The organism is Peribacillus loiseleuriae, assembly GCF_001183985.1.
Taxonomy (GTDB): Bacteria; Bacillota; Bacilli; order Bacillales; family DSM-1321; genus Peribacillus; species Peribacillus loiseleuriae.
This window is the reverse complement of the sequence record NZ_LFZW01000001.1, coordinates 3,090,059-3,147,729: the sequence shown is the minus strand read 5'-3', so window position 1 is coordinate 3,147,729 and position 57,671 is coordinate 3,090,059. Positions and strand designations below refer to the sequence as shown.

General features: G+C 37.0%; 57 protein-coding genes, 1 other RNA gene and 1 riboswitch (1 of these 59 cut by a window edge). Of the genes, 54 read left to right on the top strand and 4 right to left on the bottom strand.

Annotated features, from left to right (window positions below; all coding sequences use genetic code 11):
• Nucleotides 1-663, top strand: partial view of a zinc metallopeptidase gene (locus AC625_RS14655; RefSeq protein ID WP_049681944.1) — the 3' portion only. Its footprint begins 15 nt before the window's first position; the window shows 663 of its 678 coding nt (coding positions 16-678); its start codon lies beyond the left edge, outside the window; its stop codon occupies nt 661-663.
• A 293-nt stretch (nt 664-956) separates the two neighbouring features.
• Here the strand turns inward: AC625_RS14655 and AC625_RS14650 are convergent, their stop codons facing one another.
• The gene (locus tag AC625_RS14650) at nt 957-1,829 is read right to left on the bottom strand and encodes a YitT family protein (protein ID WP_049681943.1); all 873 of its coding nucleotides are present in this window, start codon (nt 1,827-1,829) and stop codon (nt 957-959) included.
• 376 nt (nt 1,830-2,205) lie between these two features.
• On the opposite strand from AC625_RS14650, the gene AC625_RS14645 reads away from it, so the two are divergent.
• The 20 genes from AC625_RS14645 (at nt 2,206) to AC625_RS14560 (ending at nt 21,116) form a co-directional block, all read left to right on the top strand.
• Nucleotides 2,206-2,553: a nucleotide pyrophosphohydrolase gene (locus tag AC625_RS14645; protein WP_049681942.1), complete on the top strand. Its 348-nt coding sequence runs from the start codon at nt 2,206-2,208 to the stop codon at nt 2,551-2,553.
• A gap of 5 nt (nt 2,554-2,558) precedes the next feature.
• Nucleotides 2,559-3,359 carry a 4-hydroxy-tetrahydrodipicolinate reductase gene (dapB, locus tag AC625_RS14640; protein ID WP_049681941.1) on the top strand — a complete coding sequence of 267 codons (801 nt, stop codon included), beginning with the start codon at nt 2,559-2,561 and terminating at the stop codon, nt 3,357-3,359.
• Between the two features lie 18 nt (nt 3,360-3,377).
• Complete coding sequence (locus AC625_RS14635; protein ID WP_049681940.1) at nt 3,378-3,785, top strand: methylglyoxal synthase; 408 nt, start codon at nt 3,378-3,380, stop codon at nt 3,783-3,785.
• Nucleotide 3,786: 1 nt separating this feature from the next.
• The gene (gene bshB1 / locus AC625_RS14630) at nt 3,787-4,491 is read left to right on the top strand and encodes a bacillithiol biosynthesis deacetylase BshB1 (RefSeq protein ID WP_049681939.1); all 705 of its coding nucleotides are present in this window, start codon (nt 3,787-3,789) and stop codon (nt 4,489-4,491) included.
• Nucleotide 4,492: 1 nt separating this feature from the next.
• Nucleotides 4,493-5,620, top strand: coding sequence for an N-acetyl-alpha-D-glucosaminyl L-malate synthase BshA (gene bshA, locus AC625_RS14625; RefSeq protein ID WP_049681938.1), 1,128 nt, complete (start codon nt 4,493-4,495; stop codon nt 5,618-5,620).
• Between the two features lie 15 nt (nt 5,621-5,635).
• Nucleotides 5,636-6,835: a CCA tRNA nucleotidyltransferase gene (locus AC625_RS14620; protein WP_049681937.1), complete on the top strand. Its 1,200-nt coding sequence runs from the start codon at nt 5,636-5,638 to the stop codon at nt 6,833-6,835.
• Nucleotides 6,820-7,806: a biotin--[acetyl-CoA-carboxylase] ligase gene (locus tag AC625_RS14615; RefSeq protein ID WP_049681936.1), complete on the top strand. Its 987-nt coding sequence runs from the start codon at nt 6,820-6,822 to the stop codon at nt 7,804-7,806. The genes AC625_RS14620 and AC625_RS14615 overlap by 16 nt, the downstream gene beginning before the upstream one ends.
• 197 nt (nt 7,807-8,003) lie before the next feature.
• Nucleotides 8,004-8,321: a hypothetical protein gene (locus AC625_RS27860; protein WP_245645016.1), complete on the top strand. Its 318-nt coding sequence runs from the start codon at nt 8,004-8,006 to the stop codon at nt 8,319-8,321.
• An 11-nt stretch (nt 8,322-8,332) separates the two neighbouring features.
• Entirely contained in the window at nt 8,333-9,319 is a 987-nt protein-coding gene (locus tag AC625_RS14610) for a transposase (RefSeq protein WP_245645015.1), read from the top strand.
• A 414-nt stretch (nt 9,320-9,733) separates the two neighbouring features.
• A complete protein-coding gene (panB, locus tag AC625_RS14605; protein ID WP_049681935.1) occupies nt 9,734-10,570 on the top strand; it encodes a 3-methyl-2-oxobutanoate hydroxymethyltransferase in 837 nt (278 codons plus the stop codon).
• Nucleotides 10,567-11,427: a pantoate--beta-alanine ligase gene (gene panC / locus AC625_RS14600; protein ID WP_049681934.1), complete on the top strand. Its 861-nt coding sequence runs from the start codon at nt 10,567-10,569 to the stop codon at nt 11,425-11,427. The genes panB and panC overlap by 4 nt, the downstream gene beginning before the upstream one ends.
• A gap of 15 nt (nt 11,428-11,442) precedes the next feature.
• Complete coding sequence (gene panD / locus AC625_RS14595; protein ID WP_049681933.1) at nt 11,443-11,826, top strand: aspartate 1-decarboxylase; 384 nt, start codon at nt 11,443-11,445, stop codon at nt 11,824-11,826.
• Nucleotides 11,827-12,099: 273 nt separating this feature from the next.
• Nucleotides 12,100-14,877, top strand: coding sequence for an ATP-dependent DNA helicase DinG (gene dinG / locus AC625_RS14590; protein WP_049681932.1), 2,778 nt, complete (start codon nt 12,100-12,102; stop codon nt 14,875-14,877).
• A 362-nt stretch (nt 14,878-15,239) separates the two neighbouring features.
• A complete protein-coding gene (locus tag AC625_RS25955; RefSeq protein WP_082191123.1) occupies nt 15,240-15,410 on the top strand; it encodes a YpmA family protein in 171 nt (56 codons plus the stop codon).
• Between the two features lie 15 nt (nt 15,411-15,425).
• Nucleotides 15,426-15,902 carry a cell wall elongation regulator TseB-like domain-containing protein gene (locus AC625_RS14585; protein WP_049681931.1) on the top strand — a complete coding sequence of 159 codons (477 nt, stop codon included), beginning with the start codon at nt 15,426-15,428 and terminating at the stop codon, nt 15,900-15,902.
• A gap of 22 nt (nt 15,903-15,924) precedes the next feature.
• Complete coding sequence (locus AC625_RS14580) at nt 15,925-17,112, top strand: pyridoxal phosphate-dependent aminotransferase (protein ID WP_245645014.1); 1,188 nt, start codon at nt 15,925-15,927, stop codon at nt 17,110-17,112.
• Between the two features lie 275 nt (nt 17,113-17,387).
• Nucleotides 17,388-18,680 (top strand): asparagine--tRNA ligase, encoded by a 1,293-nt coding sequence (gene asnS / locus AC625_RS14575; RefSeq protein ID WP_049681930.1) that lies wholly within the window; start codon nt 17,388-17,390, stop codon nt 18,678-18,680.
• 546 nt (nt 18,681-19,226) lie between these two features.
• Nucleotides 19,227-19,919 carry a DnaD domain-containing protein gene (locus tag AC625_RS14570; RefSeq protein WP_049681929.1) on the top strand — a complete coding sequence of 231 codons (693 nt, stop codon included), beginning with the start codon at nt 19,227-19,229 and terminating at the stop codon, nt 19,917-19,919.
• Nucleotides 19,920-19,941: 22 nt separating this feature from the next.
• Nucleotides 19,942-20,598, top strand: a complete 657-nt coding sequence (nth, locus tag AC625_RS14565; RefSeq protein WP_049681928.1) for an endonuclease III — start codon at nt 19,942-19,944, stop codon at nt 20,596-20,598.
• A complete protein-coding gene (locus tag AC625_RS14560; protein WP_049681927.1) occupies nt 20,595-21,116 on the top strand; it encodes a YpoC family protein in 522 nt (173 codons plus the stop codon). Before nth ends, AC625_RS14560 begins: the two co-directional genes overlap by 4 nt.
• Nucleotides 21,117-21,165: 49 nt before the next feature.
• Here AC625_RS14560 and AC625_RS14555 read toward each other — a convergent pair whose 3' ends face one another.
• A complete protein-coding gene (locus tag AC625_RS14555) occupies nt 21,166-23,865 on the bottom strand; it encodes a penicillin-binding protein 1A (protein ID WP_049681926.1) in 2,700 nt (899 codons plus the stop codon).
• Nucleotides 23,866-23,883: 18 nt separating this feature from the next.
• Nucleotides 23,884-24,507, bottom strand: a complete 624-nt coding sequence (recU, locus tag AC625_RS14550) for a Holliday junction resolvase RecU (protein WP_049681925.1) — start codon at nt 24,505-24,507, stop codon at nt 23,884-23,886.
• Between the two features lie 1,236 nt (nt 24,508-25,743).
• Between recU and AC625_RS14545 the strand changes: the two genes are divergently transcribed.
• The 3 genes from AC625_RS14545 to AC625_RS25950 all read left to right on the top strand — a co-directional run bounded on the left by AC625_RS14545 (nt 25,744) and on the right by AC625_RS25950 (nt 27,495).
• Entirely contained in the window at nt 25,744-26,019 is a 276-nt protein-coding gene (locus AC625_RS14545) for a hypothetical protein (RefSeq protein WP_049681924.1), read from the top strand.
• A 465-nt stretch (nt 26,020-26,484) separates the two neighbouring features.
• Nucleotides 26,485-26,853, top strand: a complete 369-nt coding sequence (locus tag AC625_RS14540; protein WP_049681923.1) for a YppE family protein — start codon at nt 26,485-26,487, stop codon at nt 26,851-26,853.
• A gap of 78 nt (nt 26,854-26,931) precedes the next feature.
• The gene (locus AC625_RS25950) at nt 26,932-27,495 is read left to right on the top strand and encodes a YppG family protein (RefSeq protein ID WP_245645013.1); all 564 of its coding nucleotides are present in this window, start codon (nt 26,932-26,934) and stop codon (nt 27,493-27,495) included.
• An 86-nt stretch (nt 27,496-27,581) separates the two neighbouring features.
• Here AC625_RS25950 and AC625_RS14530 read toward each other — a convergent pair whose 3' ends face one another.
• Nucleotides 27,582-28,043, bottom strand: a complete 462-nt coding sequence (locus AC625_RS14530) for an Hsp20/alpha crystallin family protein (protein ID WP_049681922.1) — start codon at nt 28,041-28,043, stop codon at nt 27,582-27,584.
• A 367-nt stretch (nt 28,044-28,410) separates the two neighbouring features.
• Here AC625_RS14530 and AC625_RS14525 point away from each other — a divergent pair, with 367 nt between their 5' ends.
• From AC625_RS14525 to AC625_RS28240, 30 genes are all read left to right on the top strand, one after another.
• Nucleotides 28,411-29,166 (top strand): alpha/beta fold hydrolase, encoded by a 756-nt coding sequence (locus tag AC625_RS14525; protein ID WP_049681921.1) that lies wholly within the window; start codon nt 28,411-28,413, stop codon nt 29,164-29,166.
• 95 nt (nt 29,167-29,261) lie between these two features.
• Nucleotides 29,262-31,526: a DEAD/DEAH box helicase gene (locus AC625_RS14520; RefSeq protein WP_049681920.1), complete on the top strand. Its 2,265-nt coding sequence runs from the start codon at nt 29,262-29,264 to the stop codon at nt 31,524-31,526.
• A gap of 205 nt (nt 31,527-31,731) precedes the next feature.
• A complete protein-coding gene (locus tag AC625_RS14515; protein ID WP_425415453.1) occupies nt 31,732-33,027 on the top strand; it encodes a ribonuclease H-like domain-containing protein in 1,296 nt (431 codons plus the stop codon).
• Nucleotides 33,028-33,496: 469 nt separating this feature from the next.
• Nucleotides 33,497-34,036, top strand: a complete 540-nt coding sequence (locus tag AC625_RS28620) for a CotD family spore coat protein (protein ID WP_425415452.1) — start codon at nt 33,497-33,499, stop codon at nt 34,034-34,036.
• 119 nt (nt 34,037-34,155) lie between these two features.
• The gene (locus AC625_RS14505) at nt 34,156-34,701 is read left to right on the top strand and encodes an SLOG family protein (RefSeq protein ID WP_049681918.1); all 546 of its coding nucleotides are present in this window, start codon (nt 34,156-34,158) and stop codon (nt 34,699-34,701) included.
• Nucleotides 34,702-34,809: 108 nt separating this feature from the next.
• On the top strand, nt 34,810-35,121 hold the full coding sequence (gpsB, locus tag AC625_RS14500; RefSeq protein WP_049683754.1) for a cell division regulator GpsB: 312 nt from the start codon (nt 34,810-34,812) through the stop codon (nt 35,119-35,121).
• Nucleotides 35,122-35,303: 182 nt separating this feature from the next.
• Nucleotides 35,304-35,696: RNase P RNA component class B (gene rnpB, locus AC625_RS25945), an RNA gene on the top strand.
• Nucleotides 35,697-36,039: 343 nt separating this feature from the next.
• Nucleotides 36,040-36,249, top strand: a complete 210-nt coding sequence (locus AC625_RS28615; protein WP_082191121.1) for an EAL domain-containing protein — start codon at nt 36,040-36,042, stop codon at nt 36,247-36,249.
• A gap of 125 nt (nt 36,250-36,374) precedes the next feature.
• On the top strand, nt 36,375-37,526 hold the full coding sequence (locus AC625_RS14495) for a THUMP domain-containing class I SAM-dependent RNA methyltransferase (RefSeq protein ID WP_049681917.1): 1,152 nt from the start codon (nt 36,375-36,377) through the stop codon (nt 37,524-37,526).
• Between the two features lie 203 nt (nt 37,527-37,729).
• Complete coding sequence (locus tag AC625_RS14490; protein WP_028391509.1) at nt 37,730-37,930, top strand: cold-shock protein; 201 nt, start codon at nt 37,730-37,732, stop codon at nt 37,928-37,930.
• Between the two features lie 399 nt (nt 37,931-38,329).
• On the top strand, nt 38,330-40,246 hold the full coding sequence (locus AC625_RS14485) for an ATP-dependent DNA helicase (protein WP_049681916.1): 1,917 nt from the start codon (nt 38,330-38,332) through the stop codon (nt 40,244-40,246).
• 209 nt (nt 40,247-40,455) lie between these two features.
• Nucleotides 40,456-40,557: riboswitch (purine riboswitch) on the top strand.
• Nucleotides 40,558-40,729: 172 nt separating this feature from the next.
• A complete protein-coding gene (locus AC625_RS14480) occupies nt 40,730-41,326 on the top strand; it encodes a xanthine phosphoribosyltransferase (RefSeq protein ID WP_049681915.1) in 597 nt (198 codons plus the stop codon).
• Nucleotides 41,319-42,629: a nucleobase:cation symporter-2 family protein gene (locus AC625_RS14475; protein WP_049681914.1), complete on the top strand. Its 1,311-nt coding sequence runs from the start codon at nt 41,319-41,321 to the stop codon at nt 42,627-42,629. The genes AC625_RS14480 and AC625_RS14475 overlap by 8 nt, the downstream gene beginning before the upstream one ends.
• A gap of 116 nt (nt 42,630-42,745) precedes the next feature.
• Complete coding sequence (locus tag AC625_RS14470) at nt 42,746-43,756, top strand: tyrosine-type recombinase/integrase (protein WP_049681913.1); 1,011 nt, start codon at nt 42,746-42,748, stop codon at nt 43,754-43,756.
• A 347-nt stretch (nt 43,757-44,103) separates the two neighbouring features.
• Nucleotides 44,104-44,694: a hypothetical protein gene (locus AC625_RS14465; RefSeq protein ID WP_049681912.1), complete on the top strand. Its 591-nt coding sequence runs from the start codon at nt 44,104-44,106 to the stop codon at nt 44,692-44,694.
• Between the two features lie 23 nt (nt 44,695-44,717).
• Nucleotides 44,718-44,897: a hypothetical protein gene (locus AC625_RS14460; RefSeq protein ID WP_049681911.1), complete on the top strand. Its 180-nt coding sequence runs from the start codon at nt 44,718-44,720 to the stop codon at nt 44,895-44,897.
• Between the two features lie 44 nt (nt 44,898-44,941).
• Nucleotides 44,942-46,036, top strand: coding sequence for a hypothetical protein (locus AC625_RS14455; RefSeq protein ID WP_049681910.1), 1,095 nt, complete (start codon nt 44,942-44,944; stop codon nt 46,034-46,036).
• A gap of 689 nt (nt 46,037-46,725) precedes the next feature.
• Nucleotides 46,726-48,222 (top strand): flagellar protein FlgN, encoded by a 1,497-nt coding sequence (locus tag AC625_RS14450; protein WP_049681909.1) that lies wholly within the window; start codon nt 46,726-46,728, stop codon nt 48,220-48,222.
• Nucleotides 48,223-48,548: 326 nt separating this feature from the next.
• The gene (locus AC625_RS14445) at nt 48,549-48,746 is read left to right on the top strand and encodes a helix-turn-helix transcriptional regulator (protein ID WP_049681908.1); all 198 of its coding nucleotides are present in this window, start codon (nt 48,549-48,551) and stop codon (nt 48,744-48,746) included.
• Nucleotides 48,747-48,770: 24 nt separating this feature from the next.
• Nucleotides 48,771-48,929, top strand: a complete 159-nt coding sequence (locus AC625_RS26855; protein WP_156187550.1) for a hypothetical protein — start codon at nt 48,771-48,773, stop codon at nt 48,927-48,929.
• Between the two features lie 170 nt (nt 48,930-49,099).
• Nucleotides 49,100-49,594, top strand: coding sequence for a hypothetical protein (locus AC625_RS14440; protein WP_049681907.1), 495 nt, complete (start codon nt 49,100-49,102; stop codon nt 49,592-49,594).
• A complete protein-coding gene (locus tag AC625_RS14435; protein WP_049681906.1) occupies nt 49,587-50,663 on the top strand; it encodes a serine/threonine-protein kinase in 1,077 nt (358 codons plus the stop codon). The genes AC625_RS14440 and AC625_RS14435 overlap by 8 nt, the downstream gene beginning before the upstream one ends.
• A 13-nt stretch (nt 50,664-50,676) precedes the next feature.
• Complete coding sequence (locus tag AC625_RS14430; protein ID WP_245645011.1) at nt 50,677-50,859, top strand: hypothetical protein; 183 nt, start codon at nt 50,677-50,679, stop codon at nt 50,857-50,859.
• Between the two features lie 109 nt (nt 50,860-50,968).
• On the top strand, nt 50,969-51,169 hold the full coding sequence (locus AC625_RS14425; protein WP_049681905.1) for a hypothetical protein: 201 nt from the start codon (nt 50,969-50,971) through the stop codon (nt 51,167-51,169).
• A gap of 78 nt (nt 51,170-51,247) precedes the next feature.
• Nucleotides 51,248-51,787 (top strand): coiled-coil domain-containing protein, encoded by a 540-nt coding sequence (locus AC625_RS14420; RefSeq protein WP_049681904.1) that lies wholly within the window; start codon nt 51,248-51,250, stop codon nt 51,785-51,787.
• Nucleotides 51,788-51,861: 74 nt separating this feature from the next.
• Nucleotides 51,862-52,734, top strand: a complete 873-nt coding sequence (locus tag AC625_RS14415; protein ID WP_049681903.1) for an SU10 major capsid protein — start codon at nt 51,862-51,864, stop codon at nt 52,732-52,734.
• A 102-nt stretch (nt 52,735-52,836) separates the two neighbouring features.
• On the top strand, nt 52,837-53,229 hold the full coding sequence (locus tag AC625_RS14410; protein WP_049681902.1) for a hypothetical protein: 393 nt from the start codon (nt 52,837-52,839) through the stop codon (nt 53,227-53,229).
• A gap of 41 nt (nt 53,230-53,270) precedes the next feature.
• Nucleotides 53,271-54,860: a terminase large subunit gene (locus tag AC625_RS14405; protein ID WP_049681901.1), complete on the top strand. Its 1,590-nt coding sequence runs from the start codon at nt 53,271-53,273 to the stop codon at nt 54,858-54,860.
• A 54-nt stretch (nt 54,861-54,914) separates the two neighbouring features.
• Complete coding sequence (locus AC625_RS14400; RefSeq protein ID WP_245645010.1) at nt 54,915-56,276, top strand: phage portal protein; 1,362 nt, start codon at nt 54,915-54,917, stop codon at nt 56,274-56,276.
• Nucleotides 56,277-56,786: 510 nt separating this feature from the next.
• Nucleotides 56,787-56,909 (top strand): hypothetical protein, encoded by a 123-nt coding sequence (locus AC625_RS28240; protein ID WP_281177242.1) that lies wholly within the window; start codon nt 56,787-56,789, stop codon nt 56,907-56,909.
• The last annotated feature ends 762 nt before the right edge of the window (nt 56,910-57,671 follow it).

The window sequence follows — 57,671 nt, the reverse complement described above, 5'->3', positions numbered from 1 at the left end:
TTTGCGATTATCATCTTAGTCCCGCTATTTGCTCAAATGAAAGTGAAAAGCGCATACAAAAAATATTCTAAAGTGCCTGCTTCATCCAGAATGACGGGTGCAGAGGCGGCAAGAAGAATTCTGGATTCAAATGGTTTGTATCATGTTACGATAGAAGAAACAAGAGGGGTTCTTAGTGATCACTATGATCCACGGTCTAAAACAGTTCGATTATCCTCAGACAATTACCACGGTCATTCTGTGGCAGGAGTTGCCATTGCAGCTCATGAGGTAGGCCATGCCATTCAGGACCAACAAAATTATTCACCACTTCGTTTACGTCACACTTTAGTACCAGTTGCCAATATTGGTTCGAATTTTTCATGGATTTTGATCCTTATCGGTATGATAGCAGGAATGAGTAACTTTGTCTTACTTGGCATTATTTTCATGGCAGCGGCTGTTATATTCCAACTTGTAACGCTACCGGTAGAATTTAACGCTTCATCTCGTGCGATGGATCAAGTTGTTTCTCTAGGAGTCATTCGTAACGATGAGGAACGTGAGACAAAAAAAGTATTGAACGCGGCAGCATTAACATATGTTGCGGCCGCCCTTGTAGCTGTACTCGAATTACTCCGTTTAGTTCTAATATACACGGGTATGACTAGAAGTGACGATTAGTAAAAAAGCAGCTCCTTTGGACCTGCTTTTTTTCGTTGTTTAGCGTAATTATACGTTATTATTTTTGTGGATCACTTAATTAGCCTGGCTGAATCCAGCGGAATTCTCTTGCCCCTTGAATCTTGGTTTCCACAAATGAGATAGTTAAAGAACGACTGGATTCGAATGCTGCCGACGGTGGGAAGGAGATAGCTTGTTTGATGTACGCTATACAGCTTCTCCACTATAGAATGAGTACTGTTCACTTTGAAATAGAAAACCTTGCATAAATTAGTATAAATCGATGGGGATATTTATCGCTCGATTGGATTTTTATTCTCGTCTAATGTAAATCCTTCTCCAAGTACATCGTGAACTTCACTGACAGATACAAAAGCATGTGGATCTACAGAAGTGATAATGTTCTTTAAACGGACAATTTCCGTTTTTCCAACGACGCAGTATAGCACTTCTCGATCTTCCTTTGTAAATGAACCATACCCCTTTAGAACGGTAATTCCCCGTTCCATTTCCTTCATAATTTTTTCAGCAATTGCTTCGTTATTGCGACTAATGATCATTGCACCTCGAGCGGCATATGCGCCTTCCTGCATGAAGTCAATGACACGAGCAGCTATAAAGACCGCAACGAGCGTGTACATCGCTTCCCGATATTCTAGATAGGTAATAATGGAAATAAAGATAACAACGGCATCAAATAAAAACATCGTTCTGCCCATATTATACCCCCAATATCGGTTGGCAAGCCTTGCGATAATATCAACCCCACCTGTTGTTCCTCCATAACGAAAGATAATACCAAGACCTACACCGATAAAAACACCTGCAAATAAAGCAACAAGCATTAAATCATTTCCGAGAGTTAATTTAATTTCATTACGTTCAAAAACCCAAAGCCAAATGGATACGCCAACTGTCCCGATAATTGTATACAGAAACGTGGTTCGTCCGAGAAACTTCCAGCCAATGAAAAATAATGGCACATTTAGAATTAGGTTCGTATAAGCTGGGTTAATTCCAGCTAATTGATATATAATCAAAGTAAGTCCAGTGAAACCGCCTTCAGCTAAGTGATTTTGCATATTAAAGTGTACAAGACCAAAACCAAAAATAGCTGCGCCAAATAATATGAACAAAATATTTTTAAATCTCAAACCGTATATCAAGCGTTTGACCTCCAATATCAATTATAATAAAGTGAATCCGACTTAGGTTACGCCTTAAAGCCTATGAAACCAAGATAATCGAGAATGTTCTTTATTATATCGAATTCTATTACTAGTTACAAACAATGGAAAATAAACGAAAATCTTGTCATATAAACGACTTTTGGCTAACATGGGGAAGAGAATCATTCTAATGGTAGTTCAAAAATCCGGGGGAATTCACCGCACAAAGAAAACTTTTTTCCTTGTGGGGGCGTACCTAAAGGTAAGGTTTAGGACATAACGACGAAGAATTTCGACAGCTATTTTTACCGGACTTTATGAACAACCTCTTATAACACAGATTAATCTAGATTAGTTAGAAATAGGTGAGGGTATGGAACAGAAAAAAACAATGCAAGATCTTCAAGACGAAGTAAATCAATACATAAGTCAATTTAAGGAAGGCTATTTTAGTCCTTTAGCCATGCTTGCGAGAATGACAGAGGAACTTGGCGAGCTTTCACGAGAAGTAAATCATTTTTATGGTGAAAAGCCCAAGAAAACGACTGAAAAGGAAAATACAGTTGAAGAAGAGTTGGGAGATCTCCTATTTGTCATCATTTGCTTTGCGAATTCATTGAACATTGATTTAGAAAAAGCTCACGATATTGTCATGCATAAATTTAAAACACGTGACAAAGACAGATGGACAAAAATTGATGAAGAGAAAAAAGGAGAATAAAGGCTATGGGAACAATTCGAATCATTGTGGCAGGACCTCGCGGAAGAATGGGGAATGAAGCAGTCAAGCTCGTTCAAGAAACGGAGAGCTTTGAATTAGTTGCGGTCATTGACCGTAAACATGATGGTGATAATTTAGGGAATCTTGATGGTTTTCAGGGGATAGATGCACCGATATACTCAGATATTGAGAATTGTTTTTCCTCAGTCAAAGCGGATGTATTAATTGATTTAACTACACCTGAAGTTGGGATGCTGCATACGGTTTCTGCTTTGAACCATGGAATTCGTCCAGTAGTTGGGACAACTGGTTTCAGCTCAGAAGATTTAGCGAAATTGGAAGACCTAACGACTGAAAAAGGCTTAGGGTGTATTATTGCTCCGAACTTTGCGGTAGGTGCAGTGTTGATGATGAAATTTTCCCAAATGGCTGCTAAATATTTCTCAGATGTGGAAATTATTGAAATGCATCACGATCGCAAGCTGGATGCCCCTTCAGGTACAGGCGTAAAAACAGCAGAGATGATCAAAGCAGTTCGTGAACCAAAAGTACAAGGTCACCCTGAAGAAAAGGAAACGATGCAAGGGGCTCGTGGTGCGAATATTGATGGCATGCGTATACATAGTGTCCGCTTACCCGGGTTGATTGCTCATCAACAAGTGATGTTCGGTGAAAAAGGTCAAATGCTAACCATACGTCATGATTCATTCGATAGAGTATCCTTCATGTCCGGTGTGAAGCTTGCAGTGGATTCTGTTATGAAACTAGATGTGCTTGTTTATGGATTAGAGAATATTATTGAATAAAAGAAGGGGAGAATACCTATGAAAATTGCATTAATTGCCCATGATAACAAGAAAGAAGATATGATTCGATTTGCAACAGCGTATAGAGATATTTTGGGGAAACATGAACTGTTTGCAACTGGTACAACCGGAAGAAGAATTAACCAGGAGGTATCCCTTCCGGTTCATTGCTTTAACTCGGGACCGCTTGGAGGCGATCAAGAAATCGGCGCACTTGTATCACGTAATGAAATGGATATGATCCTATTCTTTCGTGATCCCTTAACTTCTCAGCCACACGAGCCGGATGTGAATGCCTTAATTAGACTTTGTGATGTATATAATGTACCGCTCGCAACGAATATGGGGACTGCAGAAGTACTTATAAGAGGACTAAAGCATGGCTATTTAGACTGGAGAAAAATAGACGAAACGCAAGGTGAATAAAATGGAAAATAAAATTGATATACTAGCTTTTGGTGCTCATGCTGATGATGTTGAAATTGGTATGGGAGCCACGCTTGCTAAATTCGCAAAGCTTGGGAAAAAGATCGTCATTTGCGATTTAACAAAGGCGGAATTGTCTTCAAATGGGACTGTAGAATTACGTCAGCAAGAAGCGCAGAACGCTGCACGAATCCTCGGTGTTAAGCGAATTTCGCTTGATCTACCAGATCGGGGTTTATCGATGAAAGAAGAATACATACGAGAAATTACTGGTATTATTCGTAAATACCGACCACGTTTGGTATTTGCGCCTTATCGAGAAGATCGTCATCCTGACCACGGTAATTGTGCCCAACTAGTAGAGGAAGCTGCATTCTCAGCAGGTATCCGAAAATACATGGAAGAATCAGGTCTGTCTGCACATAAGATCGCTAATCTTTATTTCTATATGATTAATGGCTTTCATAAGCCTGATTTTGTTGTTGATGTAACAGATACGATGGATAAGAAGCTTGATAGTTTACGTTCATATAAAAGCCAATTCCAACAGACAGATACGGCTTTTGATACACCACTAGTTAATGGCTACATCGAAACGGTGGAGGCAAGGGAGCGTCTATTTGGAAAAGAAGTGGGCGTTACGTATGCGGAGGGATTTCTCTCGAAAAAACCATTATTACTTTCATCAGACTTAATAGGAGGATAACATGAAGTTGAAAATTGGTATTACATGTTACCCAACGGTCGGGGGATCTGGAGTCGTAGCGACTGAACTTGGTAAACTGCTTGCTGAGAAAGGGCATGAAATTCATTTCATTTCATCAAGTCTCCCCTTCCGGTTAAATAGAATGTATCACAATATTTATTATCATCAGGTTGAAGTGAACTCTTATTCCGTTTTTCAATATCCACCTTATGATTTAGCTTTGGCAAGTAAGATGGCAGAAGTCATCACCCGAGAAAAGTTAGATGTTTTACATGTCCATTATGCAATACCTCATGCCGTCTGTGCGATACTTGCTAAACAAATGGCGTGTCATGATGTAAAGATTGTTACAACTTTGCATGGAACAGACATAACCGTCCTAGGGAATGATTCATCCTTAGCTGAGCTTATTAAATTCGGAATCGAAAAATCAGATGTAGTAACGGCCGTATCAGACTCATTATCACAACAAACGAAGGAATTATTAGCTCCAGATAAAGAAATAAGCACGGTTTACAACTTTATTGATGAACGAGTGTATCATAAAACAGATTCTTCTAATCTACGTCATGAATATGAAATAAAAGATTACGAAAAAGTAATCATACATGTGTCGAATTTCAGGGCAGTAAAACGGGTAAAAGATGTGATCCAAGCATTTGCTCAAATTAGAAAACAGATTCCTTCTAAGCTTATGCTCGTAGGGGATGGTCCTGAAATGTCGGAAATAACGAAATTAATTAAAAGTTTGGGACTAGAACGAGATGTTCTTTTACTTGGAAAGCAAGATAACTTAAATGAGTTGTATTCAATTAGTGATCTTAACTTATTACTTTCAGAAAAAGAGAGCTTTGGACTTGTTCTTCTTGAAGGGATGGCTTGTGGTGTTCCTGCCATTGGAACGAATGTAGGAGGCATTCCTGAAGTAATCATAGATGGAGAAACTGGATTTATATGTAAGGTTGGTGATATTGAAGCGATTGCGGAGAAGGCGGTTTTACTTTTAAAAGATGACCAGCTTCACAATCAATTTAGTACAGCTGGAATCATGGCAGTCGAAACGAAATTCCATTCCAATACGATCACTAAACAATATGAAGGGATATACAAAAAACTGTTAAATCGGTAGGGGTGACAATCAACTTTGAATCAATTATTTACAGAGGCGCTGCCAGTTATCGCTGCTTTAGAAGAAGCTGGATATGAAGCCTACTTTGTTGGAGGATCTGTCCGTGATTCCCTAACAGGAAGATTGATTAATGATGTGGATATAGCAACTTCTGCCACTCCACATGAAGTAAAAGCTATTTTCCAACAAACTGTGGATGTGGGAATTGCGCATGGCACAATTCTTGTCTTGCATAAAACTGGAAAATATGAAGTGACTACCTTTAGAACAGAGAGCGGGTATTCTGATTTTCGTCGACCTGATGAGGTGAACTTTGTTCGATCATTAAAAGAGGACTTACAACGTCGAGATTTTACGATGAATGCGATAGCGATGGACCGTAAAGGAAACGTAATTGACCCTTTTTACGGCAAAGAAGCGATTCAAAAAAAGGAAATTGTAACGGTCGGGAATCCGAATGAACGGTTTACCGAAGACGGACTTAGGATGATGAGAGCACTCCGATTTGTAAGTCAGCTTCGTTTTGAATTAAATCCTGATACATATGCGTCATTAAAGAAACATGTTCATTTAATGGAACATATTTCAGTGGAACGGATTCTCGTTGAATTTGAAAAGCTGTTATTGGGAGTGGATCGAAAGAAAAGCTTGGAGTTGGTCGTGAATTCTTCCTTGTATTACTATCTGCCAGGCTTTAAAGCTTATAAAAGTCAATTAGCGAAAGTTAGGGCCTACGGTATCGAGCAGCTTAAAGAGGAAGAGGAAATGTGGGGATTCCTACTTGTTCTATTAGATATAGATGACATTGAGTCTTTTTTAAGAAACTGGAAGATGCCAATGAAAAATATTCGTTTTATTCAATCTGTAGTCAGATTGGTAAAGCAGGAGCCGAATTTTTTACAAGATAAGTTTCTTCTTTTTAGAGAGGGTGAAAAGGCGGCTGTATCGGCGGCCTCGGTAAGGGCTGTTTTGGAACATACAAATGTAGAAAATGCGATAAATACCGTGAAAGAAGTGTATACGAACCTAATGATTAAATCGATGTCTGAGCTTGCTTTAACAGGACATGATTTGCTCGCTTTTGCATCTGACCGGAAACCTGGACCATGGGTGAAGGAAGCGATGGATGGTGCCGTGCAAGCGGTACTAACAGGGCAAGTGGCTAATGATAAAGCAGCAATAAAGGAGTGGCTTAACACGTGCAATCTGATGTGAGGAAAAAAATCATTGATGCTTTCTCAAATGCATTTGGTAGCTTTGTTTCTGGCCAAGAAATAGCGGATTATGTCGGTTGTTCCAGGACAGCTGTGTGGAAGCATATCGAGGAACTAAGAAATGAAGGCTATGTACTTGAAGCGATTCGGAATAAAGGCTACCGAATTATTTCAGCACCTGGAAATGTAACGAGCAACGAAATTCAAATTGGCCTGCAAACAACTGCGTTTGGCCAAAACATTCACTATGAAGAGAGTGTCGATTCTACCCAAAAAATCGCCAATCGTCTTGCTAATGAGGATGCAGCCGAAGGAACAATTGTGATTGCAGAAGAACAAACCTTAGGTAAAGGACGGTTATCCCGCAATTGGCACTCTCCAAAATTTACAGGCATTTGGATGAGCTTGATTCTAAGGCCTAATATCCCTTTCCATGAAGCTCCGCAATTGACCTTGCTTGCGGCAGTTGCTGTAGCTCAAGCGATTGAGGATGTTACTGAACTTACGCCAGAGATCAAATGGCCGAATGATTTATTGATTAAAGGGAAAAAAGTGACGGGAATATTAACAGAGCTTCAGGCCGAATCTGATCGTATTCATTCCGTAATAATTGGCATCGGAGTAAATGTGAATCAGAAGCTCAGTGATTTTCCTAAGGAACTACAGGATATTGCTACCTCTTTGTTCATTGAATCGGGAGTAAGTATATCGCGAGCAGCTCTAATCCAACAAATCCTTCGTAATATGGAAAAACTGTATCATACATACTTGCAACATGGATTTAGTCCGGTGAAACTTCTGTGGGAAAGCTACGCAGTCTCACTTGGGAAAGAACTAAAAGCAACTACTGTTAATGAAACGATTATCGGTAAAGCGCTAGGTATTACGGATAGTGGTGTTTTACTTTTAGAAGATAAAACGGGGAAAGTTCACCCTATTTATTCAGCAGATATTACGATTCCGCGTAAATAGGTGTAATAATATTACAGACTTAAAGCCCACTTCTTCAGAGGTGGGATGGTAGTGAGGTCGAAACAGGCATGTCTTTAGACGTGTTTATGTTTCGATTTTTTTGTGCTTTAAGTGAACGTATCATCCGTGAACAGAACTTATGTTCGTAATAATTGAATTATGGAGTTATTTGAATAATAAAAGAGGAGGAAAACACCGTGTTTGTGACTCATTCATTTAAAATCCCTTATGATAAAAAATTGTATTTGGAGTTAAGGTTCATGCAGCGAGAAGCAGCTTCGGTTTGGAACGATATTGTCAGAGAAGCAATTTCGTATTATTTTTCCCCTGAAAAGTGGTTAAGTAAAATGGAAATCCAAGCGATTCGGAAACAAACGCATCATCTTCATTCTCAAACTGTTCAAGCTATTGCAGATAAATATGTTGTCAATCGTGAAACCATTCGTCAGCTACGAGTAACGGACAAAAAAGCAAAATATCCGTGGCGAAAAAATCCTAGTATTGTATTCCGATAAAACAAGCGTCCATGGAGATTTCAAACGAAGCAATCAAAATTAAAAAAGTAGAATACGAATTAAGACTTTCTACCCTTTTAACGAAAAAGAAAAATTGGAATGAAAAAGTTCTTAAGAAAAACAAATTTGCCACCATTCCTAATCTTTCAAAAGAAGATTGGAAAAATTGTAACTACGCAGAGATCGTTTGGAGAAACGGGGTCTACTGGTTTTGTTATTCCATATCTGTACCAGAAAAATACATTTCATCGTATGCTTTTAAAGCGGCGGGTGGAGAGTTGGGTGAAATTCACTCCGCAACTGTAGCGACCGAGGATCAAGCATTATTAATTTCGGGTCGAGCGATGCGTAGTATGTCTCACTTCCGTGCCAAGGTATTAGCCGATTTGAGTAAGAAAATGTCGCGTTGTAAAAAGGGCTCTCGTCAATGGGAAAAATATAGACAGGCAAGAGTACGAATTCGACAAAAGACAAAAAATCAGCTTGAAGAGTTGAGACATAAGACAACAAAAGAAGTCGTTTCTTTTTTAGAAGAAGAAAAAGTAACGACCTTTGTCATCGGAAACGTATCCGGTATGGAAAAATATACAAAGAAAAATAGGAAGAAGAAACGGAAAAACAATCAAAAAAGACAACAACAATTACCGCTATGGAATCAGGGGGAAATCAAACAAAAGCTAAAATACAAAGCTCATCCGCATGGAAGAAACAGAAGAAAGCTATACCGCCTAAGATTGTCTGTTTTGTGGGGGCGACACCAAGCAAACGGAAGACACTTCATATGTTCTGTTCACCAAACAGAAATCCATCGTGATGTGAATGGAGCGCAAAATATTGTGCGCAAGAAATATCCCATGGAAATGAAACCACTTCTTTCGGTTTTATATAAGCAACCGATTTGGTATAAGCGTTTTTTGTCCATGGAAGAAAGACAAAAAGCCAAACATCCAAAAGATCAACCAAAAAAAGAGAAAAGTATCGCCGGACGGACGGTGTAGTAGGCACAGGCCTTGCCCTTTCGATGGGCTGTTTTTCCTCTACGACTTCCTTTGGGAGTATGTAAGTGAAATGTTTGCGAAAAAGAATCCCACTGCTTTAGCTGTAGGAGTGGTTAATATAGAATATATCGGATAAAGTTGATATAATGCTTATGGGCAGTATCATTCGAACTGCACCTGCACGGCCTTTTAAAATCAACAAATTAAAAATTTCTGCCTTGATCCAGTATTGGACGGGGACGGAGGGATGAATCTTCTGATAAATTTAAAGAGACAAACTTTTAAATAGGGAAAACGGCCATTTGAAAATTTGGCTGGGATAATGCGTCCTTTTTCCTTTAAAGCTCGTCTCTTTTTTGTTATATGCCTATCAAGAAAGATTTTTCATCTCCTCTAAAAAAGGAGGATATAAGAATGAAGCTTTCCGGACATTTCCTGAAAATGAAAAAAAATAATGAGAAAATTGTCATGCTTACTGCGTATGATTATCCAAGCGCGAAGCTTGCAGAACTTGCTGATGTTGACATGATTCTTGTAGGGGACTCCCTCGGTATGGTTGTTCTAGGTTATGAATCGACACTTCGAGTAACAGTTGATGATATGATTCATCATACAAAAGCAGTAAAACGCGGAGCACCCAATACCTTCGTTGTTACCGACATGCCTTTCATGAGCTATCATCTTTCAATGGACGAAACACTTAAAAGCGCTGCACGCATGATACAAGAAGGTCGTGCTGATGCTTTAAAACTTGAAGGAGCAGGTCAAGTAGCTGAAAAGATTGCTGCCTTAACAAAGGCTGGAGTCCCAGTTATTGCTCACTTAGGATTAACACCGCAATCAGTAGGTGTACTTGGAGGATATAAGGTTCAAGGGAAAAGCGCAAATGATGCCGAGCAGCTATTGGATGAAGCAAAGCAATGTGAAGCTGCAGGTGCAATAGCTGTAGTACTTGAATGTGTGCCATATCAAGTAGCAGAAGTGATTACCCAAAACCTTAACATTCCAACAATTGGTATTGGCGCTGGGAAAGATGTAGATGGCCAAGTACTTGTCTATCACGATGTAGTTACTTATGGGGTCGATCGCGTGTCTAAATTTGTAAAAACATACGCAAATGCTAATGAATTAATCAGCGGAGCTTTGTCACAATACGTGAGCGAAGTAAAAGCAGAGCAATTCCCGACCTTAGAGCATAGCTTCACAATGAAAGAAGAAGAAGTAGCTGCATTATACGGCGGTAAAGCATGAGAATCCTTACAATAGCAAAAGAGATACAACAACAAATACTAGAAGAAAAAAAGAACGGAAAATCAATAGGATATGTCCCAACAATGGGGTTTTTGCATGAAGGGCACGCAAGTTTATTGAAAAAAGCACGTAAAGAAAATGACATCGTTGTCTTAACGATTTTTGTAAACCCGCTTCAATTTGGACCAAATGAGGATTTTGACAGCTATCCACGGGATATTGAACATGATGAAAAAGTCGCACAATCGGCTTTAATAGACTATTTATTTTATCCATCCATTGAAGAAATGTATCCTGATGAAGTGTCTGTGAAAGTAACCGTTCAACATCGAACGGACGTGCTTTGTGGGAGAAAAAGACCAGGTCATTTTGATGGAGTAGCAACTGTCCTAACGAAGTTTTTCAACATAATTAACCCGGATAAGGTGTATTTTGGTATGAAGGATGCTCAGCAAGTAGCTGTTGTGGATGGGTTAATTACGGATTTTAATTTCGATATTGAAATCATGCCAGTCGAAACGGTTCGTGAAGAAGACGGTTTGGCAAAAAGCTCGAGAAATGTTTATTTACTTGAAGAAGAGCGTGCCTGTGCTCATGAATTGTATAAAGGTTTGAATCTTGCACGAGAAGCAGCTCTACATGGTGAAGACAATCCAGAAAAATTAGTTTCACTCATTTCAAATCATATTATGAACTATACAAATGGCAAGATCGACTATATTGAAGTATATTCCTATCCTGAACTAAAGCCACTCGAAAAAGTGTCAGGAAACGTCATTATTGCTTTGGCTGTCCAGTTTACAACAGCTAGGTTAATTGATAATGTAACATTTTTGGTTCATAATGATACGAACTAACAAGGAGGAACTTGTATGTTTCGCACAATGATGAATGGAAAGATACACAGGGCAACTGTAACAGAAGCTAATTTAAACTATGTTGGTAGTATAACAATAGATGAAGACATTCTTGATGCAGTCGGAATCCTCCCCAATGAGAAAGTGGCCATTGTTAATAATAATAATGGTGCAAGACTCGAAACTTATACCATTGCTGGTGAAAGAGGATCCGGAGTTGTTTGCTTAAACGGAGCTGCAGCAAGACTTGTACAGCCAGGGGATATTGTCATTATTATTTCGTATGTGATGATTGCTGAAGAATCTGTTCGCATTCATAAGCCTAAAGTGGCACTTATGAATGAAAATAACGAAATTATTGAAATGATTTCTTATGAACCAGAGGCAACGATTTATTAAATGATCAGGATGAATGGCTAAAGAAAATTTAGCCTGGGTTAACAGAGGCTGTAATACCCCTACTGATGGAAGTTTCACTTAATCCTATAATGCTGCTCATCATTGAAAAGGAAGTTCCTCATAAGGAACGATAATTTCTCTGAATGAGTAGCTTTTTCTTTTGTTAATTTGGAATGAGGTTCATTTTCCTTATTGGATTAAATGTGGTATAAACAAGGAAGAACAACAAACGAACATTACTGCGATGAACGGGATTTAGAGGTGTATTAAACAATGGCACAACGCTATGTAGTAGTCGATTTAGAAACAACAGGAAATTCTCCGAAAAAAGGGGAGCGCATCATTCAATTCGCCGCAGTTGTGATAGAAGAAGATCAAATCATCGCTGAATATTCTACTTTTATACATCCTGAACAGGAAATCTCAATGTTTATAGAAGAGCTGACAGGTATTGACAATGATATGGTGAAAGATGCACCTATTTTTGAAGTGGTGGCCGATCGTATCTCGGCTTTGTTAAAGGATGCTGTCTTTGTAGCGCATAATGTATTATTTGATTTGAATTTTTTAAAAGAAGAGTTAGAACGCTGTGGAATGGAAGCTTTCTACGGCTCTACAATTGATACTGTCGAACTTGCTAAGATTATGAAACCAACCTCTGATGGATATAAATTAAATCAGCTTGCCAAAGCCGAGAAGCTTGATCACTTTAGGCCGCATCGAGCTGATAGTGATGCATATGTCACGGCTCAGCTATTTCTTGAACTGAAAAAGAAGCTTTACCAACTGCCGCTTCTAACTATGAAACATTTATACCGACTTTCATACTCGTTGAAAAGTGAAATTTCGGAGCTCATTCAAGAATGTATAGCAGAAAATCTTTCTCAGCCAAATGATTACGATGCAACGATTGAAGCATTTCAGGGCTTAGCTTTTAAGAAAATGAGCAGAGATCATGCCCAGAATACGTGGAAAATGGATTATCCGAGCGATAGACAAGCGAAACTAAAACTAATTCGTGAATCATTGCCCCATTTTGAAAGCAGAGAAGGGCAACTTGAGATGATGGATGGGATATATGATTCGTTTGAAAACGAGCATCATTCTATTATCGAAGCTGGTACAGGCATTGGTAAGAGTTTAGCTTATTTACTACCAGCAGCCTATTTTTCCGTGAAACAAGGAAAGCCCGTGGTCATCTCAACTTATACACTTCAGCTTCAAGAACAGTTGCTTCAGTCTGAGGTGCCAAAATTAAAGAAAATTCTTCACTTCCCACTCACTGTCGTTTTATTGAAAGGACGCAGTAATTATCTTAGTCTTGCAAAATTTGAGAGAGCCATTAGAGAAAAAGAAGACAACTATGAAACCGCGCTTACAAAAATGCAAATACTAGTTTGGTTAACTGAAACAGAAACGGGAGACAAGGATGAATTAAATTTAACGAGTGGAGGAGAGTTATTTTGGGAAAGGCTACAAAGCAATTCATTTACTAAAATGGGGTTACAAAAGCCTTGGCAAGCTGTCGATTTTTATGAAAGAGCCAAATCTGTAGCGCTAAAAGCAGATATCATTATTACAAACCACGCGTTTCTAATGGCTGATTTAGTATCTCCTGATCATTTGATTCCGAGAGACGGTTTCCTAATTCTTGATGAAGCACATCATCTTGAACGTGCTGCAAGCAAGCATCTTGGGCGAAGACTTGATTATGTTTCGGCAAAAACCCTCTTAAATCGATTAGGCCATTCTGATCAAAAACAATTGCTATTTCGATTGGAAAAAATGCTGCTTCAATATTCGCTTACCCCTGTTACAAAGTCAGCGAATATTGACCGCACCTTACTTGATTTTTTCTATGAATTTGACCAATTATTTTTTCACTTAGGGGCACTTGCAAATAAACAAGGAAGGTCTAGTGGGCCAAAGCAGATATCCATTCGTTTAATCGATGAACAATGGAAAATGACTACAATGCTTGCAGAAAGATTGGTCGATCAGCTCCAGATGATTCTGTCAGGATTAGACGAAAGAATTTCTTTACTAAGTAGCGTTGAGAGATTAAGCAAAAATGCTCAGTTTTATTTGAATGATTTTGAACTGATTCGTTATCAAATCAACGAGCTTAAGAAGACTCTTGCAGACTTTTTTGTCACACAAAATGCTGATTTTATCTATTGGATGGACTATACAAAAGCAAATCCACAGCAAGGAATCTCTTTAGCTTCTCAGCCGATTACAGGAAGCAAGTTGTTATGGAATACATTCTTTTCGAGGCAAAAAAGTATTGTTATGACATCAGCAACACTTTCTGTTAAAAGTTCGTTTCAGTTCTTTATGAATCAGCTCGGGATGCAGGATGTACCAGTAAAAACATTCAGCTATTCTTCGCCATTTAACTATCGTGAACAAGTTCGAATACTTGTACCAAAGGATATTCCAGATATTCAAAGTGTCTCACAAGAAGAATTCGTCCTTCACGCGGCTGAAAATATTATTCTCGCTGCAGAAGCTGCAAAAGGGAGGATGATGATTTTATTTACCTCCCATGAGATGCTGAGAGCTACCTATTATTTACTAAAAGAATCTCAAATGCTGCAAGAGTATACGCTGTTTGGACAAGGGATAACGAGTGGCAGTAAAACCCGGCTTCTGAAAAACTTTCAAAGCTTTGACAAAGCTATTCTGCTAGGCACGACAAGCTTTTGGGAAGGGGTTGACGTACCTGGGGAGGATCTATCCTGTCTTGTTATTGTTAGATTGCCATTTTCACCTCCTGATGATCCAATTACGGAAGCGAGATGCAACGTCATTAGAAATCAAGGCAAGAATCCATTTTCTATCTATTCACTTCCTGAGGCAATATTGAGATTCCGACAAGGTTTTGGCCGATTAATTCGTACAAGCACGGATAGAGGTGTACTCGTCGTTCTTGATCGAAGAGTCATGACAACGGTATATGGAGAGGCCTTTAGACAATCCATTCCTTCAGTTAATTGGCTGCAAGTTTCAAAAAATGAACTAGTTAAAGAGATTGAGGAATGGATTTAAACTACTTGCTATAGATGGAGTGTTTAAGATAGAACATTGAGCTAAAAATGCCATGATTTAGTGAAAAGGAAGACTTATTTAAAAGAGAAAAACAGACTCACTTAAGGTGGCGGAGCGCAGCCATAATCTTATAGAATTTCAAACAAATCTAGTTTACCTTTCAATTTATTTGTTCATACTATTTAAGTTTACGAAGCTCAGTCCGCTGTTGCTTCATACAAACGAATAAATTCTAAGAATAGCAAAAAAATTGATATGGAAATGCGAAACAAACTGGTATAATGTGAAAAGAAGTCATACATTTAAAGCCTTGTTATTCCAAGGATTTATGAGGAAATTTGCTGTTAAGGGGGTGTTTGGAAATGGAAAGCAAAATAGAAGTGATTTCAACCGTAAAATTGCAGCATTCCCCTGACTTATATAAAATAGTCGATTCTCTAAACCGTAATTTAAAGGAAAGAAATCTAATGTTTGGGCTTGCGCTGGATTCAGAGAATCAGGAAAAAGCGATATTCACGATTTATCGTACATAGAAAGAGTGACTGTATTTGAAAAAATGGCTGATTATTTCTTCTGTTTTCGTCCTTTGTTTAATCGGTTTTGTGTCAGGGGCATACATCAAAGCGATGGGGCCGAGGCAAGATGCATCTGACATCGCTTATGCAAAGGCTCAGCAGGAGAGTAACATAGTTACATTTGATGAATTTTATCTTTACCATGGACTCGAATCTTATTCTGTTGTTGTCGGAAAAACTGCAGCTGGCGAGAAACTAGTTGTTTGGATACCTGAGAACAAAGATTTAGATATTGTAACAGCTCAATATAAAAATGGTAAAACAAAGAAAGACATTACTAAGATTGCCAAGGAACAATCAAAATCTCAGAAGATTATTTCAATAAAACTTGGGATGGAAAACAATGTTCCACTTTGGGAAGTAACTTCTCAAGATGCTACAAAACATTATAATTATGAGTATTATGATTTTAAAACAGGCGAAATGATTGATTATTATCGAGGTATTTAGACAGAAAATGGAGGTTTTTTCTATGAAAAAGTTAGCAAATCGCGTACAGGCATTAACACCATCTTCTACATTAGCTATTACAGCTAAGGCCAAAGAGCTTAAGGCTCAAGGTCAAGATGTTATTGGACTTGGAGCAGGCGAACCAGACTTTAATACTCCACAGCATATTATCGATGCAGCTTTTAAATCAATGAATGAAGGCCATACAAAATATACGCCTTCAGCTGGCTTGCCAAAGTTGAAAGAAGAAATCATCAACAAGCTTATAAAAGATAATAGTCTTGAATATAAACTAAACGAAATAATCATTGGTTCTGGAGCAAAGCATGTGCTTTACACATTATTTCAGGCGATTCTGGACGAGGGGGATGAAGTGATTATCCCAATTCCGTATTGGGTCAGCTACCCAGAACAAGTTAAATTAGCTGGTGGAACACCAGTATATGTAAATGGAACAGAGGATCAGTCGTTTAAAATTACAAAAGAGCAGCTTAAAGAGGCGATTACAGATAAAACGAAAGCGTTTCTAATCAATTCACCTAGTAACCCTACAGGCATGTTATATTCTGAAGAAGAATTACGTGAACTTGGGCAAGTTTGCTTAGACAACGATATATTAATCGTTTCTGATGAAATTTATGAAAAACTTATATACGATGGTGCTGAGCACATTTCCATTGCGTCTATTTCTCCAGAATTGAAAGAACAAACGATTGTCGTTAATGGAGTTTCCAAATCCTATTCAATGACAGGCTGGAGAATTGGCTATGCAGCTGGGAATACTGAGATCGTTAAAGCAATGACTAATTTAGCAAGCCATAGTACTTCAAATCCAACAACGACAGCTCAATATGGAGCGATTGCGGCTTTATCCGGGCCGCAGGATAAAGTAGAAGAGATGCGAGTTGCATTCGAGGACCGTTTGAATATCATTTACAATAAACTAACTGCCATTCCTGGAATCACTTGCCTGAAACCTCAAGGGGCATTCTACCTCTTCCCAAATGCAAAGAAAGCAGCTGAACTTACAGGGTATGATAATGTAGATGCATTTGCTGGAGCTCTGCTTGAGGAAGCGTTAGTTGCTGTTATTCCTGGTTCTGGATTCGGAGCAGATGATTATATTCGTTTATCCTATGCAACATCACTTGATCAGTTGGAAAAAGCTGTTGAACGCATTCATTCGTTCGTAGAATCGAAGATGGTCTAAATCTCAAATTTCCACTTTGGAGCATAGTAACAGAACAAGGTAATGCGTATTGGGTTTGCCACTACAATGAAGTACATGTATAATGAAAATGTTATATAAGTATAAGGTTTATTAATGAGTTTTAGTGTCTAGCGTAAGCAACCTAACCCCTCTAAGGTTTAGCCAATCAAGTCATATAGAGAGAAAATTACTTTCGATATTACTTGTTCGTCTTATGCTTAACGAGGGTGCTCAAGGTGCTTGCGCTTTTCTTATGATTTGGAGGGAAATGTATCGTGAAAATTACGATATCACAGGTAAGTAAATATGTTGATCAAGAAGTGACAATTGGCGGTTGGTTAGCTAATAAACGTTCAAGTGGAAAGATTGCATTTTTACAATTGCGCGATGGTTCAGGGTATATTCAAGGTGTAGTTGTGAAAGAAGATGTTGGGGAAGAGATTTTTGCTCGTGCGAAATCGATTACACAAGAGTCATCCTTATATGTTACAGGTATTGTGCAAACAGATGAGCGTTCTCCATTTGGCTATGAGCTGCAAGTGAAGAGTGTTGAAGTCATCCATGAATCAGTAGACTATCCAATTACACCTAAATCACACGGAACAGAATTTTTGATGGATAACCGCCATTTATGGTTACGTTCGAAAAGACAACATGCAGTTATGAAAATCCGTAATGAAATCATTCGTGCTACGTATGAATTTTTCAATAATGAAGGCTTTGTGAAGGTGGATCCGCCGATTTTGACAGGAAGTGCACCAGAAGGAACTTCAGAATTATTTGCGACAAAATACTTTGATGAAGATGCATTTTTATCACAAAGCGGACAGTTATATATGGAAGCTACGGCAATGGCACTTGGAAAAGTATTTTCCTTTGGTCCAACATTCCGTGCAGAGAAGTCAAAAACGCGTCGCCATCTCATTGAGTTCTGGATGATTGAACCAGAAATGGCATTTTACCAACATGAAGACAGTTTAAAAGTACAAGAAGAGTATGTGTCCTATATCGTTCAATCTGTCTTGCAAAACTGCAAATTAGAATTGACTACGCTAGGCCGTGATGTAGAGAAGCTTGAACAAATTAAAGCACCATTCCCACGGATTACGTATGATGATGCACTTAAATTCCTACATGAAAATGGATTTGAAGATATTCAATGGGGAGACGACTTTGGGGCCCCACATGAAACGGCGATTGCGGAAAGTTATGCGTTGCCTGTCTTTATCACGCATTATCCAACTTCATTAAAACCATTCTACATGCAGCCGGATCCAGAGCGTGATGAAGTGGTATTATGTGCTGATTTAATTGCGCCAGAAGGCTATGGTGAAATTATTGGTGGGTCAGAACGTATTCATGATTTTGATTTGCTTGAACAGCGAATTGAAGAACATAAATTAAGCAAGGATGCTTATAACTGGTATCTTGATTTACGGAAATATGGGTCTGTTCCTCATTCAGGTTTCGGACTTGGACTTGAGCGTACTGTAGCTTGGATTAGCGGAGTGGAGCATGTTCGTGAGACGATACCATTCCCACGTTTATTAAATAGACTATATCCATAATTAAATGAGAATATCATAAAAAGAGCGTGTTCAAAAAGGAGGATAAAAAGAGCCGAGAAGTTCTGCGAGCGAGTGTCTCAAACCTTTCGCGTATACAGGAATACGTGAGGACCGGACTTGCGCGGGATGTGCTGACTTCTGTGTTGCGCACAGGATATGCGCGATTTTAGCAGAAGGTCATTCATGAGCTTTGAAGCAATTCGCAAGCTTTTTTACCGGACTTTTTGAACAACTTCAAAAAGAAAAAGGGTCTGACCTCGTATTCTACAACGGTAGCAAAGTGTTATATACACTTCTATACTGTATTCCGTAGTTATGGGGGCAGACTTTTTTTAACCCGCATTAACGGGCAGTAAAACCCCTACCGATTGAAGTTTCACTGTATAAGAACATATAAAAAATAGTTGTTAAAATGATGTTTCGTTCGTGTAAAAGGAACTAGACAATCAAATAAAAAATGTTCATTTGGTGGTTTTTTTCCAATGTGTCTTATAGTTATTGTCGAACCTTGTTTCATGTTATACTTATAATGAGGTGTCAAAAAGGATGAAAAACAACTTATATGCATGGTTTAAAGAAGGATCGATGACGATTCCTTCATTTTTATTTACCCATTATAAAAAGATTGGCCTAAATGAGCAGGAAGTTATGCTACTACTTCAACTCCAACATTTTATTGAAACTGGAAATGATTTTCCCGCGCCGTCGCAGCTAGCAGAACGAATGACTCTTCAGGAAACAGAGTGTTTGTTTCTAATACAGCGTTTAATTCAACGAGGATATATTAAGTTAGAGGAAGATAAAGGGCAAGCAATTGGTGATGAAAGGTATTCACTTGATCCTTTATATGAGAGATTGATTGATTGCTTCTTGCAGTCTCAGAAACAAGAGAAAGCGGAGCAGGCATTAAATGAAGGAGAAAGCCTTTATACAGTATTTGAGCAGGAATTCGGAAGGCCGCTATCGCCATATGAGTGCGAAACGCTTGCCTTATGGATGGATGATGACCATTCACCTTCAATCATAAAAGCGGCATTGCGTGAAGCTGTTATCTCTGGTAAATTAAATTTTCGCTATGTTGATCGTATTTTATTTGAATGGAAGAAGAATGGCATTAAGACGATTGATCAGGCAAAGAATCGTGGTCAGCAATTCAGAATGCATCAAAAGCAAGAGAAGAAGCAGGCTACACAAACTCCAATTAAAGATGTGCCTTTTTATAACTGGTTGGAGCAATAGTTCTAGGTAAAAGGAGTCTATTATGCTGAATAAAACCCAGATACGCTATTGTTTAGATACGATGGGTGAGATGTTTCCAGATGCACATTGTGAGTTGAATCATTCTAATCCATTTGAACTCGTCATCGCGGTTGCGCTCTCCGCCCAATGCACAGATGTTCTAGTAAACAAAGTCACAAAAATGTTATTTCAAAAATACAAAACTCCTGAGGATTACTTAAGTGTCCCGATTGAGGAGCTTGAACAGGATATTCGTTCGATTGGATTGTACCGAAATAAAGCTAAGAATATCCAAAAGCTTTCAAAAATGCTGATTGAAGAATATGGAAGAGAAGTTCCTAGAGACCGAGATGAATTAACGAATTTACCAGGTGTTGGTAGGAAAACGGCAAATGTTGTTGTATCAGTTGCATATGGTGTTCCGGCCATTGCGGTTGATACTCATGTTGAGCGAGTGAGTAAACGCCTTGGAATATGCCGCTGGAAAGACAGTGTTCTTGAGGTAGAAAAAACTTTAATGAACAAAATTCCAAAAGAAGAATGGTCCGTTACCCATCATCGCTTGATTTTTTTCGGTAGATATCATTGCAAAGCTCAAAATCCACAATGCCCTGTATGTCCACTACTTGATGTATGTCGCGAAGGGAAGAAACGAATGAAAAGGGAAGCTATGAAATGATTGTAAAATTACCACAAGAACTTGTACATGAAAAGTTCTTTTTCAGTGATAGGATTGAAATCGAAAATTTTATTACTGAAAAATGGAATCCGAGTTTTAATCCAACACTATTTGTTTATGATATGCTGTATTGGAGTGGGGGACAAGGATTTCAACCGTGGCGGCAAGGCTTTATAACAATACCTGTCCTTTTTGAAAAATGGAAGGAATTAGCTGGCACAGGCAGAAACATATTTGCTGAGCGAAGGCAGAATGAAGCTGAGACATTTATGAAAAAAGGAACGGCTCTTTTTTTTCAAGTAGTGTTTTGGATGAATGAACAACCAGTCGTCCTGTATAATTGGCATGAACAAATTAACAGGCTATCGATAAAGCCGCTAAATGTTGCTGAAAGACTTTCATTTGTTGAAATGTATCCCGCTCATTATGCATCTTTTATCCAGTTAACAGCATTATTTCTTGAAGCTGAAAAACAATTTTATAAAACCTTAGTAATGCAAAAACGAAATCAGCAATAAAGAAGAGGATGTCCCATTGGGGGACATCCTCTTACTTTTATTGGAGACGTTAAGGATTGTCTCCTTCAGCAGGTGGTACCGTGTTTTCGGCATCAATAGGAGGTTGTGGTGGTTCAGTAGTTCCGCTATTGCCGCCAGAGCTATTTTCAGAACCATTACCATTGTTGTTTCCGTTGCCAGGATTATTATTACCATTATTGTTCCCGTTGCCAGGATTATTATTACCACTATTGTTTCCATTGCCAGGATTATTATTGTTTCCATTGTTATTGCCGTCATTGCTATTGTTATCATTCGAATTATCTTGCCCTTGATCATTCTGTCCAGTGTCACCTGTCCCATCAGGGTTATTTAAGTCAGGATCAGGCACAATCGGTTCTTCGTGAAGCGCAGTGATTTGGACACTGGCTGATGCTGGATTACTTTTCTGGCCGTTAATGATAGCTGTGACAGTGAATGAATAAGTTGAGCCAGGGTTAGGCTGTTGGATTGTTAATCCCATCGTACTCGAACGTGCGAGTACTTGAGAGGCGCCCCCATCAATCGATACTTTAACCTCAAATTCTGGTGTTTTACTACTATCAGATTGAGGATAGTTCCAATGAAGATTAATGGAATTACTTGCTGCATCATAGTTTGCGTTTACTCCAACAGGTGCAGATATCTTATCATATTGTTTAGTTACTTTTGTTGGTTCATTTCCTTTTAAGAAATATTCATAAGCAATCTGATCTTTAGGCGTGAAATCACTTGCTTTTACAGCGGGGTTCGATCCTTTAAGGATGCCAAGTTTTACAACGTTTTTCGGCTGTTTAAAGTCTTCGATTTTAACGCCTTTATGAACATGTTCCATCAGGTTTTTAACCATATATTTTGGAATTCTTTGAGAGTCTTTTCCAAGGTATTCTTTTGGGTCGTCATAGCCAATCCATGCAGCGACCGTATAATTGGTCGTATAAGCTGTCATCCAACTGTCTGGAATACCTTCAGCAGGGATGTTATATTTCCTCTTGATATCAGCAGGGAAATTGGAGGACCCGGTTTTACCTGCCATTGGCAGACCTGAAACTTTCGCTAAACGTCCAGTTCCATAGCTTTCATCTATGACTCCTTTTAACATATCGGAAATCATAAAGGCTGTTGATTCTTTCATGGCAGCTTTTGATGTAAATTTGTTTTCGATTGTTGTCTTATCACGTAAAACAATTTTTGTGACGGTATGTGGCTCATTATAGATTCCGCCATTTCCAAAAGCACTATAAGCACCAGCAATTTGCATGGAAGATACAGATTGTGTTCCACCAATTGCGCCAGACTCAAAATTGTCTTTAGGGATCGGTATACCTAACTCTTGTGCAAAGGCATACCCTTCATCAACGCCCACTGCTTGAAGGGCTTTAAGGGCCGGGATATTTAGAGAGCGCTCTAGAGCCTCACGCATACTCACATCACCGCGATAACGACCACCTGCATTTTTAATCGGTGTGCCATTTGAATATTGGTATGCTTCATCGGTTAGTTGATGATAAGTAGACCAATTTAATTTGTCGATTGCGGGAGCGTAATCCATGATCGGCTTAATCGTAGATCCCGGTGAACGCTTCGCCTCAGTTGCGTAGTTAAACACGCGTTTACCTTGTATATTTCTACCACCACCGATGGCCCTTATTTCACCGGTTTTCGTATCAATCAAGGAAATTCCGGCTTGCAATGATTTACTTGGATATTGAATGATATCCTCGGTATTTAGCATGTCATAAACATATTTTTGTGCATCTTTATCAATGGTTGTATAAATCTCTAGTCCATCTGTATATGGATTGTAATCTCCCATCTTTTGGACTTCTTCAATCACTTGGTCAATAAAAGCATCGTATGGTTTTGTATCAATTTTACTAGTATCCTCTGATTTTAACGTTTGGGTTACGGGAATACTTTGTGCTTTTTTCATTTCCTCTTCTGTGATAAATCCGTGACGATTCATTAAGTGAAGCACAACATTGCGTCTTTCTTGTGCACGCTCAGGATATTTATACGGGTTGTACCTACTCGGACTTTGCGGTAACCCGACAAGCATGGCTACTTCTTCGAGCTTCAGATCTTTAAGTTCTTTTCCGTAATACGTATCAGCAGCAGTTGCGATACCGAACGCATAGTTGGCATACCATATCTTGTTTACATACATTTCAAAAATTTCTTCTTTCGTGTATCTTTGTTCAAGTTTAATGGCTAGCCATGCTTCTTGAACTTTTCGTTTAAGTGTTTTATCAGTAGTTAAAAATGTCCGCTTGACTACCTGTTGAGTCAGTGTACTGGCACCTTGTGAACCGAAGCCATTCGTTACATTTCCGATTACAGCACTTCCTAGACGGAGAAGGTCGACTCCACCGTGTTTAAAGAACCGAACATCTTCAGTAGCCAAAACGGCATTTTTAACAACTTCAGGAATATCAGCATAGGCTACATATTCGCGCTTTTCAACGCCTTCCTCGGTAAGTAATTTACCATCTTTATCAAGAATTTTTGAGGAAAGAGGGTCCTTTAAAAGAGATTCGTCAATTGTAGGTGCATCGCTAATGAAATAAGCTAGTGTTGCTCCACCAGCGACCAATCCAATAATCCCGAGCGTTACGAGCACGAGAAAAATCTTCTTAAATAACCCTTTAGGCTTCTTCTTCTTAGCTTTTCTTTGTTTATTAGAGTTTGCCTGATTACGGCGTTCCTCTCTTGTATGATATTTTTCAGCCATTAAAAGCTAACCTACCTTTCATAATGAACCATTAGGAAATAATCCTAAGATGGAATCTATTACTTTAATATAGTCAATCCTAGGATGAAAGCCGAGTGAAATTTGTTTTGAACAAGATTCCACCTCTGTTTTCGTAATTGATTTTCTTCCGCCTTCAATCATTCGGTTCCAGAATTTTGTTAAATGTTCTGATTCCATTAAGTAAATTTCATCAGTTTTAGAAAACCGGATAATGACGAAAGCAATCCCACCTTGTTGGGCAATGCTTTCCATATGCCGGATTTGATGTTCGTGAAAATTCTTAAGTGGAAACGAGGTTGGATTTTGTGTTTCCTTCGCCTCGAAATCTAAATGCTTACCCTTGTACACTCCATTATAATCCGTAGTAGATGCTTGTTTGAAATAGGCTTCTTTTATCACGGCTGCACTCCGTTTTGGATAATGAACATCGACAATTTGAATAGGAGTAGGCTTCTTATGGACGATAGCTATGCCATTTGCTACATAATATTCGTTCGTATCGTTTAAATCATCCTCCAACGTTTTCCCTCGATTGCTGAAGCTGCTTTTTTTGATGGAACGTTGAATGGCTTCCGAGTTTTTAGAAACATATTTACGCCCATTGGGGTAATGAAAAGCCACGTGAATTCCCCCTTATTTTTCACTTATCATATAATAGCAAAAAAAAATGTGAAGTAGTGAATAAAATGATCTTTTTCTTTTCAATCTAACTATGTATTTTATCACATTTAGGTGTAATTGGGTAATGAGATAAGGCTAGATTCACTGATTAATACTTTCAAATACAATAAAACAGAACTAAGAAAAGCAAATAAGGAAAATATCATAAGAACAATAGCTTTGAAGCATTCTTAAATTTTTTGGAAATCAGTGGCTGTTATTTTAAGTGATCCGCATAATTTTTATAAATGAGTTTTGATGTCTAGTATAAGCAGCTTAACCCCTTTATGGTCTAGCTTGTGTGCTTAGCTTGCTGTGAAAAAGATGATTACGAAAAGTCGACAAAAATCACCTTCATCGTTCACTCCCTATTTTTTTACAAGTAGCCTAAAGTGCTTGTACTTTTTTAATTATGGATATCAGAAGTTTCTTCTGGGATTAATGTAAATAATTTGAAGTATTTTTAGGAGTAGACAAGGAGCAACCAAAAGTGGTTGGAAAATTAAATAATAATATTGGACTGGTATGTAAATAAACGGTTGTCCTAAACTAAAGGGTCAGTTACTACCAACACTATATACAGTTCAAAATGAATGTGTATACCAGTATAAACCGGGGAGTAGTGTTAGAGGCAGACCAGTTTAGGACAGCCGCTTTTAGAGGATGTTCAAAAAGTTCGGTAAAAAAGCTTGCGAATTGCATCAAAGCTCATGAATGACCTTCTGTTAAGATCCGAGCACGTCCTGTGCGTAACACAGAAGTCCGCACTTCCTGTGCAAGTCCGGTCCTCACGCATTCCTGCATACGCGAAAGGTTTGAGACGATCATACCTCAAACTTCTCGGCTCTTTTTATCCTCCTTTTTGAACACTCACTTTTACAAACTTATTCTGCTTTTTTAGGTAGAAGGGCGATCAGGTCCGGTTAATTTCGGGTTTCCGATAGCCGCTTTTGTATTCCTGTTCTTTTCATTTTGCTTTTTTTGTTGTTCTTTACTCTCATTTGTCGTCATGAATTAACACCTCCTCCTCCTAGTTTTATCTCAATTTGTCCACTCATTCATAAGATTTGTCGAAAGTTTAAAAAATCCCCCTTTATTGCACTTTCTTTGACGATTTACTTCTAGTTTTGTCAGATGTGAAGGGCTTTTAGCAAAAACAAAGAATACTACATGTCAAAGGTATAGGGAGGGAATTGTATGGGAATCAAACATGTAGATGTAGAAGAAATTCTCGGGTTAATGGAAGAAATCAATGAGCATTTAGAAACTTTAGAAACAACATTATCTGTTTCCTTTGCCACGGAACGCAACAAGCTATGGACTAACCAGCATCACATGGTCGATTCCGCCAGTATGAAAGTAAATGAAGCAGAAGCTAAATGGTTGTTGATGCAGAATGAACATACAGTTCTAAGTGATACGGATAAGAATCGGAAAGGGATTCTTTCAATGAATCCTGAGCTAGGGTTTTAAATGACGAATGAAGTTAACAAATCCGGCAGCTAAGCTGTACGGGTTCTTTTTTTGCAAAAATGTTTTATAATTTGGTTATAGGGGATGTTCAAAAAGTCCGGTAAAAAAGCTTGCGAATTGCATCAAAGCTCATGAATGACCTTCTGTTAAGATTGCGTACGTTCTGTGAGCAACACAGAAGTCCGCACATCCTGTGCAAGTCCGGACCTCACGTATTCCTGCATACGCGAAAGGTTTGAGACGATCGCTCGCAGAACTTCTCGGCTCTTTTTATCCTCCTTTTTGAACACTCACTTAATAGAGGATGTTCAAAAAAATGAGGGAAATAACGGTTGAATTTTTTCAAAGCTCTATTTCTTTAGTTATTGCGGATTACCTGTATGGGCGTAGACTATAGAGCCAAACATTTCTCGAAATACTCGTTCCTTTTTGAATACACACTTAAACATAAAAATGGAGGTTTATATGCTGGATAAGATATATATGGAAACACTTACCGTCCAATTATTACAGTTCACTGAAAAAGCGGATAAAATATATGAATCAGTTAGGGAAGAAGGAAAAGAAAGGGATTTTTATCGTGAGGTGAAACCATTTGTTGATGAAGTGGACGCTGTTTTAAAATTATGGACACCTAACATGAGAGAATGGATGAAAGCAGAAGAATTTACCCACTTGTTCCCACAGCAAATTGAGCAAACAGCAAACAATCTTGCTGATGTAGTCGTACAAGCCTTCTTTCCGAAAACAAGCTATAAACGATTTAAAAGTCATATTCAATCGGTACGTTTTATTCTGCAAAATGTTTTAACAGAGATTCAACACAAATTGTAACTGATTGATCGGGTTCTCACCAAATACACTTACGACACATATAATAGATCAGCTAATGACTTAATGGGGGGAGTATACATGAACACGTGGGGGTCCTACTATGAATGGGATCACAGAAATAATGGAGCCTATTTTAATGAGATGAATGGTTATGTGAATGGGTATCATATGCAGCAGCCTTCCTACCAGCCTCATCCTCAATACGTACAGGTACCAGGGCAGCATGCGACTGGACATATGCCTCAGCATGCTCAAAACCCATATCAGATGGCTTCCTATCATCCTTTTATGCAACATCCCCAGCCAAGCGAGCCGGTCTCCGGCTATTATGGACAGCATCCAATGCAGTTCTACCAACAGCCAGCACAGGGGATTAATCTATTTGAAAATCCATTATCTAAAGCAAAAAAAAAGAATGGGCAAATGAATACAAACATTCAGGCTGGTTCCAATCCGTACCCTAAGCAGCAATTTATGCAAAAGCAGCAGCCGACAGGAGTTAAATCGATGCTCAATCAATTTAAAACACAAGATGGATCAATGGATTTAAATAAAATGGTGAATACAGCAGGACAGATGATGAATACGGTAAATCAAGTATCTTCGATGATCAAAGGGGTCGGCGGTATTTTCAAAGCGTAAATATGAAGGGGCAGATTCTACCGATTATCGACTTGAACGGTAAAATCTGCCCCTTTTAATATTATAAAAAAAGAAACCGAAATAAGTTAGTCATTGACTTTAATTGATTTACCTCTGATTTTTGGTATGGTCAGACGAAGGATACCGTCTCGATGGTGAGCAGTCACTCTTTGTTCATCGATTGGTTTGGACAAGCTAATTGTTCTTGTAAGGGAGGTTGATTGTCTTTTTCGTGCTGAAAGAAACTCTTTTTTTTCAACGGATTGCTGTTTGTCTTTGAGAATTCGAATCGTGACAGTCTGAGGTAAGATTTCTATATCAATATCGTTTCTACGGATTCCTGGCAAGGAAGCGCTGACGAAATAATCATTTGCTGTTTCTTCCACATCTACCGGAAAGCTTCCAGAAGAAACAGATCCAAAAAAGTCATTCATTGATTGGAGCATTCCCTTTGCCGGTTTATCACTAAAAAGTCGATCCATTTTATTCAAGAAGTCGTGAACACCTTCATGGGGTAATGATTTTTTTCTTTTTTCAAAGTCAGTCATGGTTGAAACTCCTTTCGCTTTTTGGAGTAAATCCCCAATTGGTGAGATACAGTGAAACTTACCGCGAGTTAGGCAGAGGTAAAGTTTTGAGGCCCACAGGATGTGGATCACACAGACGAAGACATGAAGACGTGGCGTACTTAGTCTGTGATTCACTGAACCTTAGTTCGTAGTGTTGATTTTTAATATAGCGACAGCAGATCGGACTAGCCATCAGTATGGGATGAAAAAACCACTGGTGGGTTTCACTTTATTATTAGCCTATGTATTTCGGTCTAACTTTGTGTCAGAACTTTGTACGAAATGGTTTAGTGAAAGGTGAAAAGGGAAGAAATGAATAGGGACAAAAAAGGAATGAGGAATAATAATGAGAGAAGTAAGCAAGCTTTCATATCTAGACATAGGAGAGGGTAATCCAATACTTCTGCTTCACGGATTTTGTGGAAATAAAGAATATTGGCAAGAAATTGTACCATTATTGCAGTCACATCGCCGTGTTATTGCAGTTGATTTGAGTGGTCATGGTGATTCGAGGATAGTGGATGGGGAGTACACTATTGAGGGGTACGCAGAGGAAATTTACCAATTGATTGAACAACTTTCACTTTCGAAGGTTTATTTAATAGGTCACTCACTTGGAGGGTATATAACGCTTGCTTTTGCAGAAACATACCCAGAAAAATTAGCGGGAATTGCCATCGTGCACTCTACTGCATTTCCGGATGATGAAAAAGGAAAAGCAGGAAGAGATGCTTCCATACAAAAAATCAATAATGAAGGCATTGCAGCGTTTGTAGATGGTCTCATACCAAAATTATTTGCAGAAGACGATCATGTTGGCATTCAGATTGCCAAGGAAATTGGCTATAAAACGAATCCTAAAGGAGCAATATTCGCTCTTAATGCAATGCGCGACAGACCTGATCGAAATCATGTACTTAAAAATATCGACCTCCCTATACTGCTCGTTGCTGGAGAAAAAGATCGTGTGATTTCTCCAGAAAAAACTTTTTCCGTTTCGACTCCTTATACACAGGAATTGCTGCTTAAGAATAGCGGTCATATGGGAATGCTTGAAGATCCAGTGAAATTAGCTTCCGAACTTATTAGTTTTACCGAATAAAATAGTCATGTAAAATATCATTCCATTTTAAAGGAATGATATTTTGCTTTTTTATCGAACGCTTATTCGGTAATATAGAAGAATGAGGTGGTTTTATGAAACTGAGAAAAAATTTACAAGAAATCATGGCTGAATTAAAAAGTAGTGAAGAATATAAGCATAATATTGCCCACTGGCAGACAATTGAGGCGAAATTAGCAAAATCAGCACCTTTTCCAGCTCGTATGCATGAAAAGCTTCGGGCTGCATTAGTAAAACGAGGAATTCATAATCTGTATACCCACCAAGCAACAGCTTTTGATGTAGCGGTTGAAGGGGGGAGCTTAGTTGCCGTTACTCCTACTGCTTCTGGTAAAACGCTTTGTTACAATCTTCCTGTTCTGCAATCTATTCTGGAAAATGAAAAAACGCGTGCGCTTTATATTTTTCCAACGAAGGCACTTAGTTATGATCAAAAGAGTGAACTCCATGAAATGATTAACGAAATGGATGCTGCAATTAATAGCTATACGTATGATGGTGATACACCTTCAAACATTCGTCAAAAAATCCGGCAAGCAGGACATATTGTTATTACGAATCCTGATATGCTACATTCAGGGATATTGCCTCACCATACAAAGTGGGTATCGCTGTTTGAAAATTTGAAATATGTCATCATTGATGAATTGCATATATACCGCGGTGTGTTTGGTAGTCATATGGCGAATGTAATTCGAAGACTAAAGCGAATCTGTGCATTTTATGGAAGTGATCCTTTGTTTATTTGCACGTCGGCGACCATTGCCAACCCACTTGAACTTGCCGAGGAGTTGACGGAAAAAGAAATGAAGCTCGTCGATAATAATGGGGCTCCAAGCGGAAGGAAGCATTTTGTTTTTTATAATCCTCCGGTTGTCAATAAACCGTTAAATATTAGAAAAAGTGTGGTGCTAGAAGCAAGAAAGCTTGCTCTTGAGTTCCTTTCCAACAAAATTCAAACAATTGTGTTTGCGAAAAGCCGTGTCCGAGTGGAGATTCTGTTAACCTATTTGCAGGAGCTAGTGGCGAAACAGCTAGGACCGAAATCGATTCGTGGATATCGCGGTGGGTATCTACCAAAGCAGCGCCGTGAGATTGAAAAAGGGCTCCGAGACGGATCCATTTACGGAGTTGTTAGTACGAATGCATTGGAACTTGGGGTGGATATTGGGCAATTACAGGTATGTATTATGACCGGTTATCCTGGTTCAATTGCAAGTGCTTGGCAGCAAGCGGGAAGAGCAGGACGACGACACGGTGAAGCCTTGATCATCATGGTTGGCAGCTCGAACGCCCTTGATCAGTATATCGTCCAACATCCCGAGTATTTTTTTACGAGAAATCCCGAAACGGCACGCATTAATCCTGATAATCTCGTCATTCTTGTTGATCATTTGAAATGTGCCGCGTATGAACTTCCGTTTAAAAAAGGCGACTTATTTGGTAAGAATGACGTTTTAGATGTGTTGGAATTTTTAACGGAGGAGAGAGTGCTTCATCAAAATGGAGACAAATGGTATTGGATGAATGATGCTTTTCCAGCTCACAATATCAGTCTGCGATCTGCTTCACAAGAAAATGTAGTCATCATTGATCAAACAGATTCACCCAATCATCAAGTTATCGGTGAAATGGATACATTTAGCGCTATGACGTTGCTTCATGATGAAGCGATTTATTTGCACCAGGGTACCCAATATCAGGTAGAAGATCTTGACTGGGAGGAAAAGAAGGCATATGTAAGTGAAGTGAATGTTGATTATTATACAGATGCTAATCTTGCTGTACAGCTTTCTGTGTTGGAAATTGATAAGCAAAAGCTGTTTGCGCAAACAGAAGCGACCTACGGTGATGTATCAGTCAGAGCGATGGCAACTATTTTTAAAAAAATTAAATTCGAAACGCATGAAAATATCGGGTCAGGGCCCATCACACTACCAGAATCTGAACTGCATACAAATGGTGCAATGCTATCGATCAATCATGATGCATTTGACTGGGATGACAATCGAATGGAACAAGGCCTGATTGGTGCATCACACGCATTAAATTTCATGGTCCCGCTATTTGTCATGTGCGACCCGAATGATATTCACGTATATCCACAAGTGAAAGCAGCCCATAATGAAAAACCGACCATTTTTATCTATGATAAATATCCTGGTGGTGTCGGTTTAAGTGACAAGGTCTATCAAAATGCCGAGACTATCCTTAAAGAAACGCAAAAGATGATCGAACGCTGCCATTGTGAAAATGGCTGCCCATCCTGCATAGGAACAGACACGGCATCATCCACTGCTAAAAGAGATGCTGTGAATGTGTTGAAAATATTCCGTTAAAGAGGTTGTTCAAAAAGTCCGGTAAAAAAGCTTGTGAATTGTGTCATCGCTCATGAATGATCTTTTGTTAAAATCGCGCACGTCCTGTGTAAGTCCGGTCCTCACGTATTACTGTATACGTGAAAGGTTTGAGACGATCGCTCGCAGAACTTCTCGGCTCTTTTTATCTCCTTTTTGAATACGCATTTAAATGTTGTAAATAGAGGTGCTTGAATTGTCATTAAAAAATAAATTAAATCGCATGAAGACACATATGGATTTACAGGATTCCGAGAAAAAAGGAAGTCCGGTTGAAGGCGCTAAAAAGCAGCTTCATGAAAAAAGTGAAGGGCATCTAGAGCTGCCATTTGCTGAAAAATGGCAGCAATTCGATACACTTCCGTATAAGTTTGATGAATCTTATTGTTGGATAAGAGAGGTTCGTTATCCCATTGAAATGAAACATGGCCACTACTCGTTTGCAGATTTACACACTGTCATTGATTTGTGGCAGAAAAGTGGATTGAATCATCCGTTAACTGCTTCAGGAATCGGAACAGAGGATTTATTTTTCTTTGATACAGAAACAACTGGTCTTGGTGGCGGAGTTGGGAATACCATTTTCATCCTCGGGTATGCAAGCGTTGAAAAAGATGAAGTTGTTGTTCGGCAACATATTTTGCCCCAGCCTGGAGCTGAGATCCCACTGTATCAGAGTTTCTTAGAAAAAGTGAATTATGAAACGCTTGTTACGTATAATGGCAAATCATTTGATTGGCCTCAATTAAAAACAAGACATAGACTTATTCAACAGCATGTACCGAACTTACCAGAATTCGGACATTTTGACCTATATCATGCCTCGAGAAGACTTTGGAAACGTAAATTAGAAAAAGTGAAACTATCGATTGTCGAAACTGAAATTCTAGGGTTTAAGAGAGAAAATGATATCCCGGGATACTTAGCGCCGATGATTTATTTTGATTATGTAGAACGCCAAGATCCGGAAATATTATTTGGTGTTCTGAAACATAATGAATGGGATGTTCTTTCTTTAATCACTTTGTATATTCATCTTTCACGACAAATTCTCCAAGTTGATGGATATGGGGATGAGTCACTTGAGATGGCACGCTGGTTCCATTATCTTGGAAAAAAAGAGGCGGCATATAAAACATTCGAACTTGTGGTCAAAGAAGGTTCTGAAGATGAAATCCTATTTGCCAAACAGGCCCTAGGCTTTGCAAAAAAGAAAAATAAAAACTTTAATGAAGCGTATTCGATCTGGAGAGAGGTTTTTGAGAAAGGGAATGGCATGTTAAAAGTTGAAGCGGGTATTGAATGTGCGAAATTACTGGAACACCAATTTAAAGATTATGAACTAGCAAAAAAATATACAGCAGATGCGATGGATACACTCTCAGGTTTATCTAAATATAAAGATACTTTGATTGTAAATGAGTTGACGAAACGCCTATTACGACTGCAGAGGAAATTACAGGTTGATTCGAATATCCTTTAAAGTGCGTGTTCAAAAAGGAGGATAAAAAGAGCCGAGAAGTTTTGTGAGCGATCGTCTCTAACTTTTCACGTATATCGGAATACGTGAGGACCGGAGAGGCAGAGCTTTGCTACAATTCGCAAGCTTTTTTACCGGCCTTTTTGAACAACCTCTTAAAGTAGAAAAATGATAAAAATTTCCTATTTTTATATGATAAGAAATAATTGTAGCAGTGCCTTAAAGCGTGTAATATTGAATGCGGATGGAAAGTCCTAAAATATGATAAATGAGGTCGTATGGGAGATGTACAAAGCAATTTTATTTTTGTTTTTCGTTGTCTTATGTTTAACTGCATTTATATTTTCTACTTTTGGAGATTCGTTCTATACCTTTTTATTATAAATTAGGTTTTTGACTAGTACATGAACCCTCCTTTTATCATAGTCTGTAATTGAAAGCAATACTTTGATGAAAGGGGACAAAAAAAACGATGGAATACTCTAAAAAACATGTCGACTATCACAAAAATGTCGACTATCATAAAACAGTGGTAGGTGCAAAACATGGTTGTGGTCACAAAGTAATGGGCGCACATACAGGTCCAGCATACTCTCCAGCAGTTATGGGCGCACATACAGGTCCAGTATACTCTCCGGCAGTTATGGGTGCTGCAGTTGGGCCGGCAACTCCAGCACCTTATCCTTATGTTGGTGGTGCCCAGATGGGACCGGGTTATCCAGCTCCTGGATATGGCGCAAGTCCAGTAATGCCGACAGATATTGCACCAGCTCAAGTATCACCAACGACAAACACAGTCAATACCAATGTAATGAAGACGATTGTACCTCATATCCACCCGTCTCATAATACAACGGTTAATAAGCATGTATTTCAGCATCAACACTATTTTCCTCACTCCAATTCAGTTGTAAACGAATGCTATAACCAACAATTAATTTGTTGTGGACCGCCACCGATGCCGCCGTTTAATCCGTGCTGTGGACCAAGACCAAGACCATTCGGTTTTTAACAAATAGAACAAGGGCCTATACTTGCCCTTGTTTCTTTTTAATATAAATAAGGAAGAGGAGTGCTAAGAACAGGAAAGATGTTATACTAAATAATAGTATTAATGATGGGGAGAATAAAATGAAAGTTCTATACATAACAGGCTATAAGGCCTATGAATATGGTATTTTCAAAAAGGATCATCAAGGTATAAAATATATAAAGAAGGTACTAAAACAACGATTACTATCATTCATTGATGAAGGATTGGAATGGGTCATTATTTCTGGACAGCTTGGAACAGAGCTTTGGGCTGCTGAGGTCGTTTTTGAATGTCAGCAGGAATATGCTGTAAAGCTTGCGGTGATTACGCCATACTTAAACCAAGAAGAGTCATGGAACGAGGAAAATCGTGAATTTTATCAATCGATTATAGCCAAAGCAGATCTAGTGGAATCCATTTACAAAAGCCCGTATGAAGGCCCAAGTCAATTAAAAATGAAAAATGTCTTTATGGTTCGCAAAAGTGATGGTATGATGATAATTTATGATGAAGAAAAAGAGGGCTCTCCTAAATTTGCAATGGCTGAAGCGAAGAAGTATAGGCTAGACTATGACTATTCGATCTACCCTATCACATTTGATGATCTTGAACAAATAGCTACGGAAGAGCAATGGTCTGATTAATGCCTGTAATACCTTAGTTTGTTTTATAAAGTTTCATTGACAAATCAAGGTTTTTTTGAAAAAATAAATGAAAAGTCGATGTATGGAGAAAGTGTAGAGGTGAGTCTTATGCTATCTGATAAGATAAAATTGACTGGAAAAGATATTTTGGAAAAAGATTTCAAAACGGCAATGCGTGGATATAAACCTGAAGATGTGGATCAATTCTTAGATGTTGTTATTAAGGATTATGAAGCATTCTATCAGGAAATTGAAGATTTAAAGCAAGAAAATCTAAAACTGCGAAAACAATCTGAAGATCAAGTTAAGCGCCAGAGCCAAACAAACACTGGGCCTATGCCTGGAACAACGAACTTCGATATTCTTAAAAGATTATCGAACTTGGAAAAGCATGTATTCGGCAGCAAACTATATGATTGATTAAATTGCTGTTAGATGTGATTTTTCACTCATTTATGAGAAAACAGTTTTTTAAGATTTGAAGCTGGAATAAGGTCGGGAAATCAACAGAACATCCCCTTTATGTATCATTACCCAACATGAGTAATATTTCCTACTTGCCAACTAGCGAAAAATAGTGTAAGATAAATTCTTGTGTAATGACGTTCGGGTAATTGCTGCAGTTTCTTAACTGTAGAGGAAAGTCCATGCTCGCACAGACTGAGATGTTTGTAGTGTTCGTGCCTGGTGAAAAAATAAGCCACGGCAGCAGGATACATCCTGCTGACGGCCGGGAAAATGCCTAAGTCCTTTAAGGATATGGCATGAATACCTATAAAAGTGCCACAGTGACGTAGCCTTTTCAGAAATGAAAAGGGTGGAACGCGGTAAACCCCACGAGCGAGAAACCCAAATTAATGGTAGGGGCGCTTTCTTCCTTGGAAATGAACAAGGAGAAGGACAGAGGCTACTGCCTCTGTAGATAGATGATTACCACCTAAGTACGAGATGAATAATCGCTTGCAGTACTACGGTACAAAACATGGCTTACAGGACGTCATCATACAAAACAAAGCTCTCCTTATTTAATGAGGAGAGCTTTGTTTTTTTTTTTTAGGCTATTTTCTAAAAGTAGGTTTTTGAAAATCATTCGCTTTATATAATTCATGTTTTGATAGGTGCGATTTAAATTGAATCACGCACAATCTATGATGATAAAATTCATATTGCACATTCTAATTTCAAACAACCTCGAGATGCTGTATACTTTGCTAGTGAATTGATAAAAGTGGTAAGGGGATCTTTTTTTTATAAATCAATCAAGAAATTTCACAACGACAAGTGTGGGAATCGTATTATATCCGTTTGATGGAACTAACAGGGAAACACTGCTTATGAATATCAAGTTGGAAAGAAACTACACGTAAATTAGTGACATTGAGACAATTAGGCATTAAACTATCTATTGATGACTTTGGAGTGAGTTGTTTGGCGGTAATAGAGTTAAGTTGTCTTCCGATTGACACATTGAAAATGGACCAAAGTTTTATCTGTCATTTACATATGTATATCGATGATATCGCTGTTGTAAATACATTCTTTCGATGACTAAGACCCTTAATGTAATATGGTTGATGAAAGTGTGAGAAATAAGAAGAATGTACGATAACTCAAGGATGCTAGATCTCTAGGTAGTTCAATCCTGAGTTGCTAATAGGAAAGCTGGTGTAAATATGAAACAATTTGATATTATCGCTACTTCGGCAATGGGACTTGAGGCTGTTGTAGCTAAGGAAGTTCGCGCCCTCGGTTATGAGTGTGAAGTAGAGAATGGAAAAATCTTGTACAAAGGTGATGCGACTGCGATTGCTAGATCTAACTTATGGCTCCGGAGTGCTGACCGAATCAAAATAAAAATTGGCGAATTCAAGGCGACTACTTTTGATCAATTATTTGAAAAAACGAAGGCGTTGAACTGGGAGGATTATCTCCCTGAGGATGCGGAATTTCCTGTAAGTGGAAAATCTGTTAAATCCACTTTGTTTAGCGTGTCGGATTGTCAAGCAATTGTAAAAAAAGCGATTGTTGATAGAATGAAAAAACATTATAAAAAAACAACATGGTTTGAGGAAAATGGTGCGTTGTTTAAAATTGAAGTATCAATCCTAAAAGATATCGTTACACTAAGTTTAGACACGAGTGGTCCTGGACTTCACAGACGAGGGTACCGGACAGACCAAGGTGAAGCGCCGTTGAAAGAAACCCTTGCTGCGGCACTTGTGATGCTGACTAATTGGTACCCTGACAAGCCGTTTATCGATCCGTTTTGTGGTTCTGGAACGATTCCAATCGAAGCGGCTTTAATCGGTCAAAATATCGCTCCAGGATTCAATCGGGACTTTGTTTCAGAAAGCTGGAACTGGTTTGATCGGAAAGTGTGGGATACAGCAAGAATGGAAGCAGAAGACCTTGCGAAATACGATCAACCACTTGATATTGAAGGCTATGATATCGATCACCGGATGATTGAAATTGCCAAAGCAAATAGCTTTGAAGCTGGTTTTGGCGATCTAATTTCTTTTAAGCAAATGCAAGTAAGTGATCTAACGACGCGCAAGGAATATGGAGTGATTGTCGGCAATCCTCCATATGGAGAACGCCTAGGAGAAAAAGAACAGGTCGAAGAAATTTACAGAGGGATGGGTCAAGCGTTTAAAAAACTTGATACATGGTCCATCTATATGATTACTTCACATCCTGAATTCGAAACGTACTATGGAAAACAAGCAACGAAAAAGCGCAAGCTGTTTAATGGATTTATTCGAACAGATTATTATCAGTACTGGGGAAAACGCCCACCAAAGCTGCCTAGAACACAAGAATAAGCGTAAAAGAATGTCGGGTAGCTGGTGAACAAGTACTTATTTTCTGTTTTAAGCTTGCTTTATTTAGGGCTATCTGTTATTCTAATAAAGAATTATTTTTGTTCGATATGAAAGAAATAGCTGTTGTATGACGCGTTATCTTTATTATCATCAGGGCAAGGATAGTAATACAATGTGTGCTATCACACTAGGAGGCAACAACAATGGAACAAGGTAAAGTAAAATGGTTTAACGCAGAAAAAGGTTTTGGATTTATCGAACGTGAAGGCGGAGACGACGTATTCGTACATTTCTCAGCTATTCAAGGTGAAGGATTCAAATCTCTTGATGAAGGTCAAGAAGTTACTTTCGAAGTAGAACAAGGTCAACGTGGACCCCAAGCTACTAACGTAAACAAAGCATAATAAGATTGATCATATATAAACAGGCTCCCTTTCTTGGGGGCCTGTTTTCATCTGGAATGAACTATCTTTTAGTTAAAATCATACCATGTTGCCTTAGTAATATCTTGACGATGAACGAGAAATAAAGGATAATGTAGTTTTGTAGATAAAATGAATGCTAACCAGCAGTATTTAAAAGCTATCACCTGCTAGTTGGTTAAATGAGGATAAAAGTAATGACAGGTTTATCACCCTTTTCGTTATGAATCATATAAATGAACAGAAATTTTACAATGGAAGATTTAAACCTTTATGAGCATGAAACGCATAGAGGAAGATCATTCTTTAATATAAACATAAAATGTCTAGCAATGGCACCTTGCCTAAGGAGCTTTCGCTTTTCTTATTAGGAGGAAATTGATGATTCAGTCGCTGCCTTTTCCAATAACAAAAGAAGATTCATTTTACGATAAGCTTTCTGAGTGGATAGGGGATGTTTTTTATGACATCTTACCAGAGAAAGGCTTTGAATTAAGAGATGAACAAATTTTTATGGCTTTTCAATTAGAGAAAGCTTTTAAAGAAAAACAAGTGATGTTTGCTGAAGCAGGAGTGGGTACTGGAAAGACTCTAGCTTACTTGCTTTATGCAATTTGTTATGCGCGCTATACGAATAAACCCGCAATCATTTCTTGTGCTGATGAAACACTCATCGAGCAATTAGTGAAAGAAGAAGGGGATATTCAGAAAATTAAAGAAGCCCTTGGATTAACGGTCGATGTACGCTTAGCGAAATATCATGATCAATACCTATGTCTTAAAAAGTTGGAACATGCTGTTAATACGGTGGATTCAGAAGGAATTGATCAGGTTTATGATTCTCTGCCTAAATTCGTACATGGTAATGAGTCAATGTCTGCCTATACGGCATATGGTGATCGTAAGCAATACCCGTACCTAAACGATGAAGAATGGTCACAGGTAGGCTGGGATCAGCTGCAAAATTGTTTTAGTTGTGATGTGAGACATCGCTGTGGTCAGACGCTTTCACGTGACCATTATCGTAAATCCAGCGATTTAATCATTTGTTCCCATGATTTCTTTATGGAGCATACTTGGACAAAAGAAAAGCGAAAACGCGAAGGACAGCTACCATTATTACCTGAATACAGCTGTGTCGTTTTTGATGAAGGTCATTTATTGGAGTATTCTGCTCAAAAAGCACTCACATATAAAATTGGTGAGGCGACTTTAGCTACCGTACTAGAGGCACTTATAGCGAATGAAGTTCGGGAAGAAACGCTTTATATGATAGAAGATTTAATCGATATGAGTGAAAATTTCTTTGCTGTCCTACATGAACAATCGGTCCCTGTTACCGGTTCAAACCGCTCTGAAATACCAGCATCGAACGAAATTCATTCATTAGCAGTTAAACTTCATAAAAAAGTAGAAGAACTTGAGGAAAGTCTTGTATTTGAAGCAGAGCTTTATACGATTAATGAATATGACTTGAAGGTGACGGAAGAGTATTTAGAGCAATTGAACTATTCCCTTTCATTATTCGTCAAAAATGAACAAGCGATCACATGGTTTGAGCAAACTGAAAATAGTAAAACATTGGTCATTATGCCTAGACTTGTTCAAGAAATTCTTTCTGAAGAAGTGTTCTCGAAGAAGATTCCTTATATTTTCTCGTCAGCAACACTTTCCAATGATGGTTCATTTGATTATATTGCAGACAGTTTAGGGATTAAGGATTCTAGTCATTTTTCAGTTTCTTCCCCATTTGAATATGATGAAGTGATGGATATTAAGTTGCCAGTTTTTTCAACAGACGACGCTGATGCCAAGCTAACTTATACTCTTAACAGTATAAAAGAAGCGGAAGGCAGGACTCTAGTACTTTTCAAATCAAAAGAAGAACTTCAGTGGTTTAAGAAGCGGACTGAATCATCTCCTTATTCATTCTATTTTGAAGGGGATATAGAAATTAGCGAGCTGGTAAAGAAATTTCAAGAGGAGGAAACTTCTGTTCTGTTCTCTTACCATCTGTGGGAAGGCTTGGATGTACCGGGAGATTCATTAAAGAATGTCGTCATCTTTTCCCTCCCGTATCCGCCACATGATCCTGTATTTCAGGCGAAACGCTCTGCTTGTGCTAATCCGTTTGAACAAGTAGATTTACCGTATATGCTTTTGCGTTTGAGACAAGGTATTGGCCGATTAATTCGTACAGGTGAAGATTCAGGTACTGTTCATATTCTTACAGAGAAAAGTCTGTCAAGATCGACTCTTGATAAAGTCATTTCTGTTTTACCAACCTCATTAAAGTAATTAATCAACCATGAGTGTCGGTGGATTTCTAGATTAAATATGGTAACAAATTGTTTAAATGATAAACATAAAGGTAGTTAGGTTGTGGGCAAATACCTTACGGGGATTTTGTGGATGAAATGTGAAGGTTTTGCAGTATTCAATCATTAACAAAAAAAAGTAAATTATTTCTGTTCAAATCTAATTACAGCTGATATAATTATATTACAATAAAAATATACAGCAACACTCATATAATCGCAGGGATATGGCCTGCAAGTTTCTACCGGATTACCGTAAATAATCTGACTATGAGTGAGTCATATATACTTGATGCTAATCATGCGGTCGGTTCTATTTGTATTTTTACCTGCCCATGTAATGCCCAAGGATGATTGTCTCACTCTAATTTTCAGAGTCAGGTAATGATCCTTGGGCTTTTTATATTCTAAAATAACAAGGGTGATGAGTGGAAAGATCATGATGAATTGGAGGAGCAATTACATGCAACTATTGAAGACAAAAATCCTAGAAGAGGGACAAGCTTTATCTGATAGCATTCTGAAAGTGGATTCTTTTTTAAACCATAGAATGGATCCTGTTCTAATGCACGAAATGGGTAAAGAATTTAAACGAAGATTTCAAGAGGAAAAGATAGATGTTGTTCTTACCATCGAATCATCTGGGATTGGTCCTGGTGTGATGGCTGCACTTGAACTTGGGGTTCCAATGATTTTCGCTAGAAAGCGCAAATCGGTGACGTTAACCGATGACCTAATTACTGCTAATGTATATTCCTTTACAAAAAAAGAAGCGAATGAAATTGCCGTATCCAATAAGTTTATTAGTAGCGGGGACCGAGTGCTAATCATTGACGATTTCCTTGCGAATGGGCAGGCAGCTTTAGGATTAATGGAAATTTGTCATAAAGTGAATGCCACTGTAGTAGGAATTGGAATTGTGATTGAAAAAGCTTTTCAAGATGGTGGTGCAAAATTACGAGAACAAGGCGTACGTGTTGAGTCCCTTGCAAAGATCGAAGCGCTTAGTCTTGGAGAAATTACATTTGTAGAAGAGCGGGAGGATGCAATACATGAGTAATCATCCGCTTAAAACGGCGTCACTAGGAATTCAGCATGTATTAGCTATGTATGCAGGTGCTGTTATCGTACCTCTGATCGTTGGTGGCGCATTAGGCTTAAGCGTAGAACAATTAACCTATCTCGTATCGATTGATATCTTCATGTGTGGAATTGCGACTATTTTACAAGTTTGGACAAATCGCTTTTTTGGAATTGGCCTGCCTGTAGTGCTCGGCTGTACCTTTACCGCAGTTGGCCCGATGATTGAAATTGGTGGGAAATATGGTATTACCTCAATTTATGGATCGATTCTTGTCTCGGGTCTTGTCGTGATGCTGATAGGGAAATCATTCGGAAAGCTTGCTCGTTTCTTTCCTCCAATTGTAACTGGCTCTGTGGTTTTAATTATTGGAATCACCCTGATCCCTGTAGCGATGAATAATTTAGGTGGGGGACAAGGAGCTAAAGATTTCGGATCGATAGAAAATGTAGTACTGGGATTTAGTACACTTCTATTGATTATTATTATGTATAAATTTTTTACTGGATTCATTCGATCCATTTCTATATTAATCGGTTTACTGGTTGGAACTGTGGCTGCTTCGTTTTTTGGAAAAGTTGATTTTTCACCAGTAATAGATGCATCTATTTTTCATATGCCACATTTGTTTTATTTCGGGATGCCGACTTTTAATATACCAGCCATTTTAACAATGGTGTTAGTTGCGATTGTCAGTTTAGTTGAGTCAACTGGTGTTTATTATGCATTAGGTGATATTACGAATCGAAAAATCAGTCAAGCTGATTTAACGAAAGGATATCGTGCAGAGGGGCTAGCGATTGTGTTAGGTGGCCTATTCAATGCATTTCCTTATACCGCATTCTCTCAAAATGTAGGGCTCGTTCAGTTATCTGGTGTGAAAAGTAAAAATGTAATCTATACTGTAGGGGCCATGTTAGTTGTGATCGGGCTAGTTCCCAAAATAGGAGCTCTAACAACAGTAATCCCTTCATCTGTACTTGGCGGTGCCATGATTGCCATGTTTGGAATGGTGATCGCTGCTGGCATAAAAATGCTGAGCCAAGTTGATTTTGCAAGACAGGAGAATTTATTGGTTATTGCATGCTCCGTGGGAATGGGTCTTGGTGTCACTGTTGTCCCAGACATTTTCTTGAAATTACCGGAAAGTTTGCAGATCCTTACAAGCAACGGAATCGTAGCAGGTAGTATATCAGCCATTTTCCTTAATATCTTATTCAACATGATTCCTTCTAAGCGAAGGATTAATCATTCTGTGGTACTTGAGAAGAAGGCTTCTTGACCCATAGTATAAATATACGACGTTCTAGTTAATAAAAGTAGTGAGAATGTCGTAGCAATACTGACTGTAAGTAGGATATATACCTCAAATACTCTAACTGGGTTGGAGGTATATATATGAATAAAAAAAGGGTAATCAGACGAGGGAGAATTGAACAACCCAAGGATGAAATAAAAGTATCTTTTGAAGATGCATTTGAATATTTTCTCACAGCAAAGAAATCTGAAGGTTTAAGAGAAAAGACGATAATAAGTCATAAAGAGCATTACGATTTCTTTGTAAATTGGCTTAAGAAAGCACATGTCGATATTAAATACATCGATGAAATAAGCGCCCCTCTTGTTAGAGAGTATATCGTTTTTATGAAAGATGAACGTTATAATTATAAAAAGAAAGAAATTGGTCTTGCTCCACAAACGATAAATGCACGGATAAGATTTTTGAAAAACTTTTATAACCTTTTGAACAAGGAGCAAATGATCGATTCAAATGTTCTAGATCAAATAAAATTTTTAAAAACAGATGAGACTCCATTTGAGCTATTAACACAAGATGAAATGCATTCATTGCTAAGTATGCCTGACCATGCATTTTATCCACAATACAGGGACTATGTAATGATGATGTTACTTTATGATAGCGGCATGAGGATATCTGAGGCGGTTAATTTGGAGATATCAGAAGTGGATTCGGCATCAAAGAGAATTGTGCTACCTGCTCATAAAATTAAAACTAGAAAACCTAAAGTGATTCCATTGTCTTCTGAAATAATACGATTATTAAATGGTCTTATTGAAGAAAATAAAGGCTATTTTGGAGAAGAGAAAACACAAATCTTTTTAACGTGGATGGGTGAAAGTTTAAAAGAAGATACCTTTCGAAGAAATTTGAAAAGATATGTTCAGAAGGCTGGTATTACTAAGTCGTTTTCCTGTCATGATTTCCGCAGACAGTACTGTACTGAGTTTCTTGATTCAGGTGGAAGTCTATTTGCACTTCAGGCAATCGTTGGCCATAGTGAAATTTCTACTACGAGGAAGTATGTTAGGTTCGATGAAGAAATGATAAAAAATCAACATGAGCTTTATAGTCCTGTTGCTAAGTTAAGAAAAGGTAAAAAGAAATAATTATATTTCACGAGTCCGCAGGGTCACACCTGTGGGCCTTTTTTGTGTTCGAGAAAATAAAAAAGAGGCTTAGAAATGGTCTCTCTGACTTTTATAGTGGAGATTGATAATAAAGAAATAAAATTATAATAATTGTTAAATTTAGGTTTACACAAATAAAATTATAGATTACAATAAATATAGCAAGAGGGAGTTAATCTCCCTGCTTTGCATTCTACACAAATAAAATTATAGATTATAATTACATTAAGAAAGGGGGAGAAACCCATTCTCAAGATTTACACAAATAAAATTATAGATTAGTAAAATTTTGAAAAAACTCAAAACAATTAGGAGGAATTATTTTGATGTCGAATTCAGATAATATGGAATATTTATATAAAGGAACAAAGGTTGATTTCTTACTGCAAACACTAATCTTGGATGATTACGTTTCTAATAAGGTGATATTTGATTATAAGGATATACGTGTAGATATGTTCTACATTGAGGAGTTAGATAATTGTTTCACAATTATTAATAAAATATGCGAAGTGATAGATAAATTAGGAGGAGAAGGCTATAAGAATTTCAATGAATATTATCACGACTATCATTCTTTGCAAAAACGCAATATTGTCATTGAAGGAAAAGTGTATAAGTATTTTCACAGTATTCCTGCATCAAGTGGGAAGTTAAAATACCATCACATGAGTATTGATATGAATGATGGAACAAGGATTACTAATCATCCTTCAATTAATCAAGACTATATCAGAGATCCGTTTGAAAGAGATGTTTATAATTTTAAGAAGTCTGCCGAAAACATAAAAAATAATGCCCTGAATTATTATAAAAAGCATGGTGTAGTGCCTAAAGATGAGTGTATAAACCAAGAAAAAACTGCCAAGTTGAGTGAAATCTTATTATGGATTAAAGAAAATGGTGTTCAACTATAAAAGCTTTAACAGGAGGATTTCTGTTGACTACTAAAGAGGATCTGTTATTCATATACGATGTTCAATTACATAAGAAGATTAAAAGGGCTGGATATACATATTTAACATCTGCCATCAGCTTATCGGATAGACGCTTTTGGCTTTACCCCAGAACGCCTGATATTGAAAGCATCATGACTGAACATGCTCAATTAACATCTTAAACAATTATTCAATTAACCAATTATACAAAGGGGATATCTATTATATGGCAAAAAAGAGAATCTTGCGGAAACATGAAGATATTAGAAAAATGATCGAAGATACTGATATGAAATTTATAATGCTAAACAATCGTTTATTCGATGATTTCTATAAACTAGGAAAGATTCAGTACAGACCTAAGCTAATATCAGACAAAGATGGTGACAGATACATTAATTATGATGGTATGGTTTACCCGTATCAGGAATTTGCGGATAAAGAGAAAATGTTGACTGCGACCTTTGACGAGCGTGACTTCATTCTGATTGTTTTGTTGAAGTTTTTATCATTACATAATTTTAAAGGTTATACCAAGGAAATTGCGGATTATTTAGGCTATAGCGACAAAAGGGTTAAGGAACGAATTAAAAAGCTTCAGTTTTTAGAAGGGACAATGAATAACACGTTCTATCATAAGAAAAAGGAAAGAACCATGTATCCTGATGGTGTGAAAGTAAGGGTGATTAATGAAGAATCTGAAGATGGGTATGAGAATGGCAATATCAAACGAAAATTTTATAAATGGCATTTGAACTTTGACTGTGATTACAAAAGAGAAGTAGATGAGCACGGGGAAATTCAGGATACTCCAATTAACTTCTTCAAAGTCACGATTTATGACTTAGATTTATACACAAGTAAATTACTTAATGAAAAAGAATTTATTACATATCTGTATTTCGTTAGTTCTTATAATGCTAATCAAGATATATGGCATACGATGGACAAATTGTCAGAAAATCTAAATACCAAAGATGTCAAAATTACTGAGAAAATCGTTGCTCGGCTTATTGAGCTCAGAGTGAAAGATAAGTTTGTTGATGAGAATAATCAAGATTTTCCTTTGTTTCATGTTAAGAGGCCTGCCAACTATGAGAAGCGTGTTAAGGAAAGAGAGCAGCCTAGCGCATATTATATTCCGATGTATAACGTTCAAATGTGTGAGAGGTTAAATGATAAGAATTCTGATACATATGTAAGTAACGAAGCTGAGGAAGTACATAATGAAGAACAGCCTGTTGGTAGTACCTTTGGAGAAAAGAAAAACCAATGGGGTTCACGAGAATTCGGTGATGAAATTGCTGAATTATTTGGTTGATTATCATTGGACACCCGCCAAACAAATACGGACACCCATTATAACAAATAAAGACAGTCATCTATACATATACGGACACTCGCCATTTATATACGGACACTTACTTATCAAATAAAGACAGTGACCATTCATTTTAGGACGGTGACATTTTAAATACAGACAGTGACCAGTCTTAAATGGACAGGTACTATATGGGTGTCCTTCGATACATGTAGTCGTATCAAGGGTTCAGAGGGTGTCGGGTAACGCTACAAGACTTATAACAAGACACTTAACAATACATATAACAAGATTAAATAACAATATACTTAATAAAATTCACAATAATATATTACATAAGATTCGATAGAAGCTTATGAGGATTCACCAATTGAAATTGCTAAATCCTGAGCCGTTCACTATCGTGAAGCCTCCATATACATATACAAAATGTAAGTTTTGATTTTCAGTTGTATTAGTTGGAGTAGTTTTCAGTTAGTACCAGGATAGTATCAACTCATAAGAAATACATAGGTCAAACTTTCAGGATTCGACAAATTGAATCGGAAATAACCGTAGTAACGATACGATAAAAAAGGGTGTTTTTGAGTAGTTTTATACATAGAAAAGACAGTGTTTATAAGGGTTTTGCGATAGGGAAACGATACAAGTTTTCAGGGAGATAATTCGACAAAATAGGAGGAGTTATATTGAGAAAAATGCAAGCTGAAAGCTACTTGAATTATGGTGATAAGGTTAGACCTAAAGATTATAATGATAAATTTTGGTCACATGAAGAAGAAAGAGCGATGGTAATCTGGAATGTGAAAAAGTATAAAGAAAAGCTATATGCTGCAAAAGTTTATACTGATAAAGAAGTTGCTGATATTCTTAAGTTAATTCTCGGTGAGCCTAGCTCAGAAGATCAAGGATTCGATTATAATGATTTTATTTATAGGTTCATAACGACTAAATACTATGCGGATAAGCACGGTGATAATACAGATGGGTACTTATCAGAACACGATTCATTTACTAAGGGAATCCAATCATTAGCTAATGAAATTCTAAATGTAAGTCCTAATAAAACATGGTTGAGCAGTGTACGCCTAAGTCAGATAGGCAAGAAGGAGGTATCCCTTTATAGGAAGAATGAAGATGGAGAGTGTGAAATTGATTTTGATTTGCTTGATACATCATACATGAGGCTTCATGATGATCAGAAATCTCAGTTGTTAAAAAGACTAAGTGAGGACATGAAAAAGAAGCAAAGGAAAATATCTGAGCAGGATCTAATTGAATATCCCGAACTATTAAAAATGGAAACTAGCATCATTTCTACAATTGAGAAATTAGGCTTGGATTTAAATGAGACGGAAAGAATGATTAAGCAAGAAGAATTTATTAAGGAATACGAATTATGGTTAGCTTCTGAAAAGGAAAAAACTTTTGCAGCATGGAGAGAAGGGAGGGGTAGAAAGAGTTTATCTGTTATACAGGGGAAAACAGGCAGAGAAGCAGCTTATGAGATTGATGTGAATTCAGTTATGAAGCCTATGAAAGATGAATTGCAGTTAGATGCTAAGTGGAATCAGCTAATAAGTTTCTACAAACTGAAGCCTACTGGGAAAAGTCAGTACTTTGAATTAAAAAAACTGGTCAATACGACTAGATATGAAATGTTTGTTATGAAAGAGGAGTTAAGGAAGCCGGTAAGAAGTGCTAAGGGTAAAGATACAACTGTTAATGAAGTGGATTCAATCATTGACTTGGAGAATATTGAACATATTAAAGCTTTATTAAGCTTCCAAACTTCACAGGAAAAGGTTCACGATGGATATAAGACTAATACATATGGTAAAAAGGTACAGAAACAAAAACGCTTTACTACATATCATCAAATTTACTCAATGCTGAATACCAAGTATCAAGATAAGACAGATAGATATACTTATCTTACATTACTTGATTTTAAAGAGGCGATTAAGAATGCAGATCTAACAGATATTGAACGAGGGTCGTTGAACGCTGTCTTGGGAGAATGTGATATTAAGAATGAACACCCGTATCAAAGAGCTGTGATTTATCTAGATAAGGTTCATGGGGTTAAAAAGAAAAATAGAGACATTAAATATATGATGGAAAATAAAGTGAGTAACGAAATACATAAAGCTTATTTTGATATTCTTGATAATATTGTAAGTTAAATTAGTCTAGTTTAAGAGGTGCGCCAATCAGGTGCGTCTTTTTTAATGGATAAACTAAGTAAAAATGTTTAATTTTAAAATATAACATACAATTATCATTAAATGCAAATATTTTTATTATTTCTTGTAAAATATGTACATATCCTCCTGATATATGTATATAGCCCTTGAGGATGTTTAATCTACACATACGATTCTAGTTCTTTATTTGTTTATTCATTTAATAATTTTTTCTCCTTTGAATTGATGTCAGCATAACGTTGGCATTTTTTTTGAGGAATGTAGTTTAGATTAATCTAATCGTTAGGAGGAAAAGGAGTGACGACATGAAGGAAAACATTAAAAAACCAAAGCGACACCAGCTAGTAAGTCTTAGGTTTGATTTTGGATTATCACAGTCAGAATTAGCGGAAATGCTTGGTGTATCGCAAATGACCATATCAAGGATTGAGCAAGGGAAAAAAGAAATTGAATGGGAATTAAGAAGGAAAATTGAAGATTCATTTGGAATAGATATGGATTAATTTCAAAAAAAAGGAGGTAGTGAATTGGAAATTAGCTTAGAGAAACATGAACTAAAATCTGCTGTGATTGAATATGTGAAAAAGTATCATAATGCTGATGTAAGTAGTGTTAATTTTGGGAATACAGAGAGATGTGTTGCTGTTTCAAGAGCAGATATTACTTTTAAAAAAATAAGGAATTAAAAGTCATTTAAATGGAAGTATATGTTTCTGAATAATGATTAATTATTTTAAATCATTAACTACAAGAAATAGTTAAAATGTAATGAAATAATACAAGTTTCATAGTTATTTCCTCCTATCATTCTCGAAATATGGTGAAATATTGAGAAGATTGGGAGGGTAAGTAATTCATGAAATCCATTGGAATAAGAGTTGAACCATCAGAAATCTACTATACCATAGTTGAATCTGATGAAAATAGTAATTTTAACTTTGTTAATCAAAAGCTAGTATTACCGAAAGCATTTAATAATGATATCCCGAAACAATTATCTTTTGTTCGCACAACTCTGTTTTCGATTATTTGCGAATATGATATTAAATACGCTGGATTGAAAACAACCGAAGGTTCTGCACTACAACCTAGTGTATTTAGGATGAATGTTGAAGGAGTCATACAAGAGCTATTTGCTGATAGCACAATTCAAAAATATTTTACAGGAACATACACATCTGTAGCGTCTAGATTGAAGACAACGAGTACTATAATAAAAGACAATTGTAATGGAGTGTCTAACATACTAGGTATTAATGAATGGGGTAAAATAAAAACTAAGCATAGAGAGTGTATATTGGCTGCTTTAGCATCAATAAACTTCAATATTGAGGTGAATATGGATGTTTAAGATCAATCATGTAAAGCCGCAACTTTCATTAGATAGATGGAAAAGAATTGGTGACACTGAAGGGAAAAATTCTGAAGTATGGATTGCTAGAGATACTCAGTTAGATCAAGTAATGATTCTAAAAAAAATAACAAAACAATCATTGGAACAGCAGTTGGTTGAAGATTATTTTTCTGAAGCAAAGATGCTGAATGAATCTAAGCATCCTCACGTCATGCCGATACATTATTCTGCTGAAGATGACGATAACGTGTATATAACGATGCCTTATTATGAAACTGGCTCTTTAAACAGTCTTATAAATGATCGTTTTTTAAGCACCAGAGAAATACTAAGGTACTCATTAGACTTTCTTTCCGGCTTACTATACATTCACATAAAAGGCCTATTGCATTTAGATATCAAACCAACAAATGTAATTATTGACTATTCTGGTAAGGCCATCCTAACGGATTTCGGGCTTTCTAAATATCTGAATGAAAATGGCTTTGCAGATCAGCAAAGACAGTATGTGGCACATAAATCTCCAGAATCATACATTACTACAGATAAAACTGTTTCAGATGATATTTACCAAGCAGGATTGACTTTGTACAGAATGTGTAATGGTAACAAGGATTTTGATGCACAATTCGATGATTTAAAAAGTAGCTTAAACAAGCAAGAAATTGAAGCGAAAATCAACAAAGGATTATTCCCTAATAGAAAAGTCTATCTTCCTCACATACCTACTAAATTGAGAAAAGTAATAAATAAAATGTTAAATCCGGATATATCTAAGCGTTATCAAGATGTATTAAGCATCATAAATGACTTGAGTAAAATAGATGAGACAATGGATTGGAAGTATGTTATCATAGGAGAACAAACATTCGAATGGACTTATGACGGTGAAAACTCTATGATTACTGTAAAAATAGAACATGTTGAAGAAAAATATTTGACTTCTGTTTCTAAATATGTTAAAAATAGTAAAAATACTCAAAAACAGCCAAAAATGGCTAACAGTAGTAATACTTTATCAGAGGCATTAGCTCATGTCGAAACTATTTTTCCACAATACGCATAAAGGAGGGTTACTTATGATGTTTCGAGAAGCTAACGAATTATCACGAAAATTTTTAGCGAATCCACATCAGGATAAATCCTTTATTGAGCGTCTGAAGAATAATAAGTCGATTGATTTAAGAAATAATATGATAACTGTTGACCTAGGTAATGGTTATGAAGATATTATCCCAATTGATACAAATAAAAAATTTTAAATTTACTGACCTCCACTCTAACAAGTGGGGTTTTTTGATGTAAACAACACAATCTTTTCTCTTTTAATGTATAATGATGGTATATTTTACATTTAGGAGGATTCTATTAATGAATGTCACTGGTGGTTTCTTTGGCCTTTTTGCACTAATACCTATATTAATTTATCTCGGTCTTGTTGTGTTCAGTATTTATTTTACTGTTAAGGTGATAAAGTTTATGAATGCTAAGACAAAATTGGATCAGGAGAGAAATGAAAAGCTTGGTGAGTTGATTAGGGTTATTGGCGATAGGAATAAAGAGGAATTGTAAATATTTATAAATTGAAACGGACACTCAATTAAAGTTGGGTGTTTTTGTGTTTGTAGAAAGTGAAGGAGGAGTTCAGTAATGTCAAAAGAAGTAGAAGCCATTCAAACAGAAACAGAGTTAAGTGTTGAACAAGAAAAAGTAGATGAAACACCAGAGGAAACAACAAAAGGGTTAGAGGACAAAAAGAAGGATAAACCTTCTACTCGAAATCAAAACAATGAAATTAAGAAGTTACAGGATGAATTAGATGGGATCAAAACAGAGAATGAAACTCTAAAATCACAACTAAAAGAATATCAAACTAAAATTACCGAATTAGAAGCAAGGCAGTTAGAAGTTGAAAAACAAACGGCTGAACATGTTGCTACTATTCAACAAAAAGATGTTTCACTCAAATTAGCTGAAAAGGGCTTGGGAGAATTTAAAGAGTTTTTCACAAATGTTGAAGCAGATAAACTAGATGAGCAGATTCAAAAGTTTCAACATTTAGTAAAGCAAAAAGAAATTGATAACTCATATAAACCAACAAATCACAAACAAGATGATATATATACTCAAGCCAAGAACAAAGGCGACTTGAAATCTATGTTCGGGGCTTTATTATTTAACAAAAATTAAGTAATTCGTGGTCATTTGACTACTTGTTATAAAAAATATTAGGTGACGACTAACGTCAGAGGAGATTTATAATTATGACATTCACAACAGAAAATTTTGTACCAGGGCAATCATTTGACATTAAGGATACTTTAATTCTAGCTAATCCGAAAGTAAGTGCATTTTCAACATTTGCATTAGGAAAAGCAGTTCAAGCAAAAAATCCAACAGTTAAATGGATTGAAGAAACGATTAATGAAACATCTGCGGTAACAATGAAAGAAGGTGGGGATAGTCCGAATCATGTGAATGATGATGCTGATTTAATGGAAAATTATCTTGAATTATTTGGAGCTACTGCACAAGTTTCAAATACCGCCCAAGCTAGTGAAGCAATTGGAATTGAAGATTTAATTTCTAAAGATATGGCTGCGAAAACAGAAGCAATTAAACGTAGAGTCGAACAAAAATTCCTATATGGAGTTAAAGGATTTAAGGCTGGAAAATATGAAACCGCGGGAATTTTTAATTTAGTTAACCCATCGAATGCTATTGTAGATAACACTGCTTCAATTACACCAGCCATGTTTGAGATTTTAATTTCCAAAGTCTATGATGCTGGCGTATCGTATAATCTTGTAGCGTTTATGAATGCTCATACAAAGCAAATGATTAATCAATTCGCAAATGTTACATACTTAGGGAAAGATAAATTTCAAGGCATGGACACAAGCGTGTACTCTACAGCTTTTGGCGATGTTTCATTTATTGATACACCTGCCATGAAAACTAAGGATATTCTTATTCTAAATCCTGATTTCATTGAAACTAGTGTGTTGATTCCATTTACTGGTACAGTTCAAGGTGCAAGTGGTTCTAAAAAATCTGTTTATTTAGAAACACAACTTGGTATTAAATTATTGAACTCTAAGGCAGCAGCAACTTTATCATTTACAACTGCTGAGTAATTCATATGAATACATATTTAAGAGGGGATTCTGCTTTTGAGTGGAGTCCTCTTTTTATAGTGTAGTAATAATTATACATAAAGAATTAGAGGTGAAATATTAATGAACATTCATGAAGCTTTAAAGTCAGTACACTGGAAGAAGGCAGCTTATTTCAAGTGGAAACACGATATTGGTTATGTTCAGAGTGATGAAAAGAAATCTGAGGAACAATTTCTAAAAAGTGTGGAGTTGAAAACCTTAAATAGTTTTATAGCTTGGGAACGTTCTAAAGAATATGCTGATTTGGTTTATTTACTTATGCAATCGAGAGTTGCTAACGATATCCTGGAATCATATGATCAGATTTCTACCAAAGCCCGTACTGGTGATGAAAAGGCTGTAAAGCTATTAATGGATATGAGTAAGCAGATCAATAAATATGCAAAGTTAGCATCTAAAAAATATGAAGTAATGGAAGAAATAGAGGAAGACGATGGTTTAGTATTGAGTTGATGTAGTATCGATTAACTTCTTCTACTTTTGGAGGTGAAAATATGGTTAAAATAACAACTAAGCAGAAATTAGAAACAATCAAACAAAATCCTAAACTGTGGATTGAAAACTTTGTCAAAGTCGTAAATCCTGAAGGTGAATTAGTTCCTTTTAAACTACATGAGCAACAAGAAGAGTTACTAACTGGATTAACTAAATTTACAATCATAAGTAAGGCTCGACAATTAGGAATGACTTTATTTAGTCTTGCCTATTGTATCTATCAAGCATGTACCAAGCCTAATACGAACTATTTAATTGTCTCCTACAAAAAGGAATCCTCAAGTGCATTATTCGAACGTTTGAAATTAATGTACGAAAATCTCCCTCATGAAAAGTATCCTAACTTCTTTCCAACGATTAAGCGAGATAATCGAGATGAATTAGTATTAGAGTTTAGTAATGGCCAGCGTTCTAGAATAGTGTGTACTGTTGCAGGTAACAAGGATGTGGGGCGAGGAAATACATTTGAATATATATTACTAAGTGAATTAGCTTTCTATGATAATCAAGAGAAGTTATTATTATCGGCTGAACAGTCATTAGCTAAAAATGAAAATAGTAAAGTTGTGATTGAGTCAACAAGTAATGGAATGAATTATTTTTATAAAATGGTGTCTAGTGCATCAAAAGGGAACAGTAAATATAAACTGTTCTTTTTTAACTGGTACAGTTCGGCTTACATGAAATTAAATAAGCATGATTATGACGAATCTGAAAGATGGTTTAAGGCAGATAATAAAGGTGTACGATTGTCTGAACAGGATTTAGAAGAAGATGAGAAAATTCTATATGATAATGGGGCAACTCTTAAACAAATTATGTGGAAACGATGGAAACGTCTTGATATGAGTGAATCGGAATTTAATCAAGAATATCCGGCAACATGGCAAGAATCATTTATCAGTTCTGGAAATAATGTTTTTGATAATGTAAAGGTGATTAAACAATATGAATTTATTATTGATCCATTATCAAAAGATGAATTGATTGATGAGTTACCTAAAGAGTTACATAGATACATAAATAAGCAATTATACATATATCACTTTCCTAAACGGGGAAAGAAATACTATGCAGGTATCGATGTTGCCAGTGGTTCGGGTGGAGATTTCAGTACCATTTCGATATTTGATGCAGATGGTGAACAGTCGTGTTCTTTCTATAACAATAAAATTGCCGTGTATGAGTTTGCCGATGTGTTAGATATTATTGGGCATTATTATAATTATGCCTTCTTGACAATTGAGAGAAATAACGTGGGGCGACCATTAATCGAACGAATGAGAAAAGAAAAAAGATATATGAATATGTATAGACAAAAAATATTTGACCAAGGTAAGGGACGTTTACAGCTAGGATGGATGACTTCAGCAGTAAATAAAGGAATCTTAATAACAGATTTCAAGGAACAGTTTGAAAAAGGTTTAATTAATATTAACTGTAAAGAAACATTAGAACAAATGCAGATATTTATTGAGGATAAAGGAAAAATGGGTAATAAACGTGGTGGGGATGAGAATCACGATGACTTAGTAATTGCTAAGTCATTAGCCGTTCAAGGAATGAAAGCTAATAGGTGGTATGTATAGAGATTGCTGTCGGTTGCAAGGACAGTGATTTCTTTTTTATTGGAGGTGGAAAGTTTGAGTTTAAAAGAATATGTTCAAGAATTTTATGGGAATGATCCAGGATGGTTACAGAAGGAAACAAATGATGTCAGTCATAATCAGCGGATTAGAAAAATATTTGATATTCAAGATTATTTAGATGGAAAACATAAGATATTGAATAAGAAATCTGAAATGTACGGGGGCAAAGAGTTTCATCCTAGAAAGATTGTCTTACAGTATGGAAAACAAATATTAAATTTCCAAGTTAGTTATTTAATTAGTAATCCTCTAACATTAAGTGGTTCTGAGAAGGTAGTAAATGAGTTTAAGAAGATATATAAGAAGGGAAAATTCCATAGACAAGATTTTAAGATCATCAATTATGTCACCAAGTACGGACACTGTTTTGAATACCTGTATTTTGATGAAAACAGGATAATCAAAAGTAAGCTAATTAAACCAGAAAATAGTTATCCAATCTTTAATGATGAAAATGAGATGATCGGATTTATTGAACACTATACAAGTAATGCTGTTAGCTACTGGAATATTTATGACAATAATAAAGTACTTAGATATACCAATAGGGGTGGCAGTATTTCTTTACTTGGAGAATACAGAAATGTATCAGGACTTCCTATTCATTATCATAATCAATCCGAGGTGGATGACAACTTTGGACGCAGTGATCTAGAAGATATTGTTAGCTTAATTGATACAATGGAAGATATTTTAAGTAAACTAGTTGACAGTTATCATAAGTTCCATACACCTATTCCTGTAATAACTGGGCAACAAATAACTGATGGTGCATTAAGTAATGATATTGCAGGAACAGGATTGACACTAGAAGATGGAAGTACATTCTCACTAGAAACAAGTAAATTAGATTATCAATCATTTCAAACAATCTGGAAAACTTTAATGCAATCTATGTTGGATGTTAGTGGTACTCCAAGTGTAAGTATGAATCAGGGTACTACAGCAAATATAGCAGAGGTATCAATTAAGATGTTATATACATTGGCCGACATGAGAGCAGCGCAGAATGAAATATACTTTAGAGATGGCTTATATGACAGGTTCGATAAAATCAAACTTATGCTTGAATATTTAAATGTGAGTCTTGATGATGAAGATTACGACACATTAGATGTAGTATTCCAATATGCTCGCCCATTGAATGAATCAGATGTAATTAATAACTTACAAGTGCTTGCTAAAATTGGTGGAATTAGTTTGAAGAGCTTATTAGAACGTAATCCATATATTGTGGATGTGGTGCAAGAACTAGAGCGATTAAAAGGGAGTAAAAGGAATAAGAATGATACAGTTAATGAACGTATGAAAGATAATCTAACTGAGAATGAAAGTAAAGTAATTGAGAATGTTTGATTTAGTGGAAACATAGGTGGCAGTAGGGGTATAGGTGGATAAGAGTATGTCAGTTCGCACGCACATGTTACCGTATACCCCGTAAGTATATATAGTGACAGCTCTCCATTAAAAAATGAACGTTTGTTCTATTTTTTTGTAAAGTAAAAACACTTTACTATTTAAATGAGATTAATTATCAGTTAATTAATAAACTTAAATAATAACGTACTGGTTTTTAGGAATGTATTACAATGAAACGAATGGGACACAATGTAACTGTGTTCCATTAGCCTCTTTGACGAGGAGAAGGTTAAGATTCATAGTAGGATGTTCTTCAACTAACGGAGCAGTTTAGTTAAAGAAGAAACTCAAATAGCATAGCCTGCAAAAAATAAAGCAAACTAAATAGTGGGTGCCAATAACAAAAAAATTCGGAAAAGATACTATTCTGAAATCTTTATATAGTGTATTTATAATTGTTGGGCATCCAAGTGGAATAACTAAATCAAACTACAAGGGTGGTAAAAAATGTCTAAAAAGAAGAATAAGCAATTTAAGAATAATAATGCTCTACCTAAAACAGATGTGGAATTTGCGCACAATGGACTTGAAAAAGTAGCATTAAAAGCCCAAGAAAGCAAAAATAAATAAACATATGTGACAGTCCAACTGACTCTCAATTTAACTTGATGTTTTTTGGGGGATCCTAAAATTAATTGTCATAAGACCGTCTTTTTATTTTAGGTTAAACAAATGGAATTAACGGGTGCAAGAGTTAAACAGGGGTTGCTGCGGCAATCCTTTTCTTTTTGTACTAACGGGGCAGGTGTGCGGCCGAGCCTAGGTCGTATCATATAACGGGTGGGATTCCCGTCGAGTAAGAATTAGCCATTCGCTCGTAGCGAGTCTTGGAGGGCTAAAGGTAACTTTAGTCCTTAAGCGTAGACAGTTAGGTGGCGGGCCGAAAGCCAAAAGGTTGAAGGGATTGAGCTCCATAATGTTAGTGAATCGAGAGGGCTGATGCCTTACCTGCAGCAGAAAGCTACATTTTATCCTTCGTTAAAAGGCAAGAAGGATAAAACCTCTCTGGAGTCAGAGACCTTGGCACGTTACACATTGATATGATACGGCAACTCGGGAGACCCTACCGGTCTTTTCTTCCTTTTAGAAGAGTATGGTGTACAAGCGATAATAAGCAAGGAAACCAAATGCCGATGTAGGGAGTCGGATAGCAGCGTAGTACCAATGAAGTTGGGTAATGCCGATGGAGGAAAGGCTAGCTACCAGTTATCACCCTTATTAGGGACACATTTACTACACACAGAGGTAGGTATAATAAATGGAAACAAAACTACTAAGGATAGCAGAATTAGCAAAATCTGATCCTAAAATGAAATTTACATCTCTTGCACA

What these genes read in the sequence shown, in the direction of transcription:
- AC625_RS14645 (WP_049681942.1), top strand. Translation starts at nt 2,206, where the DNA reads ATGGAACAGAAAAAAACAATGCAAGATCTTCAAGACGAAGTAAATCAA.
- dapB (WP_049681941.1), top strand. Translation starts at nt 2,559, where the DNA reads ATGGGAACAATTCGAATCATTGTGGCAGGACCTCGCGGAAGAATGGGG.
- AC625_RS14635 (WP_049681940.1), top strand. Translation starts at nt 3,378, where the DNA reads ATGAAAATTGCATTAATTGCCCATGATAACAAGAAAGAAGATATGATT.
- bshB1 (WP_049681939.1), top strand. Translation starts at nt 3,787, where the DNA reads ATGGAAAATAAAATTGATATACTAGCTTTTGGTGCTCATGCTGATGAT.
- bshA (WP_049681938.1), top strand. Translation starts at nt 4,493, where the DNA reads ATGAAGTTGAAAATTGGTATTACATGTTACCCAACGGTCGGGGGATCT.
- AC625_RS14610 (WP_245645015.1), top strand. Translation starts at nt 8,333, where the DNA reads ATGGAGATTTCAAACGAAGCAATCAAAATTAAAAAAGTAGAATACGAA.
- panB (WP_049681935.1), top strand. Translation starts at nt 9,734, where the DNA reads ATGAAGCTTTCCGGACATTTCCTGAAAATGAAAAAAAATAATGAGAAA.
- panC (WP_049681934.1), top strand. Translation starts at nt 10,567, where the DNA reads ATGAGAATCCTTACAATAGCAAAAGAGATACAACAACAAATACTAGAA.
- panD (WP_049681933.1), top strand. Translation starts at nt 11,443, where the DNA reads ATGTTTCGCACAATGATGAATGGAAAGATACACAGGGCAACTGTAACA.
- dinG (WP_049681932.1), top strand. Translation starts at nt 12,100, where the DNA reads ATGGCACAACGCTATGTAGTAGTCGATTTAGAAACAACAGGAAATTCT.
- AC625_RS25955 (WP_082191123.1), top strand. Translation starts at nt 15,240, where the DNA reads ATGGAAAGCAAAATAGAAGTGATTTCAACCGTAAAATTGCAGCATTCC.
- AC625_RS14580 (WP_245645014.1), top strand. Translation starts at nt 15,925, where the DNA reads ATGAAAAAGTTAGCAAATCGCGTACAGGCATTAACACCATCTTCTACA.
- AC625_RS14570 (WP_049681929.1), top strand. Translation starts at nt 19,227, where the DNA reads ATGAAAAACAACTTATATGCATGGTTTAAAGAAGGATCGATGACGATT.
- nth (WP_049681928.1), top strand. Translation starts at nt 19,942, where the DNA reads ATGCTGAATAAAACCCAGATACGCTATTGTTTAGATACGATGGGTGAG.
- AC625_RS14560 (WP_049681927.1), top strand. Translation starts at nt 20,595, where the DNA reads ATGATTGTAAAATTACCACAAGAACTTGTACATGAAAAGTTCTTTTTC.
- AC625_RS14555 (WP_049681926.1), bottom strand. Translation starts at nt 23,865, where the DNA reads ATGGCTGAAAAATATCATACAAGAGAGGAACGCCGTAATCAGGCAAAC.
- AC625_RS14545 (WP_049681924.1), top strand. Translation starts at nt 25,744, where the DNA reads ATGGGAATCAAACATGTAGATGTAGAAGAAATTCTCGGGTTAATGGAA.
- AC625_RS14540 (WP_049681923.1), top strand. Translation starts at nt 26,485, where the DNA reads ATGCTGGATAAGATATATATGGAAACACTTACCGTCCAATTATTACAG.
- AC625_RS25950 (WP_245645013.1), top strand. Translation starts at nt 26,932, where the DNA reads ATGAACACGTGGGGGTCCTACTATGAATGGGATCACAGAAATAATGGA.
- AC625_RS14530 (WP_049681922.1), bottom strand. Translation starts at nt 28,043, where the DNA reads ATGACTGACTTTGAAAAAAGAAAAAAATCATTACCCCATGAAGGTGTT.
- AC625_RS14525 (WP_049681921.1), top strand. Translation starts at nt 28,411, where the DNA reads ATGAGAGAAGTAAGCAAGCTTTCATATCTAGACATAGGAGAGGGTAAT.
- AC625_RS14520 (WP_049681920.1), top strand. Translation starts at nt 29,262, where the DNA reads ATGAAACTGAGAAAAAATTTACAAGAAATCATGGCTGAATTAAAAAGT.
- AC625_RS28620 (WP_425415452.1), top strand. Translation starts at nt 33,497, where the DNA reads ATGGAATACTCTAAAAAACATGTCGACTATCACAAAAATGTCGACTAT.
- AC625_RS14505 (WP_049681918.1), top strand. Translation starts at nt 34,156, where the DNA reads ATGAAAGTTCTATACATAACAGGCTATAAGGCCTATGAATATGGTATT.
- gpsB (WP_049683754.1), top strand. Translation starts at nt 34,810, where the DNA reads ATGCTATCTGATAAGATAAAATTGACTGGAAAAGATATTTTGGAAAAA.
- AC625_RS14495 (WP_049681917.1), top strand. Translation starts at nt 36,375, where the DNA reads ATGAAACAATTTGATATTATCGCTACTTCGGCAATGGGACTTGAGGCT.
- AC625_RS14490 (WP_028391509.1), top strand. Translation starts at nt 37,730, where the DNA reads ATGGAACAAGGTAAAGTAAAATGGTTTAACGCAGAAAAAGGTTTTGGA.
- AC625_RS14485 (WP_049681916.1), top strand. Translation starts at nt 38,330, where the DNA reads ATGATTCAGTCGCTGCCTTTTCCAATAACAAAAGAAGATTCATTTTAC.
- AC625_RS14480 (WP_049681915.1), top strand. Translation starts at nt 40,730, where the DNA reads ATGCAACTATTGAAGACAAAAATCCTAGAAGAGGGACAAGCTTTATCT.
- AC625_RS14475 (WP_049681914.1), top strand. Translation starts at nt 41,319, where the DNA reads ATGAGTAATCATCCGCTTAAAACGGCGTCACTAGGAATTCAGCATGTA.
- AC625_RS14470 (WP_049681913.1), top strand. Translation starts at nt 42,746, where the DNA reads ATGAATAAAAAAAGGGTAATCAGACGAGGGAGAATTGAACAACCCAAG.
- AC625_RS14465 (WP_049681912.1), top strand. Translation starts at nt 44,104, where the DNA reads ATGTCGAATTCAGATAATATGGAATATTTATATAAAGGAACAAAGGTT.
- AC625_RS14455 (WP_049681910.1), top strand. Translation starts at nt 44,942, where the DNA reads ATGGCAAAAAAGAGAATCTTGCGGAAACATGAAGATATTAGAAAAATG.
- AC625_RS14445 (WP_049681908.1), top strand. Translation starts at nt 48,549, where the DNA reads ATGAAGGAAAACATTAAAAAACCAAAGCGACACCAGCTAGTAAGTCTT.
- AC625_RS14440 (WP_049681907.1), top strand. Translation starts at nt 49,100, where the DNA reads ATGAAATCCATTGGAATAAGAGTTGAACCATCAGAAATCTACTATACC.
- AC625_RS14435 (WP_049681906.1), top strand. Translation starts at nt 49,587, where the DNA reads ATGTTTAAGATCAATCATGTAAAGCCGCAACTTTCATTAGATAGATGG.
- AC625_RS14430 (WP_245645011.1), top strand. Translation starts at nt 50,677, where the DNA reads ATGATGTTTCGAGAAGCTAACGAATTATCACGAAAATTTTTAGCGAAT.
- AC625_RS14425 (WP_049681905.1), top strand. Translation starts at nt 50,969, where the DNA reads ATGAATGTCACTGGTGGTTTCTTTGGCCTTTTTGCACTAATACCTATA.
- AC625_RS14420 (WP_049681904.1), top strand. Translation starts at nt 51,248, where the DNA reads ATGTCAAAAGAAGTAGAAGCCATTCAAACAGAAACAGAGTTAAGTGTT.
- AC625_RS14415 (WP_049681903.1), top strand. Translation starts at nt 51,862, where the DNA reads ATGACATTCACAACAGAAAATTTTGTACCAGGGCAATCATTTGACATT.
- AC625_RS14410 (WP_049681902.1), top strand. Translation starts at nt 52,837, where the DNA reads ATGAACATTCATGAAGCTTTAAAGTCAGTACACTGGAAGAAGGCAGCT.
- AC625_RS14405 (WP_049681901.1), top strand. Translation starts at nt 53,271, where the DNA reads ATGGTTAAAATAACAACTAAGCAGAAATTAGAAACAATCAAACAAAAT.
- AC625_RS28240 (WP_281177242.1), top strand. Translation starts at nt 56,787, where the DNA reads ATGTCTAAAAAGAAGAATAAGCAATTTAAGAATAATAATGCTCTACCT.